Genomic DNA, 56,376 nt, shown 5'->3' with positions numbered 1-56,376 from the left:
AAAAAAAAAAAAAAAAAAAAAAAAAAAAAAAAAAAAAAAAAAAAAATAACAAGATAGTTTCTAACTACCTTGTCATTATATTAATTATATTCTTATATTCCCTTATAAAAGTATCAATTTCATCTTTTGTTGTATAACGACTTAAACTAACTCTTATAGCTCCTTCGTTATATTCTTTTGGTATTTTCAATTCTTTTATAACCCTACTAGCTCCTTTTTTAACAGAACAAGCTGAACCTGTTGATATATATATACCTTTTGATGATAGATAATTCATAATTACCTCTCCCTTGGTATTTTCTACAGAACAATTTATTATACCAGGGCTAGATATTTCTGGAGTATTAATTCTAATATCCTTTATTTTTTTTAGCTCATCTATTGCATATTCTTTTAATTTTTTCATATGTTCTATATCTTTATCATCCAACATACTAAGTGCTTTTAAAAAACCTAGCACTAATTCATTTGCCATTGTTCTTGGAATAAAAGAATTTTCTGTATTTGAACCATAAATAATAGGTTTTAACTTAACTCTATTTGAAATATATAAGGCTCCCATACCTTTAGGTCCATATATTTTATGCGAACTAAAACTAATAGCATCAACTTTTAATTTACTAAAATCTACATTAACATGTCCCAAACCTTGAACAAAATCAGTATGAAAATATATATCTTTATTTTTTTTCTTAACTAAATCTGATATTTTAGCTATATCTTGAATAGTTCCAACTTCGCTATTTACAAATGCAATAGAAACTAAAACTGTATCCTCTCTTATCAAATTTAATAAATTTTCTATATCTACCCTTCCATACTCATCTACTTTAACATAAGACACTTCATAATCTTTAAGATTTTTACAAGTTTCCATTATAGAGGGATGTTCAATTGGTGTCGTAATAATATGTCCTTTTTTATAATATTTAGCTACAGCTTGAAATAATATATTATTTGCTTCTCCACCACCTGCAGTGAAAAATATTTCTTTTTTATCAAGTCCAAATTTTTGAAATACTTCTTTTTCCTTATTAATTATCTTAGATACTTCTAAACCTTTATTATGTATTGAATCTGCATTTGCATAATAATGTTCCATACAATATAACATATATTCTCTAACTTCTTTAGCAACTTTTGTTGTAGAAGCGTTATCTAAATAAATTTCTTGCATTTTATCCTCTGTATATTCTATAATCTATATTTCTAAAGATATTATCTCTACTTTCTATTTCTTTTAGCCATTCTTCATCTACACTATGATGTTTTATATCTTCATATAATTTAAATAATCTATTTGTATGATCAGAAATTTTCTTTTGTGCATAACCTACCATAGTTCCTGTGAACATTATAAATGGCCAACATGAAGTTTGTGCCATCAAAAGTTCTCTTGCCATTTGATTCATAGCTCTTCTTTCAACATCATTTATAGGTTCTAATTTTGAAATTTCTATCATTTTTTCAGCTGCCTTATGTAAATGTCTATAAATATAGTCATTAGAACCATCTACCCAAACATCATAGTAACCATTAGCTCCCCAACTTGACATACTAACATTTACAACTTGATTCATAGGATATTTATCTAAATATTGACTAGGAGTTATACTCTTGAAATTAGAAATTGCCATTGCTCTAAATATATGTTCCAAGAATATTGGCCCTTCATACCACCAGTGTCCATATAATTCTGCATCATATGGAGAAATTACTATAGGTTTTCTATGTTGCATTTTTGATGCTAAATATTCTAATTGTTTTGATCTATTAAAGACAAAGTCATAAGCATGTTGTTTTGCCCTATTATATGCCATTTCAGGATTATATATAGCCTTATATGTTCCTTTTTTATCTGTAATAGCATGATATTTGATACCTATATTTCTTCTAACTCCGTCACTATGTAAATATGGTTTTATATAATCATAATCTAATTCATAACCAGCATCCTTATGAAATTCTCTATATAGTCCATCACCTGGATAACCTATTTCTGAACTCCAAACTTGTTCTGATGATTCAAGATCTCTTGCAAAGGCTGCAACACCATTTTCAGTATAAACAGGTGCATATACACCATATTTTGGTCTAGGATCAGCATGCATTATTCCATGAGCATCAACTAAAAAATATCTAATTCCATGCTTTGCTAAATATTTATCTTGTTCAGGATAATATGCACATTCAGCTAACCAAATTCCCTTAGGCTCTCTTCCAAAATTTTCAATATAGTCTAATTTAGCTTGCAATACTTGTGCATTTGCAGCTTCTTTATAATCTTTCATCATTGGTAACATACCATGTGTCGCTGTTACTGGTATTATTTCCAAATGCCCTAGATCTTGATAATATTTAAATCTTGAAACTAAATTTTTATTACAGAATAAGAAATAATCCCTAGCATCTTTAAATGTCTTATAATTATGTTCAGCAACTTTTAACATTTCTGGTTGATCTTTTAGTCTTTCTAATTCTTTAGAGCAAAATTCAACCATTTTATCCATATGCTTTAAATATCTACTCATAAGCAAATCATCTTTTAACATATTAGATAAAGTTCCTGACATAGTCAAAGTAATATTAAATTCAACATTATCCCTATGCAATCTATCAAACATCATTAAAAATGGAATATATGTTTCTGTCATAGCTTCATATAGCCAATCTTCTTCCAAAAATTCTTTGTATTCTGGGTGTCTAACATACGGTAAATGTGCATGCAACACTAAACTAAAATATCCTTTCATTAATTATCTCACCTTCTTATATTATTAATTTTTTCTTCTACCGAATAATCTAATAAGGTATATGAATAAGTTTATAAAATCAAGGTATAATGAAAATGCTCCAACTATCTCTACCCTATCTAACAAGTCTAATTGTCCTTGTCTTGCTAATATAACTATTTTATTTTTTATAAGTTGAGTATCATAGGCTACATATATTACAAATACTATAACTCCTAATATAGATAGCATCAAATCTAAACTTGAACTTCTTAAAAATATATTAATAACTGACATTATAATTATAGATACTAGACCTACAAATAAGAAGCCCGAATAACTCATCAAATTACTTCTTGTTATAAAGCCATAAATTGATAAAACTGCAAATAAACATATTGTACTCATTAGTACACTTAAAACACTTTGTATAGTATATATTTGTGCAATATAGCTAAGTAATATACCTGTACTTGCAGAATAAACTAATAAACCTATTAAAAGTGTTCCAGGTTTTGCTTTATAAATAAACATAGCCATCATAAAGGGTACTGCAAATTGAATAATTAATGCTATTGGTAATAAATTATTAGCTACTGCATTAAATGCTTCATTTGTATAGGCAAAGAAACTAACTAAAAATGTTATAATCAATGCTCCTGTTAAATATGAATAACAACCCTTTATTTTTTTTGAGACTATATTTTCTATATCATTATTATTTATATCATAATACAACTTAGTCACCTCTTTCTATAAATTAGGTTCGACTTCCTTTTTCAACATTTCTATGAAAGCATCAACAGCCATACTTTCAGTTTCTGTACTTCCATGTCTTCTTATATTAACTGTATTTGTTTCACATTCTTTTTTACCTATAACAAGTTGTATAGGTATTTTTTGAACTGCATTAGCTTCTCTAATTTTATATCCTATTTTTTCTGCTCTAATATCTAACTCTGCTTTGAAACCTAAATCTATTAATCTATCGTATAATTTCTTAGAAAATTCTGCTTGTTCTTCTGAAATAGACATTATTCTAACTTGAACTGGTGCAAGCCAAACTGGAAAAGCTCCAGCATAATGTTCTATTAAAACACCCATAAATCTTTCCAAGCTTCCATACATAGCTCTATGTAACATAACAACACGATGTTTTTCTCCATCTGCTCCTATATATGTTGCATCAAATCTTTCTGGTAAATTAAAGTCTAATTGTATAGTTCCTGTTTGCCAAATTCTACCTAAAGAATCTTTCATTTTAAAATCTATCTTAGGACCATAAAAGGCTCCATCTCCAGGATTTAATTTATATTCTTTATTTGCAGATTTTAAAGCCTTTTTAAGTGCTGTTTCTGCTGTTTCCCATAAAGAATCATCTCCTATTGCTTTTTCTGGTTTAGTAGATAATTCTATATTATATTCAAAACCAAATAATTTATAATATTTATCATACAAATTAATTATTTCTTTTATTTGATCTTCTATTTGTTCTTTCATACAGAAAATATGAGTATCATCTTGAGTAAATGATCTAACTCTCATCAAACCATGTAATGCCCCTGAAAATTCATGTCTATGTACATGCCCCATTTCAGCTAATTTCAAAGGTAAATCCTTATATGATCTAAGTTCACTCTTATAAGTTAAAATTCCTCCTGGGCAATTCATAGGTTTAATTGCATAAACCTTTTCATCTATAGTTGAAGTATACATATTTTCCTTATAATTTTTCCAGTGCCCTGAAATTTCCCATAATTCTTTGTCTAACATACTAGGTGTTCTAATTTCCTTGTAGCCTGCCTTAACATGTTCCTTTCTCCATAATTCTTGCAATCTTAAGAAAAGATCCATACCCTTTGGCAAGAAAAATGGGAAACCTGGTCCATGTTCATCTAAAAAGAACAAACCTAATTGTTTACCTAATTTTCTATGGTCTCTTTTTTCAGCTTCTTCTAACATTTTCAAGTGTGCATCTAATTGTTCCTTTGTTGGGAAAGCTATTCCATATATTCTTTGTAACATCTTATTATCAGAGTTTCCTCTCCAATATGCTCCAGCTTTACTCATTAATTTAAATGCTTTTACATAAGATGTTGAAGGTAAATGAGTTCCTCTACATAGATCAAAAAATTCTCCTTGTGTATATGCACTTGCTTTATCTGAATCCAGTCCTTTTAATATTTCAACCTTGTAAATTTCCCCTTCTTTTTCATATTTATCAATTAATTCTTTAACACTATACTCATGTCTTTGAAATTTGTAATTAGCCTTTATTATTTTATTCATTTCCTTTTCTATGGCTACCAAATCTTCATCTGTAAAGGGTTTTTCTGGATCAAAATCATAGTAAAATCCATTTTCTATAACTGGTCCTATAGCTAATTTAGTATTAGGATACAATCTTTTAACAGCTTGTGCCATAATATGTGTTGTACTATGTCTTAAAATATTTGTACCTAATTCGCTATCTATCGTTATTAATTTCAGTTCTCCAGCTTCTTTCATCGTATAAGTTACATCTACTTGTACATTGTTAAATATTGCACCAACTGTTTTTTTTGCCAAACTTATTGATAAATTTTTAGCAAAATCTAGTACAGTTATTTCTTTATCGCAGTTTCTTACACTTCCATCTGGTAACTTAATTTCAAACATTCTAGTTCCTCCATATTATTTAATAATAAAATTATACCATATAAATTAATTTAATAAAAGTAACAAGCTTTATTTAATCTTTGAAACAAATATTTATTTCTTTTTCTCTGTCTTTATACTTTTCTATCTTTATTCCTGCATTTGTTAATATAGTTGTTGATGCTTTTGTTAATTCATGATGTTTATGTTTATCAGAATAAAATACTACCTTTGAAATACCTGATTGTGCAATAGCCTTTGCACATTCATTACAAGGATAATGAGTAACATAAAGTGTACTTCCTTTTAAATTATTAATACTATTTAAAATAGCATTCAATTCTGCATGAACAACATAAGGATACTTCGTATAAAGTATATCCCCTGTTTTTCCCCAAGATAAGTCATCATCATTACTTCCTTTTGGAAAACCATTGTATCCTATTCCAATTATTTTCGTATCTTTAACTATACAAGCTCCTACTTGTGTAGATGGATCTTTACTTCTCATTGCTGATAAAAAAGCTAAGCCCATAAAATATTCATCCCATGAAATATATCCTTCTCTTTTATACATTATTTCACCTCACTTAATATTATTTTATCTTTTGATATTGTTTTCATTAACTTTCCTTTTGTAATATTGACATCTTTTATCAAAGTATCATCTATATAGCTTATAGTAAAACCTCTATCAAAAATATTATCTATATTATATTTTTCTAACAAACTTGCCTTATTTAACAAAATATTTTTTTTATCTTTCAATTTTAATTTAATATTATTATCTAATTTTTCATTTATATAATCTAATTTTTGATATTTTTCTAAAATAACATTTTTATAAAATTTATCATAGTTCAATTTATCTTTTATATATTCTAATTTGGTTTTCATTAATTCTATTTTTTTATTTAATAAATTCTTCATTTTTTCTCTATATTGCATAAATTGATCTTCTATTTCTTTTCTTATTGGTATCAAACAATGTGCTGAATGTGTAGGAGTTGAAGCTCTTACATCTGCTACCAAATCTGATAAAAGCACATCTGCCTCATGCCCAACAGCAGAAATTATTGGTAAAGCTGAAGCATAAATTGCTTCAACAACTTCTTCAGTATTAAAGGACCACAAATCTTCAATACTTCCACCACCTCTACCTATTATCAAACATTCTACACCTAATTCTGGATGTTTATTAAAAAACTCTATACCCTTAACTATTGTTTTTTCTGCACCTATTCCTTGAACCTTTGCTGGATATAGATAAATTTCTACTTTTTCATCCCTATTATGTACATTTCTTATTATATCTTGTATTGCATCTCCCGTATCAGAAGTTACAACACCTATTATTCTAGGATATTTTGGCAAACTTTTTTTATTACTTTCTAAAAAATATCCTTTCATTTGATATTTTTTCTTTAATTCTTCAAGTTTTTGGTAAAGTTCTCCAATACTATTCTTTTTTTCAACTTTTTTAGCTATTATTTGAACTGTAGCATCATATGAATATACATTAATAGCACCATAAACTTTAATTTTATCTCCTTCTTTCAAATCTAAAGGAATATTATTATACTTATAGCTAAAGCAGGCACATCTTATCTTAGAACTTGTATCTTTTATACTCATATACATATGTTTTAATTGATATGTTATATTAGAAACTTCTCCTTCTATACAGACATATTTAAAAAATTCATCATTTTCTATATAATTTTTTATTATTGCATTAATTTGACTAACTGTATATATTTCCACCTACATCAACTCCATTAAAATTCTTTTTAATTCTTTTATTTTATCCCTTATTTTTATAGCATTTTCAAAGTCTAAATTTTTTGAATACTCTTTCATAACAACTTCTAACTGCTTTATTTTTAAATTTATTTCAGAAACACTAGAAAATTTTTCTACAATTTTTTCTTCTTTTTCTTTTATCATCATAGAATCCATATCATTATTACTTGTATTATATGGAATTATTCCATTAATTTTATTATATTTTTCTTGATATTCTCTTCTTCTATCTACTTCCAGACGAGCTTCTTTTATTGAATCTGTTAAAACATCTGCATAAAGTATAACTTTACCTTCTACATTTCTTGCTGCTCTTCCCATTGTTTGAATTAAAGATCTTCTTGATCTTAAAAAACCTTCCTTGTCCGCTTCAAGTATGGCAACAAGACTTACTTCCGGTATATCTAAACCTTCCCTTAGCAAATTAATTCCAACTAATACATCAAATTCTTTATTTCTTAAACCTTTTATTATTTCAACTCTTTTTATTGCATCAATTTCAGAATGCATATATTTAACTTTTATATTATATTCTTCATAATAGCTAGTTAATTCTTCTGCCATCTTTTTTGTTAATGTCGTAACTAAAACCCTTTGATTTTTTTCTGTACACTTTTTTATTTCTTCCATCAAATCATCTATTTGATTTTTAGTTGGTCTAATTACTATTTTAGGTTCTGTAATACCTGTAGGTCTTATTAATTGTTCAACAATTTCATCTTTTGCATGACTTAATTCATAATCACTAGGTGTTGCTGAAACATACACTACTTGTTTCGTCTTTTTGAAAAATTCTTCCCTTGTTAGAGGTCTATTATCAAAAGCAGATTCCAATCTAAATCCATTTTCAATTAAAACTTTTTTTCTTGCATGATCACCATTATACATGCCAGCTATTTGAGGAACAGTTATATGCGATTCATCAATAAATGTTACATAATCTTCTGGGAAATAATCTAAAAGTGTATCTGGAGCTTCTCCACTTTTTTTACCACTTAAATATCTTGAATAATTTTCTATTCCTTTACAATAACCTATTTCATTTATCATTTCTAAATCATACTCTGTTCTTTGCTTTATTCTTTGAGCTTCCAAAAGTTTTTTATTTTCTTCAAAATATTTTACTCTAGTATTTAATTCAAGTTGTATCTCATTAAACATACTTTGCTTATCTAAAATTGATAAATAATGTGTAGCTGGCATTATTGTTAATCTTTTTATCTTTCTTATTTTATTATAGTTTATATGATTAATCTCATAAATACTTTCTAAATCTTCATCAAAAAAGGTAAATCTATAGGCTGTTTCTTGATATGGTGGCAACACATCTATCGTTTCTCCTTTTACCTTAAATTTACCTCTTTCAAGTACTACATTATTTCTTTCATATCTTAATTCAATTAATCTTGATATTAATTTTTTTCTACTTATCCCTATTTCTATATCTATTGGTAAACAATTTTCTCTATATGCTTCTTTTGATCCCAAACCATAAATTGCTGAAACTGATGCAACAATTATCACATCTCTTCTTGTTAATAGAGCTGCTGTTGCTGCATGTCTTAATTTATCAATTTCATCATTAATAGAAGAATCTTTTTCTATATATGTATCAGTTTGAGGAATATATGCTTCAGGTTGATAATAATCATAATATGAAACAAAATATTCTACAGCATTTTCTGGGAAAAATTTTTTATATTCATTATATAATTGAGCAGCTAAAGTTTTATTAGGTGCCAAAACAAGAGCTGGTCTATTTAATTTTTCTATAACATTAGCTATAGTAAATGTTTTACCACTTCCAGTAACACCTAATAAAATTTGTTCATATATACCAGATTTTAAATTGGTATAAAGAAAATCTATTGCCTTTGGTTGATCCCCAGTAGGCTTAAATTTTGAACATAGCTTAAATTTCATTTTTATCTCATTTCTTCTACTATTTTTGGATTATTTTTTAGTGTTTCATATCTAAATAATATATATCCTTTTATACTTGGATTAGCTTTTCTAATATCTCTATGTTTTATAAGTTCATCTTTAGGCCAATTATTTTCAGCATATTTATACACTCCTTCTCCAATATATAGCGGAGTATTAGTCTTTTCTGCTTCTTTTGACCACCAATTAACTAAAGTCTTGTAATCTGCTTTTTTATGTCCTATTTCCCAATAAATTTGTGGAGCTACATAATCTATCCATCCATTTTCCATCCACTTAACTATATCTGCATAAAGATCATCATATGCTGCCAAACCATCTGTTAGAGACCCTCTTTCATCTTTTTTTGCATTTCTCCAAATTCCAAATGGACTTACACCAAATGATAATTCAGGTTTAATTTTATGAACTGAAACTGATAGATTTTTTATCAAATCATCAACATTAGCCCTTCTATAATCTTCTATAGTTGGATATTGTTTTCCATATTTTTCATATTCTGCTTCATCAAAATTAGCGATTTTTTCACCTTGATTTGGATATGGATAAAAATAGTCATCTAAATGCACACCATCAACATCATAATTTTTAACTATTTCTTCTATATTTTGATATAGATGTTTTACAACTTCAGGTTTTCCAGGATTTAGATATAGTTTACCCTTAAATTCAAATACCCAATCTGGATGTTGTTTTACTACATTTCTATTTGATAACTTACTTAAATCTGTAGTAAGTGCTGCTCTATATGGATTTATCCAAGCATGTAATTCAATATTATTTTCATGAGCCTTTGTAACAAAATATTTTAAAGGATCATAACCTGGATCTACACCTTCAACACCTGTTAAACAAGCATCCCAAGGATGTACTTTAGATGGGTATATAACAGCATTGCTTGGTTTAACTTGCAAAAATATCGCATTCAATCCCCAATCTTTAACATTCTTTACTATTTCATCTATTTCTTGCTTTTGCTTTTCCATATCATAATTTTTTGTTTTTGAAAAATCTAAGCCGAATACAGTTGATACCCATACACCTTTTAAATCTTGATTAATTTTTCTTTTATGTCTATCAAATACAATTTTTGACATTGTTTCATCTTTTAATATCTTTTCATTATCTTGTTCTTTTAATTTTACAACTTGTTCTACTTTTTCAGGTTTTTTCCCCTTTATTTCAACTAAATTAGGTTCTGTTGTAGAACATGATAAAATTAAAAAAGCTAAAGATAAACTACATAACAATTTAACCTTATTTTGCATCTTTTTCCTTTCTAACCAAGCCTATTCCATCTCCAAAGGGCAACAAGGCAAAGTCATATTTTTTTAAATAATTTATAAATTCCCTTAAATTTTTAACTATAGTTTTATATCTTTTAGGATATTCATTTTCACAAACATAACCTCTAAAAAGAATATTGTCTATGAAAATTAAACCTCCATAATTTAATTTATCATAACAAAGTTTGAAAAAATCTAAATATTTTCCCTTTGCTGCATCGATAAAAATAAAATCATATTTTTCATCTAAGTCCTTTAATATCTCACAGGCATCAGCATTATATATTTTTACATTTCTTCCTTTTAAAACTTTTTTTGCAATTTCATATCTTTTTTTATCTATTTCTATAGTTGTCAATTCAACATACTTTGATAAATAATAAGCAGAATAACCAACAGCACTACCTATTTCTAAGCCTTTTTTAGCTCCTATTAATCTTAACATATATATCATATATGCTAAAACCTCTTCCGTAACAATAGGAATTTTATTTTCTAAAGCTTCTTTTTTTAATTCTTTTATTTCATCATCCTCTTTAAACAAAGTTCTAACAAAATTACTAGCACCTAAGTAATTCTCTATCATATCTCCTCCATTATATCATAAGTCCGTTTTTTTAATCAATATCATAGTATAAGCCTTTATCTAATTTAATTAGCTTGCTCGCATATTTAATTGAACCCAAAGCAAATATTTTTCTTGATAAAGCCGTATGTTTGATTTCTAATATTTCATCTTCTCCTGCGAATATGACAGCATGTTCTCCAACTATACTACCAGCTCTTAAGCTATGAATACATAATTCATCTTTTTCTCTTTTTCCTACTCTATTTGTAATAATTTTAACTTCTCTTTCTTTTTGTATTTCTTTTGCAAGAGTTAGAGCTGTACCACTAGGACTATCTATTTTTCTATTGTGATGTGCCTCTACTATTTCAATATCAAAATCTTCTAACATTTTTGTAGCAAGCCTTGCCAATTTATTTAAAACTTTTACTCCTATAGAAGTATTACTTATCTTAAGAATAGGTATTTGCTTACTTGCTTCCTTTATTGCTTCCATTTCTTCCTTTGTTTGACCTGTTGTTGCAATAACTATTGGCTTTTTCTTATTAATTGCAAAATTTAATAAGTCTTTTGTTGCCAAATGATTAGAAAAATCTATTATAATATCAAAATCTTTTTTTTCATCTTTCATATCTAATGGTTCTATCATCCCCACAAATTCATGAGGTTTTTTTATACTTTTTGCTAATATATTAGCCATTACACCTGTACCAAACACTAAAATTTTCATTTTTTTCTCCTTTTCCATTATATTGACTTTTTTTTTAATCTGTTATATTATTAAATCATAATAAAGCATTATATTAGGAGGACACAATGGTAAGTAAAACACTTATATTCAACGGACCACAAGGACTACATGCAAGACCTGCAGGAGCCTTAGTAAAAAAAGCAAAAGAATTTGAAAGCAAGATTGAACTTGTTTACAATGGTAATTCTTTTAATGCCAAAGCTATAACAAAACTTCTTTCAGCAGGTATAAAAAGTGGTGCAGAAATCACTGTTACAGCTGATGGTGCCGATGAAAATGCCGCTTTAGAAGGTGTTGCAGAATTCATATCAAATATAGTAGATTAATTTAGAAAAAGCCGAAAGGCTTTTTTTTTATATTTCAAATTTATATTCATCAAATTCTATTCTTTTACACTCAAGTTGTAATTTTGCTTCTTTAGGATATGTTCCATACTTATCATCTCCTACAATAGCTAAGCCTAAATTTGCTAATTGTATCCTTATTTGATGTTTTCTACCTGTTATAAGTTCCACTCTAAAAGTTATATTTTTTTCAGTTAAATGTATAACCTTATACTTACTAATAGCTTTTTGTCCATTTATTTCTGTTTTTAATTCAAATTCTTCATTTAATTTATATTTATTATTATTCAAACAGATAGCTTCATATATTTTTTTAACCTTATGTTCTCTTATTAAATTTGTTATATGTCTTAAACTAACTTGATTTTTACAAGCTATTACAAGACCACTCGTTTTTTTATCTAATCTATTTGCAAAATTTATATTGAATATCTCTGCTAAACCTTTTTTTGTACCTGTTCCCTTATGCATTGCAAGTCCCTTTGGTTTATTAATTATTAAATATTTATCATCTTCAAAAAAAATTAAATTAGCATATTCTCTATTTAACTTTTTTTCTTTTATTTCTTCATAAAATAAATTATTTACACTAACTTCATCATTCAAATTCAATCTGTAATCTTGCTTTACTTTTTTATTATTTACCCTAACATCTCCCTGTCTTATTGCCTTAAATATTTCAGATAATTTATTATTTTTGCATCTTTTTTTTAAAAATCTATCTAATCTTACATTTTCATTTTCTTTATCAATTATTATTTTCAATTCTTACTCCGAATTCATTTTTATACTTTCAACCAATGCTATCAACATAAATGCTGTCAAATATGAACTTCCACCGTAGCTTAAGAATAATAAGGTTTTACCTGTAACTGGTATAAGCCCCAAAGTCATTCCAATATTTACTATTGTATGACCTAAAAATATTCCAACTACTCCATAAATTATTATTCTACCATAATCATCATCAACTAGCCTACTAATTTTTAGCATATTATATATCAATAAAAAGTAGAGCAATATCACAAATGAAGATCCAACAAAACCTAATTCCTCAGAAATAACTGAAAATATGAAATCAGTTTGTGGTTCAGGTAAAAATTTTAATCTACTTTGACTACCATTTAATATACCTGTCCCTATAAAACCTCCAGAACCTATTGATATTTTTGATTGTGTTACATGCCAACCTTTATTTTTAACATCTTTTTCTGGATTAAGAAAAACTTCTATACGAGTTTTTTGATAATCATCCAAAGCAAAATGATATATTGGATACGCTGAAATAAGAGCTATTATTGCAATATATATCAAAGGTTTAATATTAGCTTCATTTAGAAATAATACACATATATATGAGAAAATAATAATCAATGTATTACCCAAATCTGGTTGGAATAAAATTAAAAATACCAAGGGTGTAATCCATAAAAATACCTTTATTATATCTAATAAATTATTAATACCCTTCCTAAATTTTGAAATTATAACATAGGATAAAACTAATATAACTATTATTTTTACAAATTCTGAAGGTTGAATTTGCAAACTACCTATAGTTATCCATCTCTGTGCTCCTAATGTTTTTTTACCAGCAAATCTCACTATCAAAAGAACAATTATACCTAAACCATAAAGATACCAAATATATTTCTTTGTTAATCTATAGTCTATTATTCCTGATAATACAATAATTAAAGTACCTATTAATATCCATATTATATTTTGCTTTACATATCTCATGGATCTTGTAGCACTATATATAAATAATGTACTTATCGTTACTAAAGTATAGACTATAATTAAAAGAGATTTATCAATTTTTGAAAATCTTTTTTTTATTTCAATTATATTAATCTTCATTTGTTTTTACACCTTTTTTTAATTCATAATAAATATCTTCCCTAGTTTTTATTTCCTTATTTTTAAAGTTAAAATCATCTAATTTTGTTTGTATAGTTTCAGGAAAATATTTATTAAAACCTTGACCTTGTAAAGAAATATAGTGAACAACCTTACTTGTTTCTAATATTGACTTTATACTTTCATTACTTTGTAAAAATAGCATTACAATAAGTATCATATATGTTATACACAAGGCTTGAACAAGACCAAGAATTCCACCTACAATTTTATTAACTCCACCTAAGTGCACTGCATTTATAAATTTTTCTATAAAATAAACAATTAAATTTATTATTGTATAGAGCACAATAAAGGATATAATATAAATAAGTATTTTACTTTCTGTTTTTAAAACTTCTCCAACAATTTTTGAAATATATGGTATAAAAAATATAGCTAATAAAAAATTACATATTTTAAATATCATATATATTGCACCTTTTCTAAAAGCTCTAATTATTAATATAGCAAAAAGAATAATACAAAATATATCAAAACTCATCCTTTTCACCCCTATATTCTTTTGAACTTCTTGAAGTATTTCTACAGAAAATTTCATATGTTATTGTCTTACATTGTTTTGCAAGTTCTTGTATTGATATATGTTCTCCATATATTTCAACAAAATCTCCTACTTTTATATTTTCATCAGCCTTTATCATAAACTGATCCATGCAAATATTTCCAATAATATTATATAATTTTCCTTTACAATACACTTTTGCATTATTTGATACTTCTCTAGGTAAACCATCTGCATAGCCACAAGAAACTGTTGCAATAATATCTCCTTTTTTAGCTACATAAGTATTTCCGTAGCCTATAAAGCTATCTTCTTCTAATTTCTTTATATAACTTACCCTTGCATAAAAACTCATAGTAGGTTTAAATAAGCCAGTGTCATCTCCACCATATAACATTATTCCTACACGATATAATGTATAAATTGGATCTTTTTCATATTTAATAGTTCCATAACTATTCAAAGCATGCACATATTTAACCTTATATTTTTTAGCTATACTTAAAAATTTATTCAATTGTTTATGACTAAAATCTGGATCAACATCAGCTACTGATAAATGGGTAAATAAGCCAATAGGTTTATATTTTTCTAATACCTTTTTCACATCTTCTGCATTAAAGCCTATTCTTCCCATTCCTGTATCAAAAGCAATGTGATATAGGGCTTTAGGACAATTTTTATTTATATATTCTAATTCAAAAAAACTTGTTACACAAAAATGTATCTTCTTTTCTTCTAAATCTTTAAAATTTTCACATTCTGTAGGCCCTAATATTAATATATTAATAGGTAAATTTAATTTATATACTTGTATAGCTTCTTCATAAGTTGCAACTGCAAACCATTTTACACCTTGCTTGTAACAGAATCTAACTACTTTATCATAACCATGACCATAAGCATTTGCTTTAACTACTAGCATTAATTTTTCAATAGGTACAAATTCCAAAATTTTATTTATATTATATTTCATATTATTAAAATCAATAATTTGTTTACAACGCATTAGCCTCACCTTTTATTATATCCAACATTTTATTTACAACTTCTTTTTCTGTCATATTAGTTGTATCTATGATTATAGCATCTTTTGCTATTTTTAAGGGTGAATTTTCCCTAGTACTATCCTGATAATCCCTTTTTTTCATATCCTCTAATAGAACTTCAAAATCAACCTTATTATTTTCCAAATATCTTCTTTTTGCCCTTTGTTCAAGACTAGCTGTTAAATAAAATTTGTAATCTGCATTTGGAAATACTACGGTAGTAATATCTCTTCCATCTAAAATAATAGATTTTTCTTTTCCTAATTTTCTTTGTTCTTCTACCATATATTCTCTAACTTCTTTTAATTTTGAAATGTCTGAAGCCATTTTGGCAATATCATTTTCTCTTATTAGCTTACTTACATCCCTACCATTTAAATAAAAGATATTCTTTTCTTGTTTTATATTAATATTTTTTAGAATTTCTTTTCTAAATTCCAAATTATTTTCTTTTAAATATAGAGCTAAAATCCTATACATAGCTCCTGTGTCAATATAGCTAATTCCTAATATTTCAGCTATTTTCTTAGATATTGTACTCTTACCACTTCCAGATGGTCCATCTACTGCTATTATCATACTTCATCATATCCCATATTTAATCTATCAATTTTTAAACATTTAAAACTTTTATCATCTATTTCAACTTCTATACCATTAATTCTTAGCCCTTCTTCACAGGGAACATATCTTTCTGAAAAACCTGTTTTAAGTCTTTTTAAACTTTCTCTTTTATTCATACCTAAAACTCCATCATGCCCACCTGTCATTCCTATATCAGTTATAAAGCCAGTCTTACCTGCTAATATCTTATTATCTGCGGTTTGAGTATGTGTATGTGTTCCATATATAACTGTTGCAAGACCTACTAAATTCCAGCCCATAGCTTGTTTTTCAGAAGTTGCTTCAGCATGAAAATCTACTATTAAAATATCACTTTCTTTTTTTAATTTTGGTGCTAATTCATCTATCTTAAGAAAAGGACAAGATATTGGTTGCATAAATACCTTACCTTGTAAATTAACAACTGCTATTTTTACACCTTTTTTATTGACAATAACATAGCCATTACCTGCATTTTCAGGATGATAATTATATGGTCTTATTATTCTACTATTTTCATTTAAATATGAATATATTTCTTTTCTATCATATGTATGATTTCCCAAAGTAATTACATCTACACCTTTTGAAAAAAATTGTTCAGCTATTTTAGGTGTAATTCCAAAACCTGCTGCAGCATTTTCACCATTTACGATTATAAAATCATAGTTTTGTTTTCTTTTTTCTAAAAATTTAAAAAGTATTTCTCGTCCAGGCTTTCCTACGACATCGCCTATCATTAAAAATTTCATTTTCCCTCCAAAAAATAGCAGTCTATATGACTGCTCCTTTTATTTTGCATATTCTATAGCTCTTGTTTCCCTTACAACTGTAACTTTTATTTGCCCTGGATATTGCATTTTTTCTTCTATTTCCTTTGCTATATCCCTTGATAAAATAACAGCCTTATCATCATCTATTTTTTCGGGACTAACTATTAATCTTAATTCTCTTCCTGCTTGTATAGCATATGAATTTTCAATTCCTTCGTGTGAATTTGCAATTTCTTCTAATTGTTCTAATCTCTTCAAGTAATTAGTTAAAGTTTCTCTTCTTGCACCAGGTCTTGATGCTGATATAGCATCTGCTGCTTGAACAATTACTGCTTCAACACTCATTTGTTCTACTTCATCATGATGTGATTCTACTGCATTAATTACTATTTCATTTTCCTTAGAAAATTTTCTTAAAAATTCAGCTCCATTTAATGCATGTGAACCTTCTTGTTCATGTGAAAAAGCCTTACCTATATCATGAAATAAACCACCTCTTTTAGCATAGTTTACATTTGCTCCAACTTCAGCAGCTATAGCACCTGCTAAATGAGCAACTTCAACACAGTGTTGTAAGACATTTTGCCCAAATGATGTTCTATATTTTAATCTACCTAAGACTTTTAAAACTTCTTTTGGTAAAGTAGGTATACCTACTTCAAGTATAGCTTGTTCTGCAGCATCATACATAGCTTGCTCTACTTCTGATGCAGCCTTATCAACTAATTCTTCTATTTTTGTAGGATGTATTCTTCCATCTTGTATTAATTTTTCAAGTGCTATTTTTGCTACTTCTCTTCTAACACCATCAAATGATGATAAAACTACTGCTTCAGGTGTATCATCTATTATCAAATCAACTCCTGTAGCTGCTTCTATAGCTCTAATATTTCTTCCTTCTTTACCTATTATTCTACCCTTCATTTCTTCACTAGGTAATTCTACAACTGTAATTGTAGCATCTACAACGAAATCAGAAGCTGATTTATTAATCGCTGTTGATAGTATTCTTTTAGCTATTTTATCTTTTTCTCTATCCAAATTATATTCATAGTCCTTTATTTTCAACGCTTTATCATGTGTTAATTCTTCATCAAGATTTGATAAAATTATGTCTTTTGCTTCTTCTTTAGTTAATTCAGCTATTTTTTCTAATTCTTTTTCTTGGCTACCTATTAATGTTTCTAATTCGTCTTGTTTTTTAACTAAAAGTTCCTTTTGTTTTTCTAATTTAGCCTCTTTTTCTTCTATTTTTTGATTTTTATAATCTAAATTTTCTTCTTTTTTTGAAATTCTTGTTTCCTTTAAAGTTATTTCTTGCTTCATTAACTTTATTTCTTCATCTGCTTCTCTTTTCGTATTTAAAAGTTCTTCCTTAACTTTTATTATTTCTTCTTTCCTAAAAGCTTCTATGTCTCTTTCTACTTCCTTTTTTGTAGTAGTATATTTTCTTTTAGCATCAACTATTTTCAATTCTAGTTCACTAAATTCTCCATATTTTTTTACGAATTTATTTTTTATATAATTGAAAGATACAAAAAAAGCAATAAGAAATATAAAAGCAAAAAATACTATGGCTATTGCTAATATTAAATAGCTACTCATATATTCTCCTTTCTAATTTTGTCTTTCATAAATATTAGAAATCTTCCACATATTTTCAACTTTAACCCAGATGACATCAAAATAAGCACTTTCTGTTCCATAAGTAAGAATTAAAAGTGTACTTATTTCTTTGTTACTATTTATTTTTATTTCATTTGTTGGTATAAATATAAATAAATCTGTTAATTCAATTTTATCAATATTTTTTAATATTAGATTATTCTTCAAACTATTTATGAAAAACTTATGTATATTTTTTTTATTATTTGTCTTGACTGTAGATAAAAATTCTATTTTGCTTTTCTCAAATGAAGCACTAACTTCTGAAGTATTTATTTTATCTATTGTTGTACAAGCACATAATGATAATATAGTTGATATTATTATTTTTTTCATAATACCTCCACTTTATATTAAGTTTAACATATTTTCCATTTTTTTTCAATTGATTTTACTTAGCTTTCACACTAATTGACAAATGTTTTTTCCCAACAATATTTATTAATTTTTTTATTTTTTCTTCAGTCAAATCAAAATATATATTATGCTTCATAAATAATTTTTTCTTATTCAAATAAAATTGTACTTTAGCAAAGCCACCACTAGCTCTTATCAAATTTTTTAAATCTTTTTTCTGAGCTTCACTTAAATCATCTAATAAAATATTTAAGTAACTTGGACTATATTTATTTAAATCTCTTAATTTTATCTTTCTCTTATTTTCTAGTATAATTTCATATTCATTTTCATAGCAAACCTTATTTACTAGAATATCAACTAAATCATTTTTAGGTTGGCTAAAACTTAAGCCTAATGAAGTTCTTTCCATTTCTACTAATTCTTTTATACTATCTTTTTTTAAACCTTCTTTTTCATAAGTAACTCTTGCATCATTCATAAAAATAGGATTTAAGACATTGTCTTGTCTTAAGCTATTTTCCTTTGCTAATTTAAGTAACTTGCTTGAATTTTCAATAAGTTCTTTTCTTGATATTTCAAATTCATCTAAGGTCCCAGCTTTTACTAAAGTTTCAAATTGATTTTTAGTAAATGAATATTTTTGCATTCTAGTTAAAAAATCTATAATATCTTTATATAGTCCATTTTTTTCTCTTTCTTCAACTATATCCTTTGCCAAATTAATTGAAATATTACTAATGCTATAAAGAGCATATCTTATTTTATCAGCTTCAATTTTAAAATATACATCTGATTTATTTATACTTGGTTTAATAAGGTAATTCAACTCTTCATTATATCTTTCAATTTTATCATGTGTACCTATCTGAACATTTAATAAACTACATAAATATTCTTTTTTATAGTAAGTTTTAAAATAAGCTGTATAATATGAAAGCATGGCATAAGCTATGGAATGTGACTTATTAAATCCATATTCACCAAATTTTTCTATTTGTGAATAAAGCTTTTCTACCTTATCTTTTGCATAACCTCTTTTTATAGAAGAAGTTATAAATCTATTCTTATACTCTTCTAATATTTCTTGCTTCTTTTTACTTATAGCCTTTCTTAAATCATCTGCTTCATTTAAATTAAAGCCTGCTATTTTTCTTGCAATTAACATTACCTGTTCTTGATAAATTATCATTCCATAAGTATTTTCTAAAATAGGCTTAAGATCTTCAAAAAGATATCTCACTTCTTTTTTATTATTTTTTATATCAATAATATCTTCTACCATACCACTTTTTAAAGGCCCTGGTCTATATAAAGCTAGCACAGCTGATATATCTTCAAATTTATTAATCTTAAATTTTTTTATTAATTTGGTTATACCCGGAGCTTCAACTTGAAATATTCCTAAAGTTTTTCCCTCGTTATATAAGTCAAAAACTTTTTTATCTAAAAAACTTATTTCATCCAATTTAATTTTTGTTAGTTTAGATACCCTACTTAAAATATCTAAATTTAATAAAGATAAAAAATCCATCTTAAGTAAGCCCATTTTTTCTAATTCTTCCATTTGATATTGAGTTATATTTATATTAAGAGCTTCAACTTTATTAATTGGAACAAAATCAGTTAATTTTTCATCTGATATAATAATACCGGAAGCATGTATAGAGCTATGTCTTACATTATTAATTAGTTTAGAAACTATCTTTTTTAAAAAAACTTCTTTTTCATTACAATTAAATATTCTACATAAGTCTTTATACAATTGTTTTTCTTTAAAAGTTGAAAAAGTTATTATATTCGCTACATGTTCTTGACCATATTTTTCCATAACATATTGCACAACTTTTTCTTTTTTATCTGTTTCAAAATCAAGATCTATATCTGGCAAATTTTTTCTTGCAATATTTAAAAATCTTTCAAACATTAATTCATATTTTATAGGGTCTACTTTTGTTATATCTAACAAATAAGCAACTATACTACCAGCTGCTGACCCCCTTCCTGGTCCTATTAAAATATCATTTTTTCTTGCAAAATTTACTATATCATAGACAATGATAAAGTAAGAATTAAAGCCAATTTTATCTATAATTTCTAATTCATAATCAAGTCTTTTTTTAGCCTCTGCATTAGCTGCATACTTTTTTTCTAAATTAGAATAGACCAATTCTTTCAAATATTCTTTTTCTGATATTTTTAGATTTAATTTTGGTAATCTTACTTTTGAAAATTTTAATTCTAAACTTGAACTTTTTGCAATTAACTCTGTATTATTTATAGCCTTAATAACAAAGTCTTTTTTTAGACCCTGTAAATTTTTTAATATTTCTTCTTCACTTTTAAAATATAGGTCTACTTGTTTATAATATCTTTGGACTTTATTTATATTAATATTATCCCTTATTGCTGATACTATTTTCTGTAATTTATAGTCTTCTTTTTCTACATAGTAGGTATCATTAACTGCAACAGGTTCTAAATCATATTCTAGAGCTAATTCTTGATAAAATAATAGTACATTTTGAGGTATAGAAAAACAAGGTAATTCTAAATAAAATTTATTGAAAATTTTCTTATATTCTTCTATTAATTTTTTCGCTTCTGCATATTCTAAATTTGAAATGAACTCATAAAGTTCTGAATTAATAGAACCTAGTAATATTGTGATATTTTCAAATTTATTTATATCTGTTATATCAACTACACCTTTTTTTGTATAGCTTAAACTGCTTAAATTAACTAAATCTTTATACCCTGCTTCACCTTTTGCATAGACTGTTATTACATATTTACCCTCTTTTTTTAATCCATAAACATAGAGGTCTAGTCCTGCAACAAATTCTAGGCCAAATTTTTTACACAAATTATACATTTTCATAGTAGCATACATATTATTATCACAAAGTCCCAAATATTTACTTTCAGTACTTTTAGCCTTTTTTATATAGTCTTCTACTTTTGCTACTCCTTCAAGCAAACTATAATCCGTATGTAATTTAAGATTAACAAACATTATATTTTCTCCAAACAATCAACAAAATAATCAATTTCTTCCTTAGTATTATATATCCCAAGAGAAATTCTTATAGATGATTTTGCTTCCTTTTCACTCAAACCCATTGCTAATAAAATGGGAGAAGCTGATATACTCCCTGACATACAAGCAGAACCACCACTAACCATTATTCCCTTCATATCTAATAAAGGTAATAGCATTTGTATATCTTTATCTTTTATTTGAATATTTAATATTCCTGATATCCTATTTTCTCCATTTATAACATACTTGTCTTTTAATTTACTTAATAAATATTTTGTTAAATCTTCTATATATTTGCCTTCTTCTTTCATATTTTTATAGGCTAATTCCAATGCATATGAACTAGCTAAAATCCCATTCAAATTTTCTGTACCAGCCCTTTTATTTCTTTCTTGAGGTCCTCCAAAAATTTGCTTTTCTATAGCTATATCATTTTTTAGATAAAGTATTCCTACACCCTTAGGTCCATAAAACTTATGTGCTGAAGCTGTCATACTATCTATTCCTAATAAATATGGATCTATTTCTATTTTTCCAATTAATTGAGTTGCATCCACATGAAAATATATATCCCTATCTTTTAAAAGCATAGCTAATTCTGCTATAGGTTGTTTTGTACCTGTCTCATTATTAACTGCCATAACACTTACTAAAGCTGTATTTTTATTAATATATTTTTTTAAATCTTCTAAATCAATTTGTCCATTTTTTAAAATTTTAACATAGTGTACTATGTAGCCCTCATTTTCTAATTGATTAAGAACTTTAAGTACACTAGAATGTTCTAAATACGAACTAATTATTTCCTTTTTCTCACTTTTTTCCATAATACCTTTCAGTGCTAAATTATTTGCTTCAGTAGCTCCCGAAGTAAATATAATATCTTGACTTTTTACATTTAATAAATTCGCAATATTTGATCTAGCCTTTTCTAGCATTACCCTTGCTTCTCTACCCAAAGTATGTACTGATGAAGGATTAGCATAATATTTTTCACAAGTTGTAAAAAAATATTCTAAAACTTCTTTTCTCATTTTTGTAGTTGCAGCATTATCAAAATATATCTTATTATTCATGATTTAAACTCCTAATTATCTAATTTCTATGCTTATTATATCATATTTTAAAATTGAAAAGTAGACTTATTATATGCTATAATACACTAGGTGATTTTAATGAAATTAATCGTTGGTTTAGGTAATCCTGGAGATGAATACTCTAATACTAGACACAATCTTGGCTTTATAATTTTAGATAATTATTTGAATTATAGAAATTTACATACTTTCAAATCTAATTTTAATTCTAATTTTATAAAAGATAATGACATTTTTTTTCAAAAGCCTCTAACATATATGAATAATTCTGGTCAAGCTATTAGCGAATTAATGAAATATTATAAGATAAAACCAGAAGATCTTTATGTCATTTATGACGATATGGATATGGAAGTTGGAAAAATACGAATAAAAAATAATGGTTCTTCTGGTGGCCATAATGGTATAAAATCTATAATCGCTCATTGTGGTGATAATTTTAATAGAATAAAAGTGGGTATAGGTCATAAAAAGGCTGAAGCTATAGGTCATGTACTTGGAAAATTTTCAACTGAAGAATTAGAAATTATTCAAGCAAAATTTAACTTATTCAATTCTTTAATAAATGACATAATAAATGATATGAGCTTTGAAAAATTAAGAAATAAATATAGTGGAAAGGGTTTTAATGAGAAAAAGAAAAAATAACACGCAAAGCCTGATTTTAAAAAAGAGGGTGGAAATAAATGGACTATAAGATAGCATTATTTCAATTTTTTGGAGGACTTGGAATTTTTCTATTTAGTATTAAATACATGGGTGATGGTCTTCAAATGTCCGCTGGTGATAGATTAAGAAATTTATTAGATAAGTATACGACCAATCCTTTTCTAGGTGTTTTAACTGGTATACTTGTAACAATTTTATTACAATCTAGTTCTGGTACTACTGTAATAGTTGTTGGTTTAGTAGGTGCAGGTTTACTTAATTTAAAGCAAGCCATTGGTATAGTAATGGGTGCAAATATAGGAACTACACTTACAACTTTTATTATAGGATTTAACCTATCTAAATTTTCATTACCCATATTATTTATAGGTGCTGCCCTTTTATTTTTTACAAAAAAAGCTACTTTAAATAATATAGGTCGTATAGTTTATGGTTTTGGAGGAATATTCTTTGCATTAACTCTTATGTCATCTGCCATGCAACCTTTAAAATATGAACCTTGGTTCACTCAATTAATGATAGATTTAGGAAAAAATTCTGTTTTAGGTGTTTTCATAGGTACTTTACTTACTATGATGATACAGGCATCTTCAGCAACCATAAGTATCCTACAAAATCTTTATTCCGAACATATTATAACCCTTAAGGCTACTTTACCTGTCTTATTTGGTGATAATATAGGTACTACAATAACAGCAATCTTAGCTTGTATTGGTGCTAATAGATCAGCAAAAAGAGTTGCTTTATCGCATGTATTATTCAATGTTATTGGTACAGTGGTATTCTCAATATTTTTAACACCTTTTACTAATTTAATAATCTTTATTGAGCAATTATTTAAATTACCACCTAAATTAACAATAGCTTTGGCTCATGCAACTTTTAATGGAACTAATACCTTAATTTTATTTCCATTCATAGGTTCTCTTGCCTTTATTGTTACCAAAATCATTCCATATAATGAAGATGAAGAAACATACAAGCCTAAATTTTTAGATGAAATGCTTATACATAATGCTCCTTCTGTAGCTATAGGTCAAGCAAAAAAAGAATTATCTGTTATGCTTAGAAAAGCTACTGAAAATTTAGTTAGAGCTGTTAATTATTTCGAAAATAGAGATGGAGCTGTTGGTGAAAAAGTAGCTATAAAAGAAGAAGAAATTAATAATCTTGATAGAGCTATTAATAATTATTTAACTGCACTATTCCATGAACATTTAGCACATACAGATAGTGAAATTGGATCTAACCTAATGGATATTTCAAGAGACATAGAGCGTATAGGTGATCATGCAATGTCATTAGTTAGAGATGTTGATTATCAAATTAAAAAGCAAATGCTCTTTTCTCAAGAAGCTAAAAACGAAGTTATAGGTTTAGCTAATATAACCAATGAAATGTTATCTACAAGCTTAGAAGCTTTTAATAATAATGATAAAATAAAAGCTATCGAAGCTCTTGACCTACATAATTCTATTTACACTTATGAAAAAAAGGCAAGAAAAAGACATATTGCTAGACTTAAAAATGGTAATTGTGAAATTAAAACTGGCTTATACTATGTAGATATTATTTGCCATTTTACAAGAATTTGCGATCATGCAAGAAATGTAGTTGAAAAAATAATAAATGAACAAATTTAATGGAGGTATATATGAAATTTAATTTAAACAAAAAAACTGGCTTAACAATAGAATTATTCTTTGAAGGTCACGATTGTGATTGTAAATACTATAATCAATTAAAAGAAAAGAAAATATTTGAAGGTAAATTTAAACAAGTTTATGTAGATATTTTTGAAAATTTTGCCTTTGTAGGTTTAGGTAAAAAATCTGAACTTACTTTGAATAAGATTCGTGAAGCTTTCTTTGATTTAGCAAAGAATTTACAAGCAAATAATATTTCTGAAGTGCAACTAGAACTTGAAAAAATAGAAGGTTTTTGTACTGCAAAAGTAACTTCTGCAATAGTTGAAGGTTTCAAACAAGCTGAATATAGCTTTGATAGATTCCTAAAGGATAAAAAAGAACATAAAGAATTTGTGCTTAATTGCTCTTTAAATATTGAAGCTGAAAAATTAGAAAAAGTTCAAAAAAGTGTTAATGAAACTTTAAGTCTACTTGATTCTGTTTTCTTAACAAGAGATTTGGTTAATTTGCCTTCTAACTATATTTATCCTGAATCTTTAGCTCTTCGTGCTAAAGAAGAACTAGAAAAAGTTGGTGCAAAAGTTACAATTTATGGTAAGGCTGAAGCTGAAAAAATGGGTCTACATGCTTTTTTAGCTGTAGGTAGCGGTTCAGATAGAGAACCAAAATTCATTGTTATGGAATATTCTAACAAACCTGATACTGAAGAAAAACTTGCTTTAGTTGGTAAAGGAATAACATATGATTCTGGTGGTTATTCATTAAAACCAAGTGATGGTATGAAGACTATGTTCTGTGATATGGGTGGTGCTGGTACAGTAATAGGTACTATACATGCTATTGCAAAAGCTAAACTTAATATTAATGTAGTTGGAGTAGTTGCTGCTTGTGAAAATGCCTTATCTGGTCATTCATATAAACCAGGGGATATTATTAGTAGCTTAGCTGGTAAAACAATAGAAGTAGATAATACTGATGCTGAAGGAAGAGTTACACTTGCTGATTCAGTATACTATGCTTCAACTGTTATGAAAGCAACTAAAGTTATTGACCTAGCTACACTAACTGGTGCTTGTATGGTTGCATTAGGTGAAGTTTATACTGGTGCTGTAACAAATAATCAAACTTTCTTTGATAATTTAAAAGAAGCATCAAAAGAAGCTGGAGAAAAAATTTGGCAATTACCTTATGATAGTGAATATGCAAAATTAAACAAATCAAGAGTAGCAGATATTAAAAATACTGGTGGTAGATTAGGAGGAGCTATAACTGCAGGTATGTTTGTTGGAGAATTTAATAATAATCTTCCTTGGATACATTTAGATATTGCTGGAACAGCTTATTTATCTTCTGCATATAGTTACTTACCTACTGGTGCAACTGGTATACATGTAAAAACTTTATATAATTTAGCTAAATCAATGCAATAAAAAAGAAGACTTTTGTCTTCTTTTTTTTATTATTTTGTTGCTTTAAGAACTTCTTCATTTAATTGTTCTTTTGATCTTCCACCTATCAATGTTTCAACAGGTTTACCATCTTTGAATATAACAAGAGTTGGTATACTTCTAACTCCATAAAAAGCAGCTATGTCTGCATATTTATCAACATCTGCCTTTACTATCTTATAATCTACTTCCATTGATAATTCATCTAAGACTGGTCCTAATGCTCTACATGGTCCACACCATGTTGCAAAGAAATCAACTACTGTAACTCCTTCTTTTGATACTACTGTATCTAATAAAGAATCAACTAAATTTTCTCCTTCATAATGTACAACTTTACTCATTTTTTCCTCCTTATTTTGCAGATAATGCTGCCATTGTAATATAGTTATATGGTTGGTTAAAGTGAGGTAAGAAGAATATATCTAATAATTTAAATTTATCTATAGTTATTCCTTCTTGTATTGCTAATGAGAATACATGTATACCCATTGAAATATCATATTTAGACGCAATTTGTGCACCTATTATTCTTCTACTTTCCTTTTCATAAACTATCTTAATCATAACCTTTTCATTCTTACTTTCCATAAAGCCTGGTTTTTGTAAATCTGAAAAACTTGTTGATAAAACATCAATTCCTAATGATTTAGCTTTTTCTTCTGTTAAACCTGTTGATACCATATTTAAACCATAAATTGAAATTCCATTTGAACCTTGAACTCCTATAGATTCTAATTTTGTACCACAAGCATTATGAGCTGCTATTATTCCAGATCTAACAGCATTAGTTGCTAATGCAATATAATTAATATCTCTTATTGCATTGTCATATATAGTTGCACAATCACCAATTGCATATACATCTTTTTGGCTAGTTTCTTGACATCTATTTACCTTATATGCATTTTTGAATAATTCTAATTTATCTTTTAATAAGTCTGTATTAGGTCTAAATCCAACACATAAAATTACCATATCTGTCTTAATTTCACCCTTATTAGTTTTAACTGCTTCAACCTTAGTTTTTCCTAAAATAGCTTCTAATTTTTCTCCATAATGTGTTTTAATTCCATGTTCAACGATAACTTTATTCATTTCTTCTCTGAATTCTTTATCATAATATGTTGATAAACACATATCTTGTGCATCTAATAAGGCAACTTCTTTACCTATTCTCTTAAATGCTTCTGCTAATTCAACACCAATATACCCAGCTCCAACTACTGTAACATGTTTTATATCATCGTGACTTAATTTTTCAATAACTTCTTTTGCATTTTGGAATAATTTAACAAATTGTACATTTTCCAATTCCTTACCTTTAACATTTAAGCTTATTGGTAATGATCCTGTAGAAACTATTAATTTATCATATTTTTCTTCATATTTTGAACCATCTTTAGCAGTTGCATAAACAATTTTCTTTTCAAAGTCAACATCTGTAACTTCTGTTTCCATATGTATTGTTGCACCTTTTGATTCAAATATTTCTTTTGAACAATAGAATAAACCATCAGATCCTGAAATTTGTCTTCCTATCCATAGTGCCATTCCACAACCTAGAAAACTTATATTGCTATTTCTTTCAAATACAACTACTTCTGCATTTTTATAATTATCCAATATTGTATTAATTGCTGCAGTACCAGCGTGATTTGCTCCTATAACAACGATTTTCATAAAATTTTACCTCCATATATACATAATACTTTACAAAATTATTATAGCACATTATTTAATTTTTTCAAGAATTGTTTTATATCTTCTATTTCTATCCTTGTGTTTGCTGCTATATTCTTCCATATTTTACTATATTTTGTATTGTAAAATAGACCTAGAGTGTGCATTGTAAAGTGATATATACTATCATCAGTATTTTTTTCTAAATATTCTATCATATTTTCTAAAATTTGGCTTCTTGTTATATTTTCACTATTGAATAATAAGGGGTTATCATAACTAGCCCTACCTATCATAACTGAATCAACATATTTCAATTGTTCTTTTACAGCTTCTAAATTCTTAATCCCACCATTTATTTCTATATTATATTTAGGTCTTTCTTTTTTTAATTTATATACCATATTATAGTCTAATTCTGGTATAGTTCTATTTTCACTTGGACTAAGTCCTTTCAAAATAGCTATTCTTGCATGTATTATATTTTTATCTACTCCACTATCATGTAATTTATCCACAAAATTAAGTAAATATTCATAACCCATATATTTTTTATCATTTTCCAAAACACCCGTTCCATCTATCCCAATACGATGTTTAACTGTAATAGGCTTTTTACAAATATCTTTTAAAATTTTCACCATATTACAAAGTAAGTCTGGCTCTGACATTAAGTATGCCCCCATTTTATTATCTGAAACTCTATTAGATGGGCATCCAGCATTAATATTAATTTCATCAAAAGGATAGTTCTTAAGAATTTCTGCTGCTTGTCTTGTATATTCAATTGATGAACTTGCTAATTGAACTACTAGCTTATGTTCATTTTCTGAAATTTTCAATAATTTTTCTCTATTTCCATTAATTATTGCTTGAGCTGTATACATTTCTGTATATAGGGTAGATTTTTTATTAAATAGTCTAATAAATTGTCTAAAGTTATATGTTGTCCTATCTACCATAGGTGCTATACTCATTTTTTCTATCAATTTTCTTCCTTTATTTTATCCCAAAAGTCTTTTAATTTTTTTTCAAATTTATTATCTGCACTATTATAAAACTTAATATATTTTTCCATATATTTTTGTTTAATATAGTGGTTAGTATAATCATGAGGATAAATATATTTATTACTTCCTAATTTTGTTAAATGAACTGGAACTTTTTGTACACCATTTTCTTTAATATGCTCTAATGCCTTATTTATTGCCATATATGCACTATTACTTTTAGGAGATAGTGCAAGATAAATAACACATTCAGCAAGTATTATTCTAGCTTCAGGCATACCAATTTCTTCAATTGCCTTCATTGTAGAAACTGCCACATTAAGTGCCTGTACATTAGCTAAACCAACATCTTCTGAAGCTAAAATTACAAGTCTTCTTGCTATATATTTAATATCTTCTCCTGCATCTAGCATAGTTGCTAACCAATATATAGCTGCATTTTCGTCACTACCTCTTATACTTTTTATTAATGCCGATATTCTATCATATTTATCACTAGCATCATATCTTTGTTGAATATTTATTCCATTTTTAACCATTTCTAAATCTGTTTGTTCTATTAATTCTAAAACATTAAGTGCTGTTCTTGCATCTCCATCTGCTATTGATAAAATATATTTTGTAACTTCTTCATCAATATTTATTGAAAATTTATCACAAACTTTCTTTAATATTTTCCTAATATCTTCATCTTTTAACTTTTCAAATTTTAATACAATACATCTAGATATTATTGCTTTATTTAATGTATAATACGGATTTTCAGTAGTAGCACCAATCAAAATTATTTCTCCTTCTTCTATATCTTGAAGCAAAGAATCTTGTTGTGCCTTATTAAATCTATGAATTTCATCAAATAAAAGTATAGTCTTTTTCCCTGTTGCTGCCATATAGTCCTTAGCTCTTTTGCTAACTTCCTTTATACTTGAAACCCCGCATTTTATCGCATTTAAATATTCAAAATTATAGTTCATTTCTTTTGCAATTATCTTAGACAATGTTGTTTTACCACAACCTGAAGGCCCATATATTAGCATATTAACTAACTTTTTCTTTTCTATCATTTTTTGTATAATCTGTATTGAAAAAGTTTGACCTACAAAGTCTTCAAGCTTTGTAGGTCTTGCTCTATATGCCAATGGCTTTATTTCTTCATTATGAAATATTCCTAATTGATCCATTTTATCTACCATATAATTCTGTTATATGAGCAATAGCATCAGCTAACTCATCTGTTAAAACATTTTCTCTTAATTTAAATTGCCAATTTCCAACTGCTACTCCTGGAGTATTCATTCTTGTATCACTACCATAACACAAATAATCTTGTATAGGTATAATACTATATTTTGCTACACTTCTATGTGCTAATCTAATCAAACTCCAACAAATTCCATTATCATCTGGAGTATCAACATAGTCACGAACTAATGATCTTTCATAATCATTTAATGAATTATACCAACCTTGAGTTGTATCATTATCGTGTGTTCCTGTATATACTACACAATTTTTGTCATAATTATGTGGTAAATATACATTTTCAGGGTCATCATCAAAGGCAAATTGAAGTATTTTCATACCTGGATATGAAGTTTCCTTAACCAAGTCTATATCTTCTTGTTCTAAATTTCCTAAATCTTCTGCAATAATTTTTAAATTAGGATAAGTACTTTCTATTGATTTGAATAAATCTATACCAGGTCCTTTAACCCATTTACCATTAATTGCTGTTTCTTCTCCATAAGGGATTTCCCAATATGCACGAAAGCCTCTGAAATGATCAATTCTTATTATATCACATAATTTTAAATTAGCTTTTATTCTATCTTTCCACCAACTATAGTCATGTCTTTTTAATGTTCTCCAATTATATAACGGATTTCCCCATAATTGACCTGTAGAACTGAAATAATCAGGCGGAACTCCTGCAACACAACAAGGTTTTCTATCTTTGTCGAATAAAAATATTTCTGGATGTGACCATGCATCTGCTGAGTCGAATGAAACAAAAATAGGTATATCCCCTATAATTTCAATTCCTCTTTCATTTGCATATTCCTTTATTTCTTTCCATTGTTTGAAGAATAAAAATTGTATAAATTTTTGTGTATCTATTTCTTTTTCAAGCAACTTTTTGTATTTCTTTATAGCTAATTTTCTTCTAAGTCTAATGTCATCTGGCCAAACATCCCATGATCCACCATTAAAATGATATTTTAATGCCATGAAAAGTGCATAATCTTCTAACCAATCTTCATTTTCAACTTTAAATTCTTCAAATTCATCTTTTAGTATATCTTTTTTATCATATGCCTTAATTAAAATTGGATTTTTAATATTATATAGCTTTCCATAATCTATTATCAATTCATTAGTTCTCATTGCTTGAATATCTTCATACTCTAAAAGACCTAAATCTACAAGATTTTCAAGATCAATTAAATATGGATTCCCAGCAAAAGCAGAAAAACATTGATAAGGAGAATCTCCAAATCCTGTTGGTCCTAATGGGAAAATTTGCCATAATTTTTGTTTTGCTCTAACCAAAAAATCAACAAATTCTTTACATTTTTTCCCTAAAGTTCCTATACCATATTCAGATGGTAAAGAAATAGGTTGCATTAAAATACCAGCTTTTCTTTCAGTTTTCATACTAACACCTTCTTTTTTTTATTTATATCAATTCTAAAATAACACTATCTGCCAATAGAAGTCCTTGCCTTGTTAGAAAAATTCTATTTTCTTTTTTTCTTAATAAGCCCCGTTTTATTAGACTTTCTATCTTTTTTTTATCTTCAACAAAATATTTAGCTCCCTCTGTTAATTTTCTAAGTCCCACTATATATTCTAATTCTTTCAAATCTTTTTTTTCAACATTTTCTATTGTATATTTATTTATAGGTATAAGGTGCTCATCTATTTTTTTATAATATTCTAATAATTTTCTCTCTTTTTCATATCTTTGACCTTTATAATAGCTTGTTGCACTTATTCCTACTCCTATATATTCCTTATTTTCCCAATATTTCATATTATGTCTTCCATATTTTTTATTTAAACAAAAACTAGATATTTCATAATGTTCATATCCTAATTTTTTTAAATTATCTATGACATATTCATACATATTGGCTTCTAAATCTTCATCTAATTTTTCTATTTTTTTCTCTTTTAACAATTTAGAAAATCTTGATTTTTCTTCCCAAATTAAAGAATATATAGAAATATGATCTGGCTTTAATTTTGCTATCATCTGTATATCATATTGTAATTGTTCCATTGTTTGACCTGGTATGGCAAAAATTAAATCTATAGATATATTATCAAAACCTACCTTTCTTGCATTATAGAAAGTTTCAAGATTATCTTTTACACAATGTTCTCTATTCATTAATTTAAGTATAGATTCATTAAAACTTTGCATACCTATGCTTAGTCTATTAATACCCATTTCCCTTATTTTTTTTAATTTAACTATATCCATATTAGTTGGATTAAGTTCTAAGGTAATTTCACTTATTTTTGTAAATTTTAATTTGCTAAGAATTCTTTTTAATTGATCTACGCTCAAGACTGAAGGGGTTCCACCTCCAAAATAAATAGTGTCATAAACTATATTTAAATCATATAGTTCTATTTCTTTTATTAGATATTGTGTATATTTTTCATATTGATTTTTCATATTAGTTAAAATATAGAAATCACAATAAGAACACTTTTTATTGCAAAAAGGAATGTGTATATATATACTATCAACCATAAAAACTCCTTGGCACTTTATAAGCCGAATTCTGTATTTGTTAATCATTTATCTATTCTCATATTTGCATATGAGCTCTAGCGAATACCCCAAAGACTCAGCGGGCAACCGATATATCTTTAATTTTTCTTGCTTCGGAAGGGGTTTACCTAGCTATCTTAGTCTCCTAAAATACTGGTGAGCTCTTACCTCACCGTTTCACCCTTACAATTACTTGCGGTTTATTTTCTGTGGCACTTTCCTTAGAATTACTTCTAGCAGCCATTAACTGCCTTCCTGCCCTATGAAGTTCGGACTTTCCTCAAAGCTTAGCTTCGCGATTAACCAAAGTACCAAGGTAAATAAATTATACTATAATTTGCGTTGTTTTTCAAATCACAATTAATTTATCGCTTCCTTACGAATAATTTATGTGAATTCCCACGTTTTTTATTCGTACATATTTTAACATAAAAAATATGTACAAGCAAAAAAGATATGCATAATCATTTTTATTCCTAAATTGCACCCCTAAATGACGAGTTTTTTTTATATCCTATTTGATTTAATTCATCTCTACTTAGATATTTATTTTTTTATTTTATATGAAAAGGAATGTATAATAAATTACAATAATAATTTATTACACACTCCCTATTATTAATAAATATATACTGGCTTATTGTGAAATTCAACAATTTGTACATTTGTAGTTTCTTTTAAATAGTTTGATAATAGGTCCACTGCATGAACTTCACTTTCAAGATGCCCAAAATCTATTATACTAACACCTTGTTCTAGTGCATCTTGTGCTTCATGATATTTAACATCTGCTGTAATGAATAAGTCTACCTTATCTTTTACCTCATTAAAAAAGTCCATCCCTGACCCTGTTACAAGAGCAAAACTTTTTATCTCTTTTTTTGTATAATACTCATCATATATTACTCTAAGTTGAGAAATATTTAACTTTTCTTTTACAACTTTCACCATTTCTTCAATAGTCATCTTTTTAGCTAGATTAAAATATCGAATTGGTCTATTTTTAGTTTCATTCTCATACATTCTTTTGGCATCTAAATCTAGTAATTTAAACACATAGTCATTTAATCCACCTGCTGCAGAATCAAGGTTAGTATGCATAGCATATACAGCTATATCATTTTCTAAAAGACGCATAATTCTTGAGCCTATCATGTCATCTTTTGTAATTTTTTTCAAAGATTTAAATATTAATGGGTGATGTGATATTATCATATCAACTCTTTCTTGTATAGCCTTATCAATAGCTTTAGAATTAACTTCTAAGGCTATTAAGACCTTTTTTACCTCTTTGTCTTTGTCACCTAATAGTAGACCAACATTATCCCAAGATTCGCAAATATTTTCTGGAAATTTTTCATTTAATTTATCTATTAAGGCTTTAAGTTTCACGCTTCCTCCGTTTCACTTATTTTTTTCATAATAGATTTTAACATATCTTTAAATTCTTTTTCACCTATTTTCATGCTTTCACAAATTTCTTTATCTTCATTTTTTCTACCATTTATATTCAAGAATTTAATTAAGAATGTTTCTTCAAAATAGTTAAACATAAATGTTTGTCTTAATCTTTCAAATTCATCTATTACTTTTTCAGTATAGCTATATACATCATCTAAATCTTCAATTTCTATATTATGATACATCTTATCTAAATTATTATAGTATTCTTCTTTTATGCCCATACCTTCTAAAATACTTTTTAATTCTTCATTTTTAGCTAATCTATCTCTAACTTTTAAATATACTAAAATAGAAATTTTAGCAGAATATTCTTCATTTTCTTTCTTTATTTGAAATTGCAATAATTTAATAGAACAAAATATTGAAAATATTTCCTTTATTTTTTCAATACTATACTTCTTCGCCAATTTTTCATAAAATTGATTTATAAATTGAGCGACTATTAAATTTGCTTCATCCACTAATTCTATAAATGAAAATTCAGACTTTATATTTTTTATAACTTGTATTAAAGCTATGTCTATTAAATTTAAAAATCTTTCATCTGCTATATCTTTTTTATTTTCTCCATTTTTTATTTGTTTTATATATTCTTCACTTACTTGACTAATACTTGCTATACTTTGTGGCATATCATAAGCTTCTCTTATTTGAGCAATACTTTTATCAACAATATATGTAGATAAAAGCAAGGCTTGAAGGTCATCCAAGACAATTGTCTTTAATTCTTTATTAAGATCTACTTTTTCTTCTTTTTCTATTTTAATTAATAGTTCATTCATTTTTTAAACCCTCTACAAATCTTTTTATTTCTTCACTCACACCTTTTTCATACTCTAATTTACTAATTTTTTCCAAATTTTTCTTATATGCCACACTTCTTATTATACAAAAAATTCCGGCTGCACCTAAAATATATATTAATAACATATCTGATTTTGCATGTAGACCAAATACAATTACTGAACAAACTATTAGCATATATATGCAAAAGCCTATAATTTCTTTAAAGAAAAGTTTTCTCGCTCTTTTTACATATTGTTGATAACTAGCTTTTACTATTTTATTCAATTCATCTTGATCGTATTCTTCTAAAATTTTTTTATATATATCTTTTTTATCACTTATATATTCTCTTAGTTCATCAAAAAGATATTCAGCTTGTATTAGATTATCATTACTTTCTTTTAAACTATCTAAGAGTTTTCTAATATTTTCTTCTATCATAAAGTTAAATCCTCTTTTTTTATTCGTAAAAATTTATTATTATCGTCTAAAATTTTTCTAACTTTCGACAAATATTCTTTTGTTTGTTCTACAGAAAATCCTATATATTGCTTAGGGTCTAATATCTTTTCCATGTCTTCCATAGTTAAACCCAATCTTCCATCTTTAACTATTCTATCTATCAAATGATTTTCTTTACCTTCAATTTTTATACTTTTAACTTCTTCCATAGATAAAGTTCGTATAATCTCATGAACTTCTTGTCTATCCATACCTTTTTTTACAGCATCCATCATTATATTTTCTGTAGCCATAAAACCTAATTCTTTTCTTATATTCTTTTCTATCATTTTTTTGTAAACTACAACGCCATCCAAAATATTTTCTAATATTATTAAAATTGCATCTATAGCTAAAAATGCTTGTGGATATGAAAGTCTCTTATTTGCTGAATCATCTAAGGTTCTTTCAAGCCATTGACTACTATGAACTAAATGCCCATTCATCTCAAGAGATATAACAAATTTTGCTAAGGCTGAAACTCTCTCACATCTCATTGGATTTCTTTTATATGCCATAGCAGAAGACCCTATTTGATTTTTTTCAAAAGGTTCTTCTATTTCTTTTTCATGTTGTAATAATCTAAAATCATTCGTCATTTTATATGCCGAATCAGCAAGACTAGCCAAGGTTTGTAAAATATATGTATCTTGTTTTCTATCATAAGTTTGTGAACTAATTTCTTGACATTTTTTAAAACCACTTTCCTCTGTAACAAGTCTATCCAATTCTTTCATCTTTTCATAATTATCCCCAAATAATTCCTTGAAACTTGCTCCTGTCCCTGTTGTTCCTTTAACTCCTCTAAATTCTAAATTATTTATTCTTTTATCTATTTCATAAAAATCATACACAAATGATTTTAACCACAAGCTTGCTCTTTTACCTACTGTACTTAATTGTGCTGCTTGAAAATGTGTATAAGATAAACAGGGAACTTCCTTATATTTATCAGCAAAATTAACAAGGCTTTCCATAACAACTAAAAGTCTTTTTTTAACTAAAATTAAAGCTTCCTTTATTTGTATTAAATCTGTGTTATCTCCAACAAAGGCACTTGTTACCCCTAAATGTATAATAGGTCTTGCCTTTGGACAGGCATCACCAAAAGTATAGACATGAGCCATAACATCATGTCTTAATTTTTTTTCATATTCTTTTGCTTTTTGAAAATCAATATTTGAAATATTTTTTTTCATTTCTTCTAATTGTTCATCAGTTATATTTGCTAAACCAAGCTTCTTTTGAGCTTTAGCTAAAGAATACCATAATTTTCTCCAATTTTGGAATTTATTATCTGGTGAAAAGATATATTGCATTTGTTTGCTAGCATATCTTGTACATAGTGGATTTTCATATTTGTCCATACTTCTCCTTAAAACTCTGTTCTATAAATATTTTGTGTTCTTTCAGGTCCTACTGAAACTAAAGAAACTTTTACATTTAATTGTTTTTCTATAAATTCAATATATTCTTTACAATTTTTTGGTAATTTGTCATATTCTTTTATATTTGTAATATCTTCTGTCCAACCTTTAAAAGTTTTATATATTACACGAAGATCTTGAGAAGGTCTTAAATTACCTGGATATGAATCGTAGATTTTTCCATCAATTTCATATGCTACTGCAACCTTTATTTCTTCAAAACCTGTTAAAACATCTATTTTTGTTAAAACTATATCTGTTAATCCATTAATCATAGTTGCATATTTACCCATAACTAAGTCTAGCCATCCACATCTTCTTGCACGACCAGTTGTTGCACCATATTCATGTCCTACTTCTCTTAATTTTTCTCCATTTTCATCTTTTAATTCTGTTGGATAAACTCCTTCACCAACTCTTGTTGTATATGCTTTCATAACACCTAAGATTCTATCTAATTTTTTAGGTCCTACACCTGTACCTACACAAACTCCTCCTGCAGTTGGTGATGATGAAGTAACATATGGATAAGTTCCATAGTCAATATCTAACATAAGAGCTTGTGCTCCTTCAAATAACATTCTATTTCCAGCTTCTATTGCATTATTTAATTCACTAACACAGTCTATTATTCTATTTTTTATTTTTTTACCTAATTCAATATATTCATTATACAATTTATCAAAATCAAAAGTTTCTTTTCCATATCTACGCAACATATCATTTTTTTCTTTTAAATTCCATTCTAATTTGCTATGAAATCTTTCTTCATCTAATAAATCTCCTATTCTTATACCATTTCTTGAGATCTTATCTACATAGCAAGGTCCTATACCTCTTTGTGTTGTTCCTATTTTATTTTTACCTAAAGCTTCTTCTTTTGCCTTATCAATTGCAATATGATATGGGAAAATTATATGTGCTCTTTTATCTATATATAGTTTTGATAAATCTAAACCTCTTGTTTCTAATTGTTCTATTTCTTCTAGTAGAACCTTTAAATATATAACCACTCCTGCACCAATTACACACTTACCCTTTGAACTTATTATACCTGAAGGTAATAAATGTAATACAAATTTTTCATTTCCTACTACTACTGTATGCCCAGCATTATTACCACCTTGAAATCTAACAACATAATCTGCTGTTGGTGCCAAAACATCTATTATTTTACCCTTACCTTCATCTCCAAATTGTGTTCCTACTACAACAAAAGTTTTATCCATTATTATTCATCCTCCTTAACAACTTCAGCCAAATATGGTAATGTTCTATATTGTTGTGCATAATCTATACCATATCCTACGATAAAGACATCTGGTATTGTAAATCCAACATAATCAATTTTAACATCATGCACTCTTCTTGAAGGTTTATCAAGTAAAGTACAAATTTTTAAACTTTTAGGTTTTCTTTGTAATAAAAATTCTTTTATTTTATATAGAGTAGTTCCAGTGTCGATAATATCTTCTATTATTAAAACATTCTTATTACAGATATCTTCATCTAAGTCTTTTTTTATATTTATATTTCCACTAGTTTCCATACTATTTCCATAACTAGATACACACATAAAATCTATTCTACAATTACTAGTTATTTTTCTTGAAATATCTGCTAGAAATAGAGCAGATCCTCTTAAAAGAGCTACAAGAATTAACTCTTCATCTTTAAAATCTTCAGAAATTTTTTTACCTAATTCCTCAATTCTTTCAGCAATTTCTTTTTCGCTTATTAGTTCGACTACATGATGTTTCATTTTTTACCTCCATTTTTTCTCTATTACCTAAAAAGTGTTTAAGCTTCTAACTTAAACACTACATTATATATTTACTAGAAATAAGAAAGATGAAATATAGTATTTAATGTATAGCTCCAAGTATTCCTTAGCTTCTTCATAAGTTTTAAATTCAATCAAATATGGTATCATTCCTTTAAAACAATCTCCAGCAATGGTTCTTAGTATCCTTTCTTTATGTTTTTCTATCTTACTTATTCCCTTAACTTTTTTATATAACTCAAAGGTAGACTTTATATCTTCTTCTGTAAAGTCTGTTATAATCTTCTCATATTTTGTTCCTATGGAAGAATATATCAAAATAAATGCTTCTCTATTTGCATACATATACTTGTACATATTTTCTGTTTCATCTAATAGTTCTTGGGTTATTTCACCTTTTTTTAATATTTCAATAACCTTATCATTACAAGCTATTGTCTTTGTTTTTGCAATTTTGAATACATTTAAAATATTTTTTAAATCTTTATGAATTATTTCATTGAATAATTCTTCTTTATTTTTAAAGTTACCATAAATAGCACCTGTACTCAATTTACATTTTTTTGCAATTTTTCTAAGTGAAACTCCTTGATAACCATATTTCAAAAATTCTTTTTTTGACACTTCTAAAATTTTGGCCTTACTAAATTTACAATTCATACTTCCTCCACTCTTGTATTATACTAAAAAAAGTATCTAAATTGCAACAAAAAAAAAGAAGCCTTGCTTCTAATTGAAGTGGTGCGCGAGGAGAGACTCGAACTCTCAAGCCGAAGCGCTAGATCCTAAGTCTAGTGCGTATACCAATTTCGCCACTCACGCATATACTTGGAAGTGGGGTGACCGACGAGATTTGAACTCGCGACAACCAGATCCACAGACTGGCGCTCTACCAACTGAACTACGGTCACCATAGATGGAGCGGGAAACGAGGGTCGAACTCGCGACATTCAGCTTGGAAGGCTGACGCTCTACCATCTGAGCTATTCCCGCATGGTCGGTGTTATAGGATTTGAACCTACGACCCCTTGCTCCCAAGGCAAGTGCGCTACCGGGCTGCGCTAAACACCGTTCCATCAAGACAATAGTTATAATAGCATTTTTTAAAATGAATGTCAACTATTTTTTTTATTTTAAATAGTTGACTCTCTTTCAATAATTTCTGCCGATATTTTAAAGCTTGTTTCTCTACTATCATTTTCTATTATATTAATAATTTTATCAACTAATTGGCGAGCAATTTCTTCAAAGTTTTGCTTTATAGAACTTATAGTAGGATAAGTTTCTGTACAAATATATGTATTCCCAAATGAAATAAACTTGAATTTTTCTGGGCACTTAATCCCTAATTTATTGACTGCCCTAACTGCTCCTAATGCTAATATATCTGACCCTATTATCAAAGCTTGAAACAATTCATTTTTTAAATAAAATTTTGTAATCAAATTTTCCACTTGATGACTTGTTTCATAATTATACATAATCTTTTTCATATTTATTCTAATATTTGAATCTCTCAAAGCTTGTTTATATCCTTTAACTTTTTCAATATTTGTTCTTGTTTCTGGATCACCCAACACTATTCCAATATCTCTACATTTTTTATTTACTAATGATTTAGTTGCTAAATATGCACTTTCAAATTGATCTGTTCCAACATAAATATACTTATCACTAATACCTGATACTACAACAGGTATATTATCATCACAAACTCTTTGAACTTCATCCATTTTTTTAGGATTGAGAAAAATTACTCCTTCATAAAATCCTGCATCTATCTTTCCAAAATTATTTCTAATTAATTCTTTCATTGATTTATATACTAAAATAGTATAATCTCTTTTCTTACCATATTTTAATATATAGTTCATTATAATATAATTTTTATTTAACTCATTATCTTCTGTATTAGTAATTATAGCAATTTGTTTTAAACTATTACTTGCTAATCTTTTTGCATTATAATTCACACTAAAATTAAATTCTTTCAAGAGTTTTTCAACTCTTTCTCTTGTTGTATCTTTAACATTCTTTTCGTTATTTATAACACGTGATACAGTTTTAAATGAAACTCCAGATAATTTTGCTATATCTTTTATAGTAATTTTTCTCATAAAATTCACCTTTAGTCTTTCGTCCATCTTTCTTTCAAATGTCTTGCTATACTTTTTGGTTGTCTATCTCTTGTAAATACACCTTTTTTATTTCCTTGAACTCTGAATATTCCAAATTTAGTTTGAAAATCTGCAAAATTCCATGTTTGTTCACCTATAATATAATCTAAGCTATCAAATACTTCTTCATACATTTTATAATATTCCAATTGAAATTCTTCAGAATAAGGTGTCATTTCATCCATATCATGCATACCAGCTAAGGTATCTACTCCATATTCTGTAAATACAATTGGTTTTGTTGGATATTTTTCATGCCAAATTTTCAATTCTTCAAGCATATGTTTCTTAGCTAATTCTAAATTTGATAAATCAACATACCAACCATAGTATCTATTTATACAAATAATATCGCAAAGACTTGTAACCAAACATTTATCTGCAGGTGCTAACATATAGTTAACAAAAGTACAGAATCTTTTTTGTTTATCTAATTTTCTAGCAAGTTCAAATAAGGGTTTAAAATATTCATATGCTCCTTCTTGCGAACTTGCTGGTTCATTTGCTATAGACCACATAACTACACAGGCATGATTTTTATCTCTTGCTATCATTTCCTTTATTACTTGTTCATGAGCTTCTTTAGTTTTCATAACAGTCCAAGTATTATTTACTTTTTTCTTATCTAATAATTCAAAACCAAAGCCATCTACCAAACCTACTGCAGTTGTTTCATCTATAACAACAAAACCATATCTATCTGCTAATCTCATCATTTCTTCACTATATGGATAATGTGAAGTTCTAAATGAATTTGCTCCTATCCATAACATTCTATTAATATCTGCTATATTTGCAACTTCATCTAAACCTCTACCATGTAAAATTGTATCTTCATGTCTACCAAAACCTTTGAAATAAAAAGGTTTAGAATTAATAAGTAATTGATTATTTTTTATTTCTAATGTTCTTATTCCAAATTCTTCAATATATTCATCTACAATTTCATCATTTTCATCAAGTAAATCAACCACTGCTTTATATAAATATGCTTTTAATGGTTGCCATAATTTAACATTTTTAATATATCCATCTTCTGAAACTACTTTATTATTTTCATCCAATATTCTTATTCTATGTTTTAAATTACAATTCTTTTTGATTTCAAAAGAAACTCTTGCATTTTTTTCTACAACTTCATATGTTATAATTACATCTTCTATATGTTGTTTAGGTTTTATCCATATTTTTACTGGTCTTTGTATGCCTGAATAATTGAAAAAGTCAAAATTTTCATCAACTTTTTTAACTCCGTCAATAATTTTTAAATTACCTACAGGTAAACTTGTATAATCTAAAATATTATCAACTATAACTAATACTTCATTCAAGCCTTCTTTTGCTACCTCATTAATATTAATTTCAAATGGAGTAAATCCTCCTTTATGTGAGCCAACAAAATTATCATTTACATATACTTTAGCATTATGCGTTACAGATCCAAATCTTATAAATATATCTTTTTCAAGCATTTGCGAATTAAGATAAAATTCCTTTCTATAATACATATTTCCAACATAATGTCTTTTATTATGATTTGCAACTTGATCATTAAATGAACCGGGAACTGCAATATACTCCTTTTCTTCATTTTCAAAATTAAATTCCCAAATTCCATTTAAATCTAAAATCTCCCTTGTTATTGTTTGTTTTGGATATAACATAATCGCACCTCTTTCCCTATATAATTCATTTTAACACAAATATCAAAAAGTTGTTAGTCTATTTTATTGATAATTTTAATCAATTATTGTATAATTAACTTAAGAATTTTGAAAGGAGACTTACTAATGAAATTAGTTTTAATAAGACATGGTGAAAGCCAATGGAACTTGGAAAATAAATTCACTGGTTGGACTGATGTTGACTTGACAGAAAAAGGAGTTCAAGAAGCTAAAAATGGTGGTAAAACACTAAAAGACTTAGGTTTAGAATTTGATGTTGCCTTTACTTCATACCAAAAAAGAGCAATTAAAACTCTTAACTATGTTCTTGAAGGAATAGATCAACTTTACTTACCTGTATACAAATCTTGGAGATTAAACGAAAGACACTATGGTGCTCTACAAGGTTTAAACAAGGCTGAAACAGCTAAAAAATATGGTGATGAACAAGTTCATATTTGGAGAAGAAGCTTTGATGTTGCACCTCCATTAGTTGAACTTGACGATAAAGAAAGATATCCTAAATTTGACAGAAGATACAAAGACCTAAGTGATGCTGAATGTCCTAGAGGTGAAAGCTTAAAAGATACAATTAAAAGAGTATTACCTTACTGGAATGAAACAATTTCTAAGGAAATTCAAGCTGGTAAAAATGTAATTATAGCTGCACATGGTAATAGTTTAAGAGCTTTAATTAAGTATCTTTTAAAAATTTCTGATGAAGATATTTTAAACTTAAATTTAACTACTGGTAAGCCATTAATTTTTGATATAGATAAGGACTTAAATATTTTATCAAAACCAGAAACATTCTAAGTCTAAAGTACTGTAAATTATTTTGCAGTACTTTTTTTACTTGACAATTTTCATATTTTATTATACTATAACTTGTAGTTCGGTCGCATAGCTCAGTTGGGAGAGCACCTGCCTTACAAGCAGGGGGTCATTGGTTCGAGCCCAATTGTGACCACCATATGGAGGTGTAGCTCAGTTGGTTAGAGTGCTTGCCTGTCACGCAAGATGTCGCGAGTTCAAGTCTCGTCACTTCCGCCATTAATTTTGCCCAGATAGCTCAGTCGGTAGAGCAAGGGACTGAAAATCCCTGTGTCCGTGGTTCGATTCCGCGTTTGGGCACCATAACTCTCTTAATACTTTGAAGTTATTTTGAAGTATTTTTTTAATAAAGGAGTATATATGAAATATTTAATTTTAACAGCCGCCACTGGTGGTGGGCATATACAAGCAGCTAAAAATTTAAAAAATGAAATAGAAAAGCAAGGTAATACTTGTATAATATATGGGCTTTTTAATAAATCAAAATTCCATATTATAGAAAAAGGCTATGATTTTTTATTAAATGCTAATCTAAATAAGGCATACTCAATATTATATAAAATATCTGATATTGATTTTATAAATAGCTTCTTTTTGAAAAACTTTTTAATTCATTATGAATTAAAGCTTAAAAAACTTTTGGAAACTGAAAAGCCTGATGTAATAATTTCAACTCATCCCTTTGGTGTTCCAATGTATGCACAACTTAGAAGATTATTTAAATTTGATATACCATATATTCAAATTATAACAGACTTTAAAGCACATGCTACATATATTGATAAGGTCGTTGATGCATATATTGTAGGTAGTGACTATACAAAAGAAACTTTAGTAGAAAAGGGTATAGACCAAGATAAAGTTTTCATTTTTGGTATACCTGTAAAAGAAGAATTTAGAACAAAAAAAGAAAATATTTCTGATGACTTCAATATTTTACTTATGGGTGGTTCTCTAGGTTTAAAAGCAATGGAAAAAGTAGTAGATATCTTGGTTAATTCAAATTTACCTATACATTTAACTGTTGTTTGTGGAAAAAATATAAAATTACAAAAAAAATTAACAAAAACTTTAACAAAACAAATTATTGATGGTAAAGTACATATTTATGGTTTCACTGATAAGATAAGTGATATTATGGATAATTCTAAATTGATTATTACAAAACCAGGTGGACTTACTTCTACAGAAGCTATAAATAAACATCTACCTATGATAATACCTTTTTACATTCCTGGTCAAGAAGAAGAAAATACTGCATTTTTAGTTGAATCAAATATGGCTTTGGAAATTAAAGATTTTGAACACATTCCTAATTACATAAATTTCTTAATTGAAAACAAAGAATATTATAATAATATGGTAGATAGTATGAAAAAATTAGCTAAATGTTATTCAACTACAAAAATCATTGAATTAGCAAATCAATTAATAAAAAAATGATGTTTAAACATCATTTTTTTTATACTAACATTTCATATAATTCAAAAACTTTTTTTATAGAATAATAATCTAGCATATCTTCCTTTGATCCAACTAACATATTTTTTGTTAAAGTACAAAGTAAATTTGTAAAATCTTTGACTGTATTTATTTTTTTAGCTGAAAATATTGATTTTTTCACATTATTCTTTTTTGAATATTGAAAAATATAGTCCTTTTGTTTGTCATTTAATTTAATTTCTTCAATTCCCATATTAAAATATTCTAATGCTTCAGGCCTAATAGCAGCTTTACTTTCAGTAACATCTATTGCTTCTAAAAATATATTTCTTTTTCCATATTCAACTGCCATTATATTCAAATTTCTTAAAATAATTTTTACAATTCTAGCTAAACCATCTAAACAATATTCATGTATATTTATTTTATCTTTTCTTTCATTTCTTAATTCTTTTACTAATAGATTTATTCTGTCATAGTCAATAACTTCTTTATTTAATAAATCTTTTATTTCTTTTGCTTTTTTGTCTGATATAAGTTGTAATTCTTTATTATTTACACCCGTTATTTTTCCTAAAATTGCAAAATCGAATTCTAAATAATATGGGTCTTTTACAGTATCTTTTATCTTATTTTCAAATTTTTTTGCTATAAAATCAGCTAAATCTTTACTTTCATCCTTAATACTTTCAGAAAAATTTATAAAATCTTGTATTGTTTTTAAATTTTCTATTTTATCTATATATGCTTTATCTAAACCATTTTTTTCAATAAATGTTTTTATACTTTTTTTTGTCATTGGATGTATTTTTTTCAAATCTGCATCTTCCATATATTCAATCCCTTTCCATAGTTTAAATAGATTATATAAAAATCTATGAAAATAGTCAAATTATATTATACTTTTATGCAATTTTAAAATACTGGATATCCTTCATCCTTATATTCTTTTTTCAAAAATTCACTAACTTCTTTACTTGTCATCGCTTTTTCAAGTTCTTTTATCTTTTGTGAATTTCTATTATCTTTTCTTGCTGCTAAAATTATCGCATAAGTCTTATTAGGATCATTTTCTTTTATTAAAGCTTGCTTAACACTAACACCTATTCTTTTCATATGTGATGGCCAATTAAATACAAGATCTGCTTCTTGATAAGCTTGAACTAAAGATGGAATTGGAAATTGCATAAACCTATATCCATTCTTTGTGCTTTTAACATCTTTTATTGAAACTAAACCTGAATGTTTATTTAATTTAATTATATTTGCCTTTTCTAAAATCAATAAAGCTCTTGCCTGATTAGTAGGATCATTTGGTATAGCTATTGTTGCACCCTTAGGTAATTGTGATAAGTGCTTATATTTTTTTGAATAAAAACCTACATATACATCATATATTGCTCTAACTTTTACCAAATCTGCCTTAGCTCTTTGGTTAAAAATTTGCATAAAAGGTTCATGTTGATGAAAATTAGCATCAAAATCCCCTGCTTTTAACCCTACATTGGCTGTTTGATAATCTGTTAACACTTTAATTTCAACCTTATATCCTTTTTTTTCTAAATCTTTTGCAGCAATTCTAACTATTTTTTCCATTGGATAAACTGATGCTGCAATTCTAATTAATTTATCATTTGAAAATGATAATACAGTTAAAAACATGCTAAAAATTAACATTCCTAATTTTTTCATTTTATCTACTTCCTTTCTTATCTAATAACTCTGATATTTTTTTACCTACTATCTGTATAATAAATACTAAAATTACTATATATATTATCGCCTTATAAACCACTTGCATATTGAATTCATAATATCCATATCGTATAGCATAATCTCCTATACCTCCTGCTCCAACTATTCCCATTACAGTTGAATAAGAAATTATACTTATTATTGTAGATGTTAAGCCTAAAACTAAACTTTGTCTTGACTCTACTATTAAAAAATATCTAACTAATTGGTATTTTGATACCTTCATTGATTCTGCTAATTCAATTACTCCTTTATTAACATCACCAAAAGACTGTTCAACAAATCTTGAAAAAGTTGCAACTCCCACAAAGCACAAAGGTAAAGTCGCAGGTAGCACCCCAAAAGCCGTTGAAAAAAGTAGTCTTGTAAGAGGTATTAATATTATTACAAATAATAAATATGGTACACTTCTAACAACATTTACATAAATATTGCAAAATATACTTAAGCTATTTTTCAAATATATACAAGCCCCTATTGGAAGACCAAATATAATAGAAACTAAAGTCGGTATTAATATCATAATTATTGTTTCACGCAGTGCTTGCATTAATTCATAATCCATTTTATACCAACTCCTTCTTCACATAACTAATATAATCCTCAATTAATCTTTCCTTATTATTAACCTTAAAAACTTCATATATCTTGCCCTTTTCTAGTATCGCCACCTTATCACACAGATATCGAATAACATCAAGATCGTGACTTACAATAATTATAGTCGTTCCATATTCTTCCCTTATTTCCTTAAATAAATTTAAAATTTCAAAACTTGTTTTCATATCTAATGAGGCTGTAGGTTCATCACATAATAAAATATCTGGTTTAGTTACTAATGCTCTTGCAATAGCTACCCTTTGTTTTTGTCCACCTGATAATTGACTTGGAAATTTTTTCATAAAATCTTTTAAACCCACAAAATCTAAAATCTTTTCTACTCTTTCTTTATCTCTTATTCCTTTTAATTTTAAAGCTAGGTTTACATTGTCAAATATAGACAAATTATTCAATAAATTAGCTTCTTGAAATATTAAATTACTACTTCCAATAATTTGTATTTCTCCACTATCTTTTTTTATTAAACCCTGTAATAATTTTAAAGTCGTTGTTTTACCACTACCTGATTTGCCAACTATTCCAAATATATCCGACTTTTGTACGGCAAAATTTAAATCTATGCAAAATTTATTTAAATTTTTTTTCAAATTTGTAATTTTTATCATTTTTGCCTCCTTGAATGTATAGTATTATTTACAAAATTTTTTGTCAACTTTATTTTAACTTTTTTTCTAACTTATTCTTTTTTCACTCAATATTTCATTAATTTTTTTATCATATTTTCACATGTTGAAATATGTAAACTATTCTTTAACTTTCGTTTGACATTAATTCATGTAAAGTATATAATTTAATTGATTGTAATGATTACAAAGTGAAAGGGGAAAAAGCATGACTTTATTGGATATAAGAGATCTTCACGCTGAAGTTGAAGACAAAGAAATTTTAAAAGGAATTAATTTAAAAATTAACAAAGGTGAAATTCATGTAATTATGGGTCCTAATGGTGCTGGTAAGTCAACATTAGCTAGTGTTTTAGTTGGTCATCCTAACTATACCGTTACAAAAGGTGAGGTATACCTTGATGGGCAAAATATACTAGATTTATCTGTTGACAAAAGAGCTAGAGCTGGTATATTCCTATCTTTCCAATATCCTGAAGAAATACCAGGACTTACATTGGAAGATTTCCTAAGATCAGCAAAAGAAGCTGTAACTGGTGAAAAACAATATTTTACTTTTTTCCATAAATATTTAGTTGAAACAATGAAAAAATTAAATATAGATCCTTCTTATTGTAATCGTCACTTAAATGTCGGTTACTCTGGTGGTGAAAAAAAGAAAAATGAAATTTTACAAATGGCTATACTTGAACCTAAAATTGCTATCCTTGATGAAGCTGACTCAGGTCTTGATAGAGATGCTACTCAAATAGTATTTGAGGGGCTAAGAACCTTAAAAAGAGATGATGCATCAATGATAATTATTACACACTATGATAAAGTTCTTGAATATTTACAACCTGATTATGTTCACATTTTAGTAGATGGTAAAATTAAGAAAAATGGTGGTAAAGAACTTATAGAATATATAGAAAAAAATGGATTTGAAGAATTTAAAAATAAGGAGGATTAATAACAATGGCTGATGAAACTCCTAGAAAGAGAACCTATGTTGCAGATATTGAACGGGGTGTCTACGACATAAAAGACAAAGTCGATGCTGGTTATACAACTGGTAAGGGCTTAAATGAAGAAATTGTAAGAAAAATTTCTAAGAAAAAGAATGAACCACAATGGATGTTAGATATACGACTTGAAGGTTTAAAAGTTTTCAATCAAAAACCTATGCCTACTTGGAGTGCAGATTTATCTGATCTTGACATAAATGACATTGTAAATTATCTTGAACCTAATGCAAAGCAAATGTCTGATACTTGGGATGATGTGCCTTCATATATTAAAAATACTTTTGATAGATTAGGTATACCCGAAGCTGAAAAAAAATCTTTGGGTGGTGTTGGTGCACAATATGATTCATCTGTTGTATATCATAATCTTGAAAAAGAATTAGATGAAGATGGTGTAATTTATACAGATATTGAAACTGCAGTAAAAAAATATCCTGATATGATAAAGAAATATTTTATGAAATTAATACCTGTAGATAATCATAAATTTTCAGCTCTTCATGCTGCTGTTTGGTCTGGTGGAACTTTTCTATACATTCCAAAAGGAGTGAAAGTAAAAAAACCAATACAATCATATTTTAGATTAAATGCTCCAGAAGCAGGTCAATATGAACATACCATAATAGTAGTTGAAGATGATGCAGATGTTCACTTTATAGAAGGTTGCTCTGCACCTAAGTATAATAAAAATGTAGTACATGCTGGTGCTGTTGAACTATATATCGGTAAAAGAGCAAGATTACGATATTCTAGCATAGAAAATTGGTCAAGAAATATGTACAATTTAAATACAAAAAAAGCTTTAGTTGATGAAGATGGAGTTATAGAATGGATATCTGGATCTTTTGGTTCAAAGGTTTCTATGCTTTATCCTTTAAGTATTTTAAAGGGTGAAAGATCTCGTTCCGAATATACTGGTGTAACTTTTGCCTCAGCTGGTCAATATTTAGACTCAGGTTGTAAAGTAATACACGCAGCTTCTTACACAAGTTCTAAAGTAAAATCAAAAAGTATTTCAAAAAATGGTGGTTGGGCTTGTTATAGAAGCTTAATGGAAGTTGTACCCGGAGTAAAGCATATAAAGGCTACTGCAGAATGCGAATCTTTAATGTTAGATAATTTATCAAAGTCTGATACCATACCTATGATAGTTTCAAATACAGATGATATTGACATAGGTCATGAAGCTTCTATTGGTAGAATCTCAGATGATGCCATATTTTATTTAATGCAACGAGGTTTAACAAATGATGAAGCTAAAGCTTTAATTATTCGTGGTTTTGTTGAACCTATTTCAAAAGAACTTCCTCTTGAATATGCCGTTGAACTAAATCGACTTATAGAAATTGAACTTGAAGGAACAATAGGTTAGGAGGCTTTATGAAAAAATATGAAGAATTACAAAAACCATATTGGAAAAGATTAAAATATGCTCCGACTGAAACAATAGAACAAAAAGAATATAATATAAATAATGTTACTTTTCTTAATATGGATCAAAATGGTATAAATATATCAAAATATTGCGAAGATAGACCAGAACCCTATCGTGGTTTAGGGGAATATCATGAAATAGAAAATAAGCAAAGATTAAATAATAGCCTTGCTTTAAATATATCTAGCAAGTTAGAAAAAATGATAGCTATAAAATTTGATTTTAATAATATTTCTGATACTCTAATTAATGGAATAAATATAAACATGGAAAAAAATTCAAGGGCAAAACTTTTAATATTCTATGAATCTGCTGATAAAAATGAACATTATCACAATGGATATATAAGAGTTAATCTAGCTGATAACTCAGAACTTGAGCTTATAAATCTACAAAATTTAAATGGTTTTTCTAAGAATTTTACACAAACTGACTTTGTTTTAGATAATAATGTAAAACTTAATTATTATGACTTAGAATTAGGTGCAAAGATAAATGCTGTTGCTAGTAAAGCAAGATTTTTAGGTGAAGGCTCTGAAGTCTTATTCATACCTGCATATTTGGTTGATGAACACAGAAAAGCTGATTTTGAATATTCACTTTTATTCCATGGTAAAAGAAATAATGGAAATATAGAAGGTCGTGGTGCAACGAAGGATCATGGTTTGAAAATATTTAGAGGAAATATATATTTCTATAGAGGCTGTAGCAAATCAAAGGCAAGCGAAGGTGAATTCTCTATATTACTAGATGATACTATTAAAATTCATTCGATACCAGCTATGCTTTGTGACGAAGATGATGTTCTTGGTGCTCATGCTGCTTCTGTTGGAAAAGTTAATGAAGATAGATTATTTTATTTAATGTCTAGAGGTTTCAATTCAAAAGAAGCTAAAAAAATAATTGTAGAATCTTCTTTCAGACCAATATTTGAGAGAATAGAATTTGAAGATATTAAAGAAAAAATGTTTAAAGAAATTAATAATAGGATGCTATAATGGAAAAAAATTTAAGGGAACATTTTCCCATATTTAAAAATAAAGATATTGCATACTTTGATAGTGCTGCAACTACACAAAAGCCACAAATGGTAATTGATGATCTTGTAGAATATTATACAAATTTCAATGCTAATGCCGGTCGTGGTTCATATGAACTTTCTATGTTAAATACTTCTATAATAGAAAATACTAGACAAAAGGTTAAAGATTTTATTGGTGCTGATGATAGTGGCGAAGTAATTTTCACAAAAAATTGTACTGAAGCTATTAATCTTGTAGCCTATTCTTATGGCTTAAGTTTTTTAGAAAAAAATGATGAAATTCTTTTATGCGTTTCAAATCATCATGCTAATATTGTTCCTTGGCAATTCATAGCTAAAAAAGTTGGTTGTACTTTGAAATTTTTCTATTTAGATAAAGATGGTCAAATTGATCTTGAAGATTTCAAATATAAGGTTAATGAACGAACAAAAATTGTTTCTTTATCTTCTGTTGTAAATACAACAGGAATAATACAAGACTTTAAAACTGTTATTGATTATGCACACAAATATAATGCTCTTGTTTTACTAGACTGTGCTCAGTCTATTACACATTTCAAACATGAAGTTGCCAAATGGGATGCTGATTTCATAACTTTTTCTGGGCATAAAATGTACTCTGCCTTTGGTGTTGGAGTGCTTTATGGTAAAAAAGAATTGCTTGATAAGATGCCCCCATTTATTTACGGTGGCGATATGATAGATTATGTTGAAGAACAATATTCAACTTTTGCTCCCCTTCCACATAAATTCGAAGGTGGAACTATGGATACTGCAGCTATATCATCATTATCTAGAGCTATAGATTATATAAATTTAATTGGCTTTTCCGAAATAAAAAAAATAGAATATGATCTTTTATTTGATCTTTTATGTAAATTGAATTCCTTAGATTTTGTAGAAACTTACTACATCGAAAATGTTGATAGAGTACCTATAGTTGCCTTTAATGTAAAAGGAGTACATTCACATGATACTGCCTTTATATTAGATAAATACAAGGTAAATGTTCGTTCTGGTCAACATTGTACAGCACCTTTACATCAATTTATGAAAATTAATTCTACTTGTAGAATAAGTTTTAATATCTATAATACTTATGAAGATATTGATGTATTAATAGAAGGTTTAAAAAAAGTAAAAGAGGTTTTTAATTTATGACAGATATAGAAAAAATTTATCAACAAACAATTTTAGAGTATAATAAGAGAAAAGATTTAAAAAAAGAAATTGAAAATCCTAGTTTTGTTGAAAGAGGTCATAATCCTAGTTGCGGTGATGACTTAACTTTACTTGTTAGAATAGAAAATAATATGGTTTTAGATGCTTCATTCATTGGTAGTGGTTGTGCTATTTCTACAGCTTCAACAGCTATGTTAATCGATGATATAAAAGGTAAAAATTTAGAAGAAGCTAAAAAAATTGTTGAGAACTTTTTTACCATGATGAAGGAACACAAAGAAGGAGATTTTAATCTTTTAAAAGATGCCATTTTAATGGAATATGTTAGAGATATGCCTGCACGAATAAAATGTGCTACTTTAAGTTGGCATAGCTTTGAAGTAATTTTAGATAAGGAGAAAAATAAAAAATGACTAATCGAGAAAAAACAGAAGAGATAATTTCATATCTCGCAACTTCACCAAAAAAAACACCTTGTGAACTTATAACTGATGAAGAAATAAAAAACACTTATTCTTGTAAAGTTATAGGTAAAAAAGATATCAAAATCATTTATGGTGAAGTCGATGAAATACAAAAGATAATAAAAGAAAATAATTTAAAAAATTATCATTTCAAAAATGATAGAAGAAACTCTGGTGTACCCTTACTTAATGTAGCAAATATCAATGCTAGAATAGAACCTGGTGCTATTATTCGTGAAAAGGTTGAACTTCAAGATAAATGTATAATTATGATGGGTGCAATTATTAATATCGGTGCTAAAATTGGAAAAGGTACAATGGTTGATATGGGAGTAGTTATAGGTGGTAGAGTTCAAGTAGGAGATAATTGCCACATAGGTGCAGGTACTGTATTAGCTGGTGTTATAGAACCACCTTCAGCAAAACCTGTTGTCATTGAAGACAATGTAATAATTGGTGCAAATGCTGTAGTTTTAGAAGGTGTCAGAGTTAAAAAAGGCTCAGTTGTTGCTGCTGGTGCTGTTGTAACTCAAGATGTACCAGAAAATGTAGTTGTTGCTGGAATGCCAGCTAAAATTATTAAAAAAGTTGATGAAAAAACTGAGAGTAAAACTGAATTAGTTGATAGTTTAAGATAGGGGCTGTAATGCCCCTATTTATTGAATAAATACACTTAGTGTGTTATACTTTTTTTACATACTATTTAATGGAGGTTTATGAAAAAATATATTTTACTTAACCCTGTTGTAATTAATTCATACAATTTATCTTTTTTAGAAAAAAAATTAAATAATCTTGGTTTTAGTTTAGTTTTTTCAAAAGAAGATCAGGCAAAAATAGTGAAAAATGAATATAAAGCTTTATTACAAAAAGAAAAAGGTACTATTTTAGATCAAAGATGCCCTTTAATTGTAGACTATTTCAAAAAATCTAAACTTAATGTGAAATTTCATAATATTGAGCCTATTTTAATTCACATTGCAAAAGAAATAGCATATAGAGAAGACTTAGCTGACGGTCAAAAATGTATAATAACCCCTTGTACTGCGTTAAAAAAATATGGAAATTCTTTAAATTTAAAAAATACATTTTTTTTAACCTGGGATGAATTTTGTAATAAGTATTCACTCAATTTAAAAGGAAAAAAACTAGATAATAGTCCTATTCCTTTTGGTTTTTTTTCTGATATTGAAAAAAATGTTATTTCAGTTGAAGAAAAAGATTTAAAAAATATTTCAAATGTTTCAATTAAAAAAGTTAGGCTAATTGAAGGATTGTATTGCCATAATGGCTGTCATAATGGAGATGGTGTAAAATGCATAAAAAAATAAAAGCTTTTTTTTCTTTAATTATTTGTATTTTAATATATCACATATTAACTATTACCAATATTTATAACCCTTATGTTTTACCACCCTTAAAAGATATCATATTTAGTTTTGTAGAACTAATTAAGGATAAAAGCTTAATTATAAATGTATTTGTTAGTTTGAAAAGAGTATTTTTTGGTTTTTTCATTTCATTTTTATTTGCAAGTACATTTGCTATATTAGAATATCGTTATAGAAAATTCATTGCTTATTATGACTGGTTTTTGCAATTTATGAGAAACATACCACCGCTAAGCCTTATTCCACTTCTTATACTTTGGTTTGGTATAGGAGAAACATCAAAATTAATTATTATTATTTTGGCTTCTTTTTTTCCAATGTATCTTAATTTTGAAAAAGGTTTATTATGTTGTGATCCAAAATTAATAGAAGTGGGAAAAGTTTTTAATTTTAGTAATAAAAAGATATTTTTAAAAATTATTCTTCCTAATGCTTTACCTGATATTTTAGTTGGTCTTAGATTAGGTTTAGGATATAGTTATCGTGCGATAATAGGTGCTGAACTAATTGCAGCAAGTCAGGGTTTAGGATATATGATTAATTTTGCAAAATCTATGTCAAGAATCGATATTGTTATTGTAGGAATAATTGTTATTGGAATTTTAGGTTATCTTTGTGATTATATCTTTAAGAGGTTGATTATTTATGATAGAAATAAAAAATTTAGTTAAAAAATATGATGAGCATCTTATTTTTAATAATATTAATTTAAGTATAGACAAAAATAAAATTACTATTATCTTAGGAAAATCTGGTTGTGGAAAAACTACTCTACTTAGATTAATTAGTGGTTTAGAAAAATATGATTCTGGAGAAATTCTTCTTCCTAATCTTAAATGTTCATATATTTTTCAAGAGCCTAGATTACTTCCTTGGTTAACAGTTTTTGAGAATATAAAGCTTGTTAATGAAAATTTATCTACAGATGAGATCAATAAATTAATAACTATGATAAATTTGGATAAATTTGGAAATTCCTATCCTAATGAATTATCCGGTGGTATGAAAAGTAGAGTTAATTTAGCAAGAGCTTTTGCATATAAGCCAAATTATTTGCTAATGGATGAACCTTTTTCAAGTTTGGATGATTTTACAAGAATTAAAATGCAACAGGAATTATTAAAATTATATAACAAAGAAAAATGTGGCATACTTTTTGTGACACATAATATCGATGAAGCTCTTATGCTAGCAGATAAAATCATTGTCTTAAAAAGTGGTGAAATATATTCTACATATTCAATAAATAGTAAAATACGAGATTTATTAAGTGATGATTTTATCAATTTAAAAAGAAAAATTCGTGATGATATTTGGAGGTTATGATGAAAAGAATTATAAAATTACTTATTTTATTTACATTACTATTTTCATGTTCTAATAAAACAAAATCAAGCTTTAGTACAAAAAATTTAACTGTAACTTATGTTACTTCACCTTTAAATGTTCCTTCT

General features: G+C 27.1%; 55 protein-coding genes, 7 tRNA genes and 1 other RNA gene (1 of these 63 cut by a window edge). 19 read left to right on the top strand and 44 right to left on the bottom strand.

Annotation, left to right across the window (positions count from 1 at the left end; translation table 11 throughout):
- Positions 1-64: 64 nt before the first annotated feature.
- The 10 genes from AWT65_RS03045 to dapB form a co-directional block, all read right to left on the bottom strand.
- Positions 65-1,177 (bottom strand): cysteine desulfurase family protein, encoded by a 1,113-nt coding sequence (locus AWT65_RS03045; RefSeq protein WP_066729233.1) that lies wholly within the window; start codon positions 1,175-1,177, stop codon positions 65-67.
- Position 1,178: 1 nt separating this feature from the next.
- On the bottom strand, positions 1,179-2,753 hold the full coding sequence (locus tag AWT65_RS03040) for a glycoside hydrolase family 57 protein (RefSeq protein WP_066729232.1): 1,575 nt from the start codon (positions 2,751-2,753) through the stop codon (positions 1,179-1,181).
- 24 nt (positions 2,754-2,777) lie between these two features.
- The gene (locus tag AWT65_RS03035; protein WP_066729231.1) at positions 2,778-3,470 is read right to left on the bottom strand and encodes a Bax inhibitor-1/YccA family protein; all 693 of its coding nucleotides are present in this window, start codon (positions 3,468-3,470) and stop codon (positions 2,778-2,780) included.
- Between the two features lie 15 nt (positions 3,471-3,485).
- Positions 3,486-5,390, bottom strand: coding sequence for a threonine--tRNA ligase (gene thrS, locus AWT65_RS03030; protein WP_066729230.1), 1,905 nt, complete (start codon positions 5,388-5,390; stop codon positions 3,486-3,488).
- Positions 5,391-5,463: 73 nt separating this feature from the next.
- The gene (locus AWT65_RS03025; RefSeq protein ID WP_066729229.1) at positions 5,464-5,946 is read right to left on the bottom strand and encodes a deoxycytidylate deaminase; all 483 of its coding nucleotides are present in this window, start codon (positions 5,944-5,946) and stop codon (positions 5,464-5,466) included.
- The gene (gene xseA, locus AWT65_RS03020; protein WP_066729228.1) at positions 5,946-7,133 is read right to left on the bottom strand and encodes an exodeoxyribonuclease VII large subunit; all 1,188 of its coding nucleotides are present in this window, start codon (positions 7,131-7,133) and stop codon (positions 5,946-5,948) included. The genes AWT65_RS03025 and xseA overlap by 1 nt, the downstream gene beginning before the upstream one ends.
- Positions 7,134-9,095 (bottom strand): excinuclease ABC subunit UvrB, encoded by a 1,962-nt coding sequence (gene uvrB, locus AWT65_RS03015; protein ID WP_066729227.1) that lies wholly within the window; start codon positions 9,093-9,095, stop codon positions 7,134-7,136. It abuts the gene before it with no gap.
- A gap of 2 nt (positions 9,096-9,097) precedes the next feature.
- A complete protein-coding gene (locus tag AWT65_RS03010) occupies positions 9,098-10,384 on the bottom strand; it encodes a glycoside hydrolase family 10 protein (protein WP_066729226.1) in 1,287 nt (428 codons plus the stop codon).
- Positions 10,374-10,988, bottom strand: coding sequence for an O-methyltransferase (locus tag AWT65_RS03005; protein ID WP_066729225.1), 615 nt, complete (start codon positions 10,986-10,988; stop codon positions 10,374-10,376). The genes AWT65_RS03010 and AWT65_RS03005 overlap by 11 nt, the downstream gene beginning before the upstream one ends.
- Before the next feature lie 31 nt (positions 10,989-11,019).
- The gene (gene dapB, locus AWT65_RS03000) at positions 11,020-11,700 is read right to left on the bottom strand and encodes a 4-hydroxy-tetrahydrodipicolinate reductase (RefSeq protein WP_066729224.1); all 681 of its coding nucleotides are present in this window, start codon (positions 11,698-11,700) and stop codon (positions 11,020-11,022) included.
- 86 nt (positions 11,701-11,786) lie between these two features.
- Between dapB and AWT65_RS02995 the strand changes: the two genes are divergently transcribed.
- Positions 11,787-12,047, top strand: coding sequence for an HPr family phosphocarrier protein (locus tag AWT65_RS02995; RefSeq protein ID WP_066729223.1), 261 nt, complete (start codon positions 11,787-11,789; stop codon positions 12,045-12,047).
- 27 nt (positions 12,048-12,074) lie between these two features.
- Here AWT65_RS02995 and AWT65_RS02990 read toward each other — a convergent pair whose 3' ends face one another.
- The 10 genes from AWT65_RS02990 to AWT65_RS02945 are packed head-to-tail and all read right to left on the bottom strand — an operon-like array spanning position 12,075 to position 23,059.
- A complete protein-coding gene (locus tag AWT65_RS02990) occupies positions 12,075-12,830 on the bottom strand; it encodes a pseudouridine synthase (RefSeq protein WP_066729221.1) in 756 nt (251 codons plus the stop codon).
- A 3-nt stretch (positions 12,831-12,833) separates the two neighbouring features.
- Positions 12,834-13,928, bottom strand: coding sequence for a rod shape-determining protein RodA (gene rodA / locus AWT65_RS02985; RefSeq protein WP_066729220.1), 1,095 nt, complete (start codon positions 13,926-13,928; stop codon positions 12,834-12,836).
- Positions 13,918-14,472 carry a CvpA family protein gene (locus tag AWT65_RS02980; protein ID WP_066729217.1) on the bottom strand — a complete coding sequence of 185 codons (555 nt, stop codon included), beginning with the start codon at positions 14,470-14,472 and terminating at the stop codon, positions 13,918-13,920. The genes rodA and AWT65_RS02980 overlap by 11 nt, the downstream gene beginning before the upstream one ends.
- The gene (alr, locus tag AWT65_RS02975) at positions 14,462-15,502 is read right to left on the bottom strand and encodes an alanine racemase (RefSeq protein WP_066729216.1); all 1,041 of its coding nucleotides are present in this window, start codon (positions 15,500-15,502) and stop codon (positions 14,462-14,464) included. Before alr ends, AWT65_RS02980 begins: the two co-directional genes overlap by 11 nt.
- Positions 15,492-16,121 carry a (d)CMP kinase gene (cmk, locus tag AWT65_RS02970; protein ID WP_066729215.1) on the bottom strand — a complete coding sequence of 210 codons (630 nt, stop codon included), beginning with the start codon at positions 16,119-16,121 and terminating at the stop codon, positions 15,492-15,494. Before cmk ends, alr begins: the two co-directional genes overlap by 11 nt.
- Positions 16,118-16,897, bottom strand: a complete 780-nt coding sequence (locus AWT65_RS02965; protein ID WP_066729213.1) for a TIGR00282 family metallophosphoesterase — start codon at positions 16,895-16,897, stop codon at positions 16,118-16,120. The genes cmk and AWT65_RS02965 overlap by 4 nt, the downstream gene beginning before the upstream one ends.
- Before the next feature lie 39 nt (positions 16,898-16,936).
- Positions 16,937-18,523, bottom strand: coding sequence for a ribonuclease Y (gene rny, locus AWT65_RS02960; RefSeq protein WP_066729211.1), 1,587 nt, complete (start codon positions 18,521-18,523; stop codon positions 16,937-16,939).
- 12 nt (positions 18,524-18,535) lie between these two features.
- Positions 18,536-18,919: a hypothetical protein gene (locus tag AWT65_RS02955; RefSeq protein WP_066729210.1), complete on the bottom strand. Its 384-nt coding sequence runs from the start codon at positions 18,917-18,919 to the stop codon at positions 18,536-18,538.
- 55 nt (positions 18,920-18,974) lie between these two features.
- Positions 18,975-21,956, bottom strand: coding sequence for a DNA polymerase III subunit alpha (locus AWT65_RS02950; protein ID WP_066729209.1), 2,982 nt, complete (start codon positions 21,954-21,956; stop codon positions 18,975-18,977).
- The gene (locus tag AWT65_RS02945; RefSeq protein ID WP_066729207.1) at positions 21,956-23,059 is read right to left on the bottom strand and encodes a cysteine desulfurase family protein; all 1,104 of its coding nucleotides are present in this window, start codon (positions 23,057-23,059) and stop codon (positions 21,956-21,958) included. Before AWT65_RS02945 ends, AWT65_RS02950 begins: the two co-directional genes overlap by 1 nt.
- Before the next feature lie 99 nt (positions 23,060-23,158).
- Between AWT65_RS02945 and pth the strand changes: the two genes are divergently transcribed.
- From pth to AWT65_RS02930, 3 genes are read left to right on the top strand one after another with little or no spacing between them, the layout of a single operon-like run.
- Positions 23,159-23,728, top strand: a complete 570-nt coding sequence (pth, locus tag AWT65_RS02940) for an aminoacyl-tRNA hydrolase (RefSeq protein ID WP_066729205.1) — start codon at positions 23,159-23,161, stop codon at positions 23,726-23,728.
- Between the two features lie 38 nt (positions 23,729-23,766).
- Positions 23,767-25,392 carry a Na/Pi cotransporter family protein gene (locus tag AWT65_RS02935; protein WP_066729204.1) on the top strand — a complete coding sequence of 542 codons (1,626 nt, stop codon included), beginning with the start codon at positions 23,767-23,769 and terminating at the stop codon, positions 25,390-25,392.
- A gap of 11 nt (positions 25,393-25,403) precedes the next feature.
- Positions 25,404-26,828, top strand: coding sequence for a leucyl aminopeptidase (locus AWT65_RS02930; RefSeq protein WP_066729202.1), 1,425 nt, complete (start codon positions 25,404-25,406; stop codon positions 26,826-26,828).
- 29 nt (positions 26,829-26,857) lie between these two features.
- Here AWT65_RS02930 and trxA read toward each other — a convergent pair whose 3' ends face one another.
- From trxA to uidA, 20 genes are all read right to left on the bottom strand, one after another.
- Positions 26,858-27,190 (bottom strand): thioredoxin, encoded by a 333-nt coding sequence (gene trxA, locus AWT65_RS02925; RefSeq protein WP_066729200.1) that lies wholly within the window; start codon positions 27,188-27,190, stop codon positions 26,858-26,860.
- Positions 27,191-27,200: 10 nt separating this feature from the next.
- Positions 27,201-28,529, bottom strand: coding sequence for a H2O-forming NADH oxidase (gene nox / locus AWT65_RS02920; protein ID WP_066729197.1), 1,329 nt, complete (start codon positions 28,527-28,529; stop codon positions 27,201-27,203).
- A gap of 41 nt (positions 28,530-28,570) precedes the next feature.
- Positions 28,571-29,518, bottom strand: a complete 948-nt coding sequence (gene dusA, locus AWT65_RS02915; RefSeq protein ID WP_232292785.1) for a tRNA dihydrouridine(20/20a) synthase DusA — start codon at positions 29,516-29,518, stop codon at positions 28,571-28,573.
- Positions 29,515-30,720, bottom strand: coding sequence for a replication-associated recombination protein A (locus tag AWT65_RS02910; protein WP_066729196.1), 1,206 nt, complete (start codon positions 30,718-30,720; stop codon positions 29,515-29,517). The genes dusA and AWT65_RS02910 overlap by 4 nt, the downstream gene beginning before the upstream one ends.
- A 1-nt stretch (position 30,721) precedes the next feature.
- The gene (gene malQ, locus AWT65_RS02905) at positions 30,722-32,194 is read right to left on the bottom strand and encodes a 4-alpha-glucanotransferase (protein ID WP_066729194.1); all 1,473 of its coding nucleotides are present in this window, start codon (positions 32,192-32,194) and stop codon (positions 30,722-30,724) included.
- A gap of 22 nt (positions 32,195-32,216) precedes the next feature.
- Positions 32,217-33,302, bottom strand: coding sequence for a radical SAM family heme chaperone HemW (gene hemW, locus AWT65_RS02900; protein WP_066729191.1), 1,086 nt, complete (start codon positions 33,300-33,302; stop codon positions 32,217-32,219).
- Between the two features lie 4 nt (positions 33,303-33,306).
- Positions 33,307-33,639: RNase P RNA component class A (rnpB, locus tag AWT65_RS02895), an RNA gene on the bottom strand.
- 302 nt (positions 33,640-33,941) lie between these two features.
- Positions 33,942-34,715 (bottom strand): Nif3-like dinuclear metal center hexameric protein, encoded by a 774-nt coding sequence (locus AWT65_RS02890; protein ID WP_066729189.1) that lies wholly within the window; start codon positions 34,713-34,715, stop codon positions 33,942-33,944.
- Positions 34,712-35,569, bottom strand: a complete 858-nt coding sequence (locus AWT65_RS02885) for a hypothetical protein (protein ID WP_066729188.1) — start codon at positions 35,567-35,569, stop codon at positions 34,712-34,714. Before AWT65_RS02885 ends, AWT65_RS02890 begins: the two co-directional genes overlap by 4 nt.
- On the bottom strand, positions 35,562-36,014 hold the full coding sequence (locus AWT65_RS02880; protein ID WP_066729186.1) for a hypothetical protein: 453 nt from the start codon (positions 36,012-36,014) through the stop codon (positions 35,562-35,564). The genes AWT65_RS02885 and AWT65_RS02880 overlap by 8 nt, the downstream gene beginning before the upstream one ends.
- Complete coding sequence (purB, locus tag AWT65_RS02875) at positions 36,011-37,441, bottom strand: adenylosuccinate lyase (RefSeq protein ID WP_066729184.1); 1,431 nt, start codon at positions 37,439-37,441, stop codon at positions 36,011-36,013. The genes AWT65_RS02880 and purB overlap by 4 nt, the downstream gene beginning before the upstream one ends.
- Positions 37,442-37,449: 8 nt before the next feature.
- Entirely contained in the window at positions 37,450-38,730 is a 1,281-nt protein-coding gene (locus tag AWT65_RS02870) for an adenylosuccinate synthase (protein ID WP_066729183.1), read from the bottom strand.
- Between the two features lie 2 nt (positions 38,731-38,732).
- Positions 38,733-39,263, bottom strand: coding sequence for a hypoxanthine phosphoribosyltransferase (gene hpt, locus AWT65_RS02865; RefSeq protein WP_066729182.1), 531 nt, complete (start codon positions 39,261-39,263; stop codon positions 38,733-38,735).
- Between the two features lie 63 nt (positions 39,264-39,326).
- Positions 39,327-39,944, bottom strand: coding sequence for a TetR/AcrR family transcriptional regulator (locus AWT65_RS02860; RefSeq protein ID WP_066729181.1), 618 nt, complete (start codon positions 39,942-39,944; stop codon positions 39,327-39,329).
- Between the two features lie 79 nt (positions 39,945-40,023).
- Positions 40,024-40,106, bottom strand: a tRNA-Leu gene (locus tag AWT65_RS02855).
- A gap of 13 nt (positions 40,107-40,119) precedes the next feature.
- Positions 40,120-40,195, bottom strand: a tRNA-His gene (locus tag AWT65_RS02850).
- Positions 40,196-40,201: 6 nt separating this feature from the next.
- Positions 40,202-40,277: transfer RNA gene (locus AWT65_RS02845), tRNA-Gly, on the bottom strand.
- A gap of 1 nt (position 40,278) precedes the next feature.
- Positions 40,279-40,355: transfer RNA gene (locus AWT65_RS02840), tRNA-Pro, on the bottom strand.
- Positions 40,356-40,417: 62 nt separating this feature from the next.
- Positions 40,418-41,401: a LacI family DNA-binding transcriptional regulator gene (locus AWT65_RS02835; RefSeq protein ID WP_066729177.1), complete on the bottom strand. Its 984-nt coding sequence runs from the start codon at positions 41,399-41,401 to the stop codon at positions 40,418-40,420.
- An 11-nt stretch (positions 41,402-41,412) separates the two neighbouring features.
- The gene (gene uidA / locus AWT65_RS02830) at positions 41,413-43,125 is read right to left on the bottom strand and encodes a beta-glucuronidase (protein ID WP_066729175.1); all 1,713 of its coding nucleotides are present in this window, start codon (positions 43,123-43,125) and stop codon (positions 41,413-41,415) included.
- Positions 43,126-43,251: 126 nt separating this feature from the next.
- On the opposite strand from uidA, the gene gpmA reads away from it, so the two are divergent.
- The 5 genes from gpmA (at position 43,252) to AWT65_RS02805 (ending at position 45,402) form a co-directional block, all read left to right on the top strand.
- Positions 43,252-43,941, top strand: coding sequence for a 2,3-diphosphoglycerate-dependent phosphoglycerate mutase (gene gpmA / locus AWT65_RS02825; protein ID WP_066729173.1), 690 nt, complete (start codon positions 43,252-43,254; stop codon positions 43,939-43,941).
- Between the two features lie 81 nt (positions 43,942-44,022).
- Positions 44,023-44,098, top strand: a tRNA-Val gene (locus AWT65_RS02820).
- A gap of 3 nt (positions 44,099-44,101) precedes the next feature.
- Positions 44,102-44,178, top strand: a tRNA-Asp gene (locus AWT65_RS02815).
- An 8-nt stretch (positions 44,179-44,186) separates the two neighbouring features.
- A tRNA-Phe gene (locus AWT65_RS02810) sits at positions 44,187-44,262 on the top strand.
- 57 nt (positions 44,263-44,319) lie between these two features.
- Positions 44,320-45,402 carry an MGDG synthase family glycosyltransferase gene (locus AWT65_RS02805; RefSeq protein ID WP_066729171.1) on the top strand — a complete coding sequence of 361 codons (1,083 nt, stop codon included), beginning with the start codon at positions 44,320-44,322 and terminating at the stop codon, positions 45,400-45,402.
- Between the two features lie 19 nt (positions 45,403-45,421).
- Here AWT65_RS02805 and AWT65_RS02800 read toward each other — a convergent pair whose 3' ends face one another.
- The 4 genes from AWT65_RS02800 to AWT65_RS02785 form a co-directional block, all read right to left on the bottom strand.
- Positions 45,422-46,234, bottom strand: a complete 813-nt coding sequence (locus AWT65_RS02800; RefSeq protein WP_066729170.1) for a hypothetical protein — start codon at positions 46,232-46,234, stop codon at positions 45,422-45,424.
- Between the two features lie 83 nt (positions 46,235-46,317).
- Complete coding sequence (locus AWT65_RS02795; RefSeq protein ID WP_066729166.1) at positions 46,318-47,094, bottom strand: MetQ/NlpA family ABC transporter substrate-binding protein; 777 nt, start codon at positions 47,092-47,094, stop codon at positions 46,318-46,320.
- 1 nt (position 47,095) lies between these two features.
- Positions 47,096-47,722 carry a methionine ABC transporter permease gene (locus AWT65_RS02790; protein WP_066729160.1) on the bottom strand — a complete coding sequence of 209 codons (627 nt, stop codon included), beginning with the start codon at positions 47,720-47,722 and terminating at the stop codon, positions 47,096-47,098.
- Position 47,723: 1 nt separating this feature from the next.
- Positions 47,724-48,383, bottom strand: coding sequence for an ATP-binding cassette domain-containing protein (locus tag AWT65_RS02785; protein WP_066729159.1), 660 nt, complete (start codon positions 48,381-48,383; stop codon positions 47,724-47,726).
- 226 nt (positions 48,384-48,609) lie between these two features.
- On the opposite strand from AWT65_RS02785, the gene sufC reads away from it, so the two are divergent.
- The 10 genes from sufC to AWT65_RS02735 form a co-directional block, all read left to right on the top strand.
- Positions 48,610-49,353, top strand: coding sequence for a Fe-S cluster assembly ATPase SufC (gene sufC / locus AWT65_RS02780; RefSeq protein ID WP_066729157.1), 744 nt, complete (start codon positions 48,610-48,612; stop codon positions 49,351-49,353).
- A 5-nt stretch (positions 49,354-49,358) separates the two neighbouring features.
- Positions 49,359-50,780 (top strand): Fe-S cluster assembly protein SufB, encoded by a 1,422-nt coding sequence (gene sufB / locus AWT65_RS02775; RefSeq protein ID WP_066729155.1) that lies wholly within the window; start codon positions 49,359-49,361, stop codon positions 50,778-50,780.
- Between the two features lie 8 nt (positions 50,781-50,788).
- On the top strand, positions 50,789-51,841 hold the full coding sequence (locus AWT65_RS02770) for a SufD family Fe-S cluster assembly protein (RefSeq protein ID WP_066729153.1): 1,053 nt from the start codon (positions 50,789-50,791) through the stop codon (positions 51,839-51,841).
- Entirely contained in the window at positions 51,841-53,046 is a 1,206-nt protein-coding gene (locus AWT65_RS02765; protein ID WP_066729152.1) for a SufS family cysteine desulfurase, read from the top strand. The genes AWT65_RS02770 and AWT65_RS02765 overlap by 1 nt, the downstream gene beginning before the upstream one ends.
- Positions 53,043-53,480 (top strand): Fe-S cluster assembly sulfur transfer protein SufU, encoded by a 438-nt coding sequence (gene sufU / locus AWT65_RS02760; RefSeq protein WP_066729151.1) that lies wholly within the window; start codon positions 53,043-53,045, stop codon positions 53,478-53,480. Before AWT65_RS02765 ends, sufU begins: the two co-directional genes overlap by 4 nt.
- Positions 53,477-54,169, top strand: a complete 693-nt coding sequence (gene dapD / locus AWT65_RS02755; protein ID WP_066729150.1) for a 2,3,4,5-tetrahydropyridine-2,6-dicarboxylate N-acetyltransferase — start codon at positions 53,477-53,479, stop codon at positions 54,167-54,169. Before sufU ends, dapD begins: the two co-directional genes overlap by 4 nt.
- A 78-nt stretch (positions 54,170-54,247) precedes the next feature.
- On the top strand, positions 54,248-54,862 hold the full coding sequence (locus tag AWT65_RS02750; RefSeq protein ID WP_066729148.1) for a hypothetical protein: 615 nt from the start codon (positions 54,248-54,250) through the stop codon (positions 54,860-54,862).
- Positions 54,847-55,593 (top strand): ABC transporter permease, encoded by a 747-nt coding sequence (locus AWT65_RS02745; protein WP_066729146.1) that lies wholly within the window; start codon positions 54,847-54,849, stop codon positions 55,591-55,593. The genes AWT65_RS02750 and AWT65_RS02745 overlap by 16 nt, the downstream gene beginning before the upstream one ends.
- Positions 55,568-56,248, top strand: coding sequence for an ABC transporter ATP-binding protein (locus AWT65_RS02740; protein ID WP_066729145.1), 681 nt, complete (start codon positions 55,568-55,570; stop codon positions 56,246-56,248). The genes AWT65_RS02745 and AWT65_RS02740 overlap by 26 nt, the downstream gene beginning before the upstream one ends.
- Positions 56,248-56,376: the 5' end (the start) of an ABC transporter substrate-binding protein gene (locus tag AWT65_RS02735; RefSeq protein WP_083497800.1), read on the top strand. It continues 804 nt past the right edge of the window; the window shows 129 of its 933 coding nt (coding positions 1-129); its start codon is at positions 56,248-56,250; the stop codon falls past the right edge of the window. Before AWT65_RS02740 ends, AWT65_RS02735 begins: the two co-directional genes overlap by 1 nt.

It is taken from the genome of Sneathia sanguinegens (assembly GCF_001517935.1).
GTDB classification, from domain to species: domain Bacteria; phylum Fusobacteriota; class Fusobacteriia; order Fusobacteriales; family Leptotrichiaceae; genus Sneathia; species Sneathia sanguinegens.
This window is presented reverse-complemented; position numbering and strand designations above follow the sequence as displayed.

Excerpts from the sequence above, each read along its gene's own strand:
- AWT65_RS03045 (WP_066729233.1), bottom strand. The coding sequence starts at position 1,177 with ATGCAAGAAATTTATTTAGATAACGCTTCTACAACAAAAGTTGCTAAA.
- AWT65_RS03040 (WP_066729232.1), bottom strand. The coding sequence starts at position 2,753 with ATGAAAGGATATTTTAGTTTAGTGTTGCATGCACATTTACCGTATGTT.
- thrS (WP_066729230.1), bottom strand. The coding sequence starts at position 5,390 with ATGTTTGAAATTAAGTTACCAGATGGAAGTGTAAGAAACTGCGATAAA.
- AWT65_RS03025 (WP_066729229.1), bottom strand. The coding sequence starts at position 5,946 with ATGTATAAAAGAGAAGGATATATTTCATGGGATGAATATTTTATGGGC.
- uvrB (WP_066729227.1), bottom strand. The coding sequence starts at position 9,095 with ATGAAATTTAAGCTATGTTCAAAATTTAAGCCTACTGGGGATCAACCA.
- AWT65_RS03010 (WP_066729226.1), bottom strand. The coding sequence starts at position 10,384 with ATGCAAAATAAGGTTAAATTGTTATGTAGTTTATCTTTAGCTTTTTTA.
- AWT65_RS03005 (WP_066729225.1), bottom strand. The coding sequence starts at position 10,988 with ATGATAGAGAATTACTTAGGTGCTAGTAATTTTGTTAGAACTTTGTTT.
- dapB (WP_066729224.1), bottom strand. The coding sequence starts at position 11,700 with ATGAAAATTTTAGTGTTTGGTACAGGTGTAATGGCTAATATATTAGCA.
- AWT65_RS02995 (WP_066729223.1), top strand. The coding sequence starts at position 11,787 with ATGGTAAGTAAAACACTTATATTCAACGGACCACAAGGACTACATGCA.
- rodA (WP_066729220.1), bottom strand. The coding sequence starts at position 13,928 with ATGAAGATTAATATAATTGAAATAAAAAAAAGATTTTCAAAAATTGAT.
- AWT65_RS02980 (WP_066729217.1), bottom strand. The coding sequence starts at position 14,472 with ATGAGTTTTGATATATTTTGTATTATTCTTTTTGCTATATTAATAATT.
- alr (WP_066729216.1), bottom strand. The coding sequence starts at position 15,502 with ATGCGTTGTAAACAAATTATTGATTTTAATAATATGAAATATAATATA.
- cmk (WP_066729215.1), bottom strand. The coding sequence starts at position 16,121 with ATGATAATAGCAGTAGATGGACCATCTGGAAGTGGTAAGAGTACAATA.
- AWT65_RS02965 (WP_066729213.1), bottom strand. The coding sequence starts at position 16,897 with ATGAAATTTTTAATGATAGGCGATGTCGTAGGAAAGCCTGGACGAGAA.
- rny (WP_066729211.1), bottom strand. The coding sequence starts at position 18,523 with ATGAGTAGCTATTTAATATTAGCAATAGCCATAGTATTTTTTGCTTTT.
- AWT65_RS02955 (WP_066729210.1), bottom strand. The coding sequence starts at position 18,919 with ATGAAAAAAATAATAATATCAACTATATTATCATTATGTGCTTGTACA.
- AWT65_RS02950 (WP_066729209.1), bottom strand. The coding sequence starts at position 21,956 with ATGTTTGTTAATCTTAAATTACATACGGATTATAGTTTGCTTGAAGGA.
- AWT65_RS02945 (WP_066729207.1), bottom strand. The coding sequence starts at position 23,059 with ATGAATAATAAGATATATTTTGATAATGCTGCAACTACAAAAATGAGA.
- pth (WP_066729205.1), top strand. The coding sequence starts at position 23,159 with ATGAAATTAATCGTTGGTTTAGGTAATCCTGGAGATGAATACTCTAAT.
- AWT65_RS02935 (WP_066729204.1), top strand. The coding sequence starts at position 23,767 with ATGGACTATAAGATAGCATTATTTCAATTTTTTGGAGGACTTGGAATT.
- AWT65_RS02930 (WP_066729202.1), top strand. The coding sequence starts at position 25,404 with ATGAAATTTAATTTAAACAAAAAAACTGGCTTAACAATAGAATTATTC.
- trxA (WP_066729200.1), bottom strand. The coding sequence starts at position 27,190 with ATGAGTAAAGTTGTACATTATGAAGGAGAAAATTTAGTTGATTCTTTA.
- nox (WP_066729197.1), bottom strand. The coding sequence starts at position 28,529 with ATGAAAATCGTTGTTATAGGAGCAAATCACGCTGGTACTGCAGCAATT.
- AWT65_RS02910 (WP_066729196.1), bottom strand. The coding sequence starts at position 30,720 with ATGGATCAATTAGGAATATTTCATAATGAAGAAATAAAGCCATTGGCA.
- malQ (WP_066729194.1), bottom strand. The coding sequence starts at position 32,194 with ATGAAAACTGAAAGAAAAGCTGGTATTTTAATGCAACCTATTTCTTTA.
- hemW (WP_066729191.1), bottom strand. The coding sequence starts at position 33,302 with ATGGTTGATAGTATATATATACACATTCCTTTTTGCAATAAAAAGTGT.
- AWT65_RS02885 (WP_066729188.1), bottom strand. The coding sequence starts at position 35,569 with ATGAATGAACTATTAATTAAAATAGAAAAAGAAGAAAAAGTAGATCTT.
- AWT65_RS02880 (WP_066729186.1), bottom strand. The coding sequence starts at position 36,014 with ATGATAGAAGAAAATATTAGAAAACTCTTAGATAGTTTAAAAGAAAGT.
- purB (WP_066729184.1), bottom strand. The coding sequence starts at position 37,441 with ATGGACAAATATGAAAATCCACTATGTACAAGATATGCTAGCAAACAA.
- AWT65_RS02870 (WP_066729183.1), bottom strand. The coding sequence starts at position 38,730 with ATGGATAAAACTTTTGTTGTAGTAGGAACACAATTTGGAGATGAAGGT.
- hpt (WP_066729182.1), bottom strand. The coding sequence starts at position 39,263 with ATGAAACATCATGTAGTCGAACTAATAAGCGAAAAAGAAATTGCTGAA.
- AWT65_RS02860 (WP_066729181.1), bottom strand. The coding sequence starts at position 39,944 with ATGAATTGTAAATTTAGTAAGGCCAAAATTTTAGAAGTGTCAAAAAAA.
- AWT65_RS02835 (WP_066729177.1), bottom strand. The coding sequence starts at position 41,401 with ATGAGAAAAATTACTATAAAAGATATAGCAAAATTATCTGGAGTTTCA.
- uidA (WP_066729175.1), bottom strand. The coding sequence starts at position 43,125 with ATGTTATATCCAAAACAAACAATAACAAGGGAGATTTTAGATTTAAAT.
- gpmA (WP_066729173.1), top strand. The coding sequence starts at position 43,252 with ATGAAATTAGTTTTAATAAGACATGGTGAAAGCCAATGGAACTTGGAA.
- AWT65_RS02805 (WP_066729171.1), top strand. The coding sequence starts at position 44,320 with ATGAAATATTTAATTTTAACAGCCGCCACTGGTGGTGGGCATATACAA.
- AWT65_RS02800 (WP_066729170.1), bottom strand. The coding sequence starts at position 46,234 with ATGGAAGATGCAGATTTGAAAAAAATACATCCAATGACAAAAAAAAGT.
- AWT65_RS02795 (WP_066729166.1), bottom strand. The coding sequence starts at position 47,094 with ATGAAAAAATTAGGAATGTTAATTTTTAGCATGTTTTTAACTGTATTA.
- AWT65_RS02790 (WP_066729160.1), bottom strand. The coding sequence starts at position 47,722 with ATGGATTATGAATTAATGCAAGCACTGCGTGAAACAATAATTATGATA.
- AWT65_RS02785 (WP_066729159.1), bottom strand. The coding sequence starts at position 48,383 with ATGATAAAAATTACAAATTTGAAAAAAAATTTAAATAAATTTTGCATA.
- sufC (WP_066729157.1), top strand. The coding sequence starts at position 48,610 with ATGACTTTATTGGATATAAGAGATCTTCACGCTGAAGTTGAAGACAAA.
- sufB (WP_066729155.1), top strand. The coding sequence starts at position 49,359 with ATGGCTGATGAAACTCCTAGAAAGAGAACCTATGTTGCAGATATTGAA.
- AWT65_RS02770 (WP_066729153.1), top strand. The coding sequence starts at position 50,789 with ATGAAAAAATATGAAGAATTACAAAAACCATATTGGAAAAGATTAAAA.
- AWT65_RS02765 (WP_066729152.1), top strand. The coding sequence starts at position 51,841 with ATGGAAAAAAATTTAAGGGAACATTTTCCCATATTTAAAAATAAAGAT.
- sufU (WP_066729151.1), top strand. The coding sequence starts at position 53,043 with ATGACAGATATAGAAAAAATTTATCAACAAACAATTTTAGAGTATAAT.
- dapD (WP_066729150.1), top strand. The coding sequence starts at position 53,477 with ATGACTAATCGAGAAAAAACAGAAGAGATAATTTCATATCTCGCAACT.
- AWT65_RS02750 (WP_066729148.1), top strand. The coding sequence starts at position 54,248 with ATGAAAAAATATATTTTACTTAACCCTGTTGTAATTAATTCATACAAT.
- AWT65_RS02745 (WP_066729146.1), top strand. The coding sequence starts at position 54,847 with ATGCATAAAAAAATAAAAGCTTTTTTTTCTTTAATTATTTGTATTTTA.
- AWT65_RS02740 (WP_066729145.1), top strand. The coding sequence starts at position 55,568 with ATGATAGAAATAAAAAATTTAGTTAAAAAATATGATGAGCATCTTATT.